General features: G+C 66.4%; 43 protein-coding genes. 21 read left to right on the plus strand and 22 right to left on the minus strand.

The features are described 5' to 3' along the window. Nucleotides 1-59 precede the first annotated feature (59 nt). The 5 genes from DTW89_RS07040 to DTW89_RS07060 form a co-directional block, all read right to left on the minus strand. Nucleotides 60-680 carry a DUF3299 domain-containing protein gene (locus DTW89_RS07040; protein WP_236637061.1) on the minus strand — a complete coding sequence of 207 codons (621 nt, stop codon included), beginning with the start codon at nucleotides 678-680 and terminating at the stop codon, nucleotides 60-62. A 174-nt stretch (nucleotides 681-854) separates the two neighbouring features. Next, nucleotides 855-1,106, minus strand: a complete 252-nt coding sequence (locus DTW89_RS07045; protein ID WP_114655418.1) for a hypothetical protein — start codon at nucleotides 1,104-1,106, stop codon at nucleotides 855-857. Nucleotides 1,107-1,155: 49 nt separating this feature from the next. Beyond that, a complete protein-coding gene (locus tag DTW89_RS07050) occupies nucleotides 1,156-2,394 on the minus strand; it encodes an FtsX-like permease family protein (protein ID WP_114655419.1) in 1,239 nt (412 codons plus the stop codon). Continuing rightward, a complete protein-coding gene (locus DTW89_RS07055) occupies nucleotides 2,391-3,074 on the minus strand; it encodes an ABC transporter ATP-binding protein (protein ID WP_114655420.1) in 684 nt (227 codons plus the stop codon). The genes DTW89_RS07050 and DTW89_RS07055 overlap by 4 nt, the downstream gene beginning before the upstream one ends. After that, nucleotides 3,071-3,496: a Fur family transcriptional regulator gene (locus DTW89_RS07060; RefSeq protein ID WP_114655450.1), complete on the minus strand. Its 426-nt coding sequence runs from the start codon at nucleotides 3,494-3,496 to the stop codon at nucleotides 3,071-3,073. The genes DTW89_RS07055 and DTW89_RS07060 overlap by 4 nt, the downstream gene beginning before the upstream one ends. 336 nt (nucleotides 3,497-3,832) lie before the next feature. Here DTW89_RS07060 and DTW89_RS07065 point away from each other — a divergent pair, with 336 nt between their 5' ends. Then, the gene (locus DTW89_RS07065) at nucleotides 3,833-5,023 is read left to right on the plus strand and encodes a DUF1513 domain-containing protein (RefSeq protein WP_114655421.1); all 1,191 of its coding nucleotides are present in this window, start codon (nucleotides 3,833-3,835) and stop codon (nucleotides 5,021-5,023) included. A gap of 92 nt (nucleotides 5,024-5,115) precedes the next feature. Here DTW89_RS07065 and msrA read toward each other — a convergent pair whose 3' ends face one another. Next, nucleotides 5,116-5,652, minus strand: coding sequence for a peptide-methionine (S)-S-oxide reductase MsrA (gene msrA, locus DTW89_RS07070; RefSeq protein ID WP_114655451.1), 537 nt, complete (start codon nucleotides 5,650-5,652; stop codon nucleotides 5,116-5,118). Between the two features lie 95 nt (nucleotides 5,653-5,747). Between msrA and DTW89_RS07075 the strand changes: the two genes are divergently transcribed. The 6 genes from DTW89_RS07075 to DTW89_RS07100 all read left to right on the plus strand — a co-directional run bounded on the left by DTW89_RS07075 (nucleotide 5,748) and on the right by DTW89_RS07100 (nucleotide 13,464). Beyond that, a complete protein-coding gene (locus DTW89_RS07075) occupies nucleotides 5,748-6,428 on the plus strand; it encodes a TetR/AcrR family transcriptional regulator (RefSeq protein WP_114655422.1) in 681 nt (226 codons plus the stop codon). A 4-nt stretch (nucleotides 6,429-6,432) separates the two neighbouring features. Then, entirely contained in the window at nucleotides 6,433-7,614 is a 1,182-nt protein-coding gene (locus DTW89_RS07080; protein WP_114655423.1) for an efflux RND transporter periplasmic adaptor subunit, read from the plus strand. A gap of 6 nt (nucleotides 7,615-7,620) precedes the next feature. Next, nucleotides 7,621-10,908 carry an efflux RND transporter permease subunit gene (locus tag DTW89_RS07085; protein WP_114655424.1) on the plus strand — a complete coding sequence of 1,096 codons (3,288 nt, stop codon included), beginning with the start codon at nucleotides 7,621-7,623 and terminating at the stop codon, nucleotides 10,906-10,908. A gap of 24 nt (nucleotides 10,909-10,932) precedes the next feature. Continuing rightward, a complete protein-coding gene (locus tag DTW89_RS07090; RefSeq protein WP_114655425.1) occupies nucleotides 10,933-11,646 on the plus strand; it encodes a protein-L-isoaspartate O-methyltransferase family protein in 714 nt (237 codons plus the stop codon). Nucleotides 11,647-11,667: 21 nt separating this feature from the next. Continuing rightward, a complete protein-coding gene (locus tag DTW89_RS07095; RefSeq protein ID WP_114655426.1) occupies nucleotides 11,668-12,009 on the plus strand; it encodes a rhodanese-like domain-containing protein in 342 nt (113 codons plus the stop codon). A 126-nt stretch (nucleotides 12,010-12,135) separates the two neighbouring features. Further along, nucleotides 12,136-13,464 (plus strand): TolC family outer membrane protein, encoded by a 1,329-nt coding sequence (locus tag DTW89_RS07100; protein WP_114655427.1) that lies wholly within the window; start codon nucleotides 12,136-12,138, stop codon nucleotides 13,462-13,464. Nucleotides 13,465-13,534: 70 nt separating this feature from the next. On the opposite strand, the gene DTW89_RS07105 is transcribed toward DTW89_RS07100, so the two are convergent. The 3 genes from DTW89_RS07105 to DTW89_RS07115 form a co-directional block, all read right to left on the minus strand. Further along, complete coding sequence (locus DTW89_RS07105; RefSeq protein WP_114655428.1) at nucleotides 13,535-16,225, minus strand: bifunctional acetate--CoA ligase family protein/GNAT family N-acetyltransferase; 2,691 nt, start codon at nucleotides 16,223-16,225, stop codon at nucleotides 13,535-13,537. A gap of 172 nt (nucleotides 16,226-16,397) precedes the next feature. Beyond that, the gene (locus DTW89_RS07110) at nucleotides 16,398-17,756 is read right to left on the minus strand and encodes a 3-deoxy-D-manno-octulosonic acid transferase (RefSeq protein WP_114655452.1); all 1,359 of its coding nucleotides are present in this window, start codon (nucleotides 17,754-17,756) and stop codon (nucleotides 16,398-16,400) included. A 182-nt stretch (nucleotides 17,757-17,938) separates the two neighbouring features. Further along, nucleotides 17,939-19,327, minus strand: coding sequence for a phosphomannomutase/phosphoglucomutase (locus tag DTW89_RS07115; RefSeq protein WP_024815076.1), 1,389 nt, complete (start codon nucleotides 19,325-19,327; stop codon nucleotides 17,939-17,941). Nucleotides 19,328-19,471: 144 nt separating this feature from the next. Here DTW89_RS07115 and DTW89_RS07120 point away from each other — a divergent pair, with 144 nt between their 5' ends. Genes DTW89_RS07120 through DTW89_RS07135 form a run of 4 tightly spaced genes read left to right on the plus strand, consistent with a single transcriptional unit; the run spans nucleotide 19,472 to nucleotide 25,896 of the window. Next, nucleotides 19,472-21,070, plus strand: coding sequence for a DNA-3-methyladenine glycosylase 2 family protein (locus tag DTW89_RS07120; RefSeq protein WP_114655429.1), 1,599 nt, complete (start codon nucleotides 19,472-19,474; stop codon nucleotides 21,068-21,070). A gap of 60 nt (nucleotides 21,071-21,130) precedes the next feature. Continuing rightward, entirely contained in the window at nucleotides 21,131-21,661 is a 531-nt protein-coding gene (locus tag DTW89_RS07125) for a methylated-DNA--[protein]-cysteine S-methyltransferase (RefSeq protein ID WP_114655430.1), read from the plus strand. After that, a complete protein-coding gene (locus DTW89_RS07130; protein WP_114655431.1) occupies nucleotides 21,658-22,584 on the plus strand; it encodes a DMT family transporter in 927 nt (308 codons plus the stop codon). The genes DTW89_RS07125 and DTW89_RS07130 overlap by 4 nt, the downstream gene beginning before the upstream one ends. Before the next feature lie 9 nt (nucleotides 22,585-22,593). Next, on the plus strand, nucleotides 22,594-25,896 hold the full coding sequence (locus tag DTW89_RS07135; RefSeq protein ID WP_114655432.1) for a sensor domain-containing protein: 3,303 nt from the start codon (nucleotides 22,594-22,596) through the stop codon (nucleotides 25,894-25,896). Between the two features lie 113 nt (nucleotides 25,897-26,009). Here the strand turns inward: DTW89_RS07135 and DTW89_RS07140 are convergent, their stop codons facing one another. Further along, nucleotides 26,010-27,914 carry a propionate--CoA ligase gene (locus DTW89_RS07140; RefSeq protein WP_114655433.1) on the minus strand — a complete coding sequence of 635 codons (1,905 nt, stop codon included), beginning with the start codon at nucleotides 27,912-27,914 and terminating at the stop codon, nucleotides 26,010-26,012. 296 nt (nucleotides 27,915-28,210) lie between these two features. Here DTW89_RS07140 and DTW89_RS07145 point away from each other — a divergent pair, with 296 nt between their 5' ends. From DTW89_RS07145 to DTW89_RS07155, 3 genes are read left to right on the plus strand one after another with little or no spacing between them, the layout of a single operon-like run. After that, nucleotides 28,211-29,179 carry a chromate resistance protein ChrB domain-containing protein gene (locus DTW89_RS07145; RefSeq protein ID WP_114655434.1) on the plus strand — a complete coding sequence of 323 codons (969 nt, stop codon included), beginning with the start codon at nucleotides 28,211-28,213 and terminating at the stop codon, nucleotides 29,177-29,179. After that, a complete protein-coding gene (gene chrA / locus DTW89_RS07150; RefSeq protein WP_114655435.1) occupies nucleotides 29,176-30,552 on the plus strand; it encodes a chromate efflux transporter in 1,377 nt (458 codons plus the stop codon). Before DTW89_RS07145 ends, chrA begins: the two co-directional genes overlap by 4 nt. 33 nt (nucleotides 30,553-30,585) lie before the next feature. Next, on the plus strand, nucleotides 30,586-31,512 hold the full coding sequence (locus DTW89_RS07155; protein WP_114655436.1) for a Fe-Mn family superoxide dismutase: 927 nt from the start codon (nucleotides 30,586-30,588) through the stop codon (nucleotides 31,510-31,512). Between the two features lie 141 nt (nucleotides 31,513-31,653). On the opposite strand, the gene DTW89_RS07160 is transcribed toward DTW89_RS07155, so the two are convergent. The 3 genes from DTW89_RS07160 to DTW89_RS07170 all read right to left on the minus strand — a co-directional run bounded on the left by DTW89_RS07160 (nucleotide 31,654) and on the right by DTW89_RS07170 (nucleotide 34,860). After that, a complete protein-coding gene (locus tag DTW89_RS07160) occupies nucleotides 31,654-32,256 on the minus strand; it encodes an isochorismatase family protein (RefSeq protein ID WP_114655437.1) in 603 nt (200 codons plus the stop codon). An 88-nt stretch (nucleotides 32,257-32,344) separates the two neighbouring features. Next, the gene (locus DTW89_RS07165) at nucleotides 32,345-33,259 is read right to left on the minus strand and encodes a ribose-phosphate diphosphokinase (RefSeq protein WP_114655438.1); all 915 of its coding nucleotides are present in this window, start codon (nucleotides 33,257-33,259) and stop codon (nucleotides 32,345-32,347) included. A gap of 2 nt (nucleotides 33,260-33,261) precedes the next feature. After that, on the minus strand, nucleotides 33,262-34,860 hold the full coding sequence (locus DTW89_RS07170) for a thymidine phosphorylase family protein (protein ID WP_236637062.1): 1,599 nt from the start codon (nucleotides 34,858-34,860) through the stop codon (nucleotides 33,262-33,264). 113 nt (nucleotides 34,861-34,973) lie between these two features. Between DTW89_RS07170 and DTW89_RS07175 the strand changes: the two genes are divergently transcribed. Beyond that, nucleotides 34,974-35,546, plus strand: coding sequence for a C40 family peptidase (locus DTW89_RS07175; RefSeq protein WP_114655439.1), 573 nt, complete (start codon nucleotides 34,974-34,976; stop codon nucleotides 35,544-35,546). 51 nt (nucleotides 35,547-35,597) lie between these two features. On the opposite strand, the gene DTW89_RS07180 is transcribed toward DTW89_RS07175, so the two are convergent. Continuing rightward, nucleotides 35,598-35,993: a hypothetical protein gene (locus tag DTW89_RS07180; protein WP_236637063.1), complete on the minus strand. Its 396-nt coding sequence runs from the start codon at nucleotides 35,991-35,993 to the stop codon at nucleotides 35,598-35,600. Nucleotides 35,994-36,306: 313 nt separating this feature from the next. Here DTW89_RS07180 and DTW89_RS07185 point away from each other — a divergent pair, with 313 nt between their 5' ends. From DTW89_RS07185 to DTW89_RS07205, 5 genes are all read left to right on the plus strand, one after another. Beyond that, nucleotides 36,307-36,558, plus strand: coding sequence for a GlsB/YeaQ/YmgE family stress response membrane protein (locus DTW89_RS07185; protein WP_024815064.1), 252 nt, complete (start codon nucleotides 36,307-36,309; stop codon nucleotides 36,556-36,558). A 66-nt stretch (nucleotides 36,559-36,624) separates the two neighbouring features. After that, nucleotides 36,625-37,119, plus strand: a complete 495-nt coding sequence (locus DTW89_RS07190) for a hypothetical protein (RefSeq protein WP_024815063.1) — start codon at nucleotides 36,625-36,627, stop codon at nucleotides 37,117-37,119. Nucleotides 37,120-37,339: 220 nt separating this feature from the next. After that, nucleotides 37,340-40,183, plus strand: coding sequence for a DEAD/DEAH box helicase (locus tag DTW89_RS07195; protein WP_114655454.1), 2,844 nt, complete (start codon nucleotides 37,340-37,342; stop codon nucleotides 40,181-40,183). A 224-nt stretch (nucleotides 40,184-40,407) separates the two neighbouring features. Further along, entirely contained in the window at nucleotides 40,408-41,541 is a 1,134-nt protein-coding gene (locus tag DTW89_RS07200) for an HPP family protein (RefSeq protein ID WP_161555627.1), read from the plus strand. 102 nt (nucleotides 41,542-41,643) lie between these two features. Continuing rightward, complete coding sequence (locus DTW89_RS07205) at nucleotides 41,644-42,135, plus strand: EVE domain-containing protein (RefSeq protein WP_114655442.1); 492 nt, start codon at nucleotides 41,644-41,646, stop codon at nucleotides 42,133-42,135. On the opposite strand, the gene DTW89_RS07210 is transcribed toward DTW89_RS07205, so the two are convergent. The 5 genes from DTW89_RS07210 to DTW89_RS19370 all read right to left on the minus strand — a co-directional run bounded on the left by DTW89_RS07210 (nucleotide 42,113) and on the right by DTW89_RS19370 (nucleotide 47,381). After that, nucleotides 42,113-43,120, minus strand: coding sequence for a class I SAM-dependent methyltransferase (locus tag DTW89_RS07210; protein WP_114655443.1), 1,008 nt, complete (start codon nucleotides 43,118-43,120; stop codon nucleotides 42,113-42,115). The two genes, DTW89_RS07205 and DTW89_RS07210, sit on opposite strands and share 23 nt — an antisense overlap. A gap of 400 nt (nucleotides 43,121-43,520) precedes the next feature. Next, nucleotides 43,521-45,143 (minus strand): GMC family oxidoreductase, encoded by a 1,623-nt coding sequence (locus DTW89_RS07215; RefSeq protein ID WP_114655444.1) that lies wholly within the window; start codon nucleotides 45,141-45,143, stop codon nucleotides 43,521-43,523. A 217-nt stretch (nucleotides 45,144-45,360) separates the two neighbouring features. After that, nucleotides 45,361-45,867 (minus strand): hypothetical protein, encoded by a 507-nt coding sequence (locus DTW89_RS07220; RefSeq protein ID WP_114655445.1) that lies wholly within the window; start codon nucleotides 45,865-45,867, stop codon nucleotides 45,361-45,363. Between the two features lie 120 nt (nucleotides 45,868-45,987). Next, nucleotides 45,988-47,040: a carboxysome shell carbonic anhydrase domain-containg protein gene (locus DTW89_RS07225; protein ID WP_114655446.1), complete on the minus strand. Its 1,053-nt coding sequence runs from the start codon at nucleotides 47,038-47,040 to the stop codon at nucleotides 45,988-45,990. Further along, nucleotides 47,016-47,381: a hypothetical protein gene (locus DTW89_RS19370; protein WP_114655447.1), complete on the minus strand. Its 366-nt coding sequence runs from the start codon at nucleotides 47,379-47,381 to the stop codon at nucleotides 47,016-47,018. The genes DTW89_RS07225 and DTW89_RS19370 overlap by 25 nt, the downstream gene beginning before the upstream one ends. Between DTW89_RS19370 and DTW89_RS07235 the strand changes: the two genes are divergently transcribed. Beyond that, complete coding sequence (locus DTW89_RS07235; RefSeq protein WP_114655448.1) at nucleotides 47,380-47,598, plus strand: hypothetical protein; 219 nt, start codon at nucleotides 47,380-47,382, stop codon at nucleotides 47,596-47,598. The genes DTW89_RS19370 and DTW89_RS07235 overlap by 2 nt on opposite strands. 74 nt (nucleotides 47,599-47,672) lie before the next feature. Here DTW89_RS07235 and DTW89_RS07240 read toward each other — a convergent pair whose 3' ends face one another. From DTW89_RS07240 to DTW89_RS07245, 3 genes are all read right to left on the minus strand, one after another. After that, complete coding sequence (locus DTW89_RS07240; RefSeq protein ID WP_051463484.1) at nucleotides 47,673-48,518, minus strand: hypothetical protein; 846 nt, start codon at nucleotides 48,516-48,518, stop codon at nucleotides 47,673-47,675. 39 nt (nucleotides 48,519-48,557) lie between these two features. Further along, nucleotides 48,558-48,836, minus strand: coding sequence for a glutaredoxin family protein (locus DTW89_RS19505; protein ID WP_201740961.1), 279 nt, complete (start codon nucleotides 48,834-48,836; stop codon nucleotides 48,558-48,560). 60 nt (nucleotides 48,837-48,896) lie between these two features. Next, nucleotides 48,897-49,097: DUF3079 domain-containing protein (locus DTW89_RS07245; protein WP_236637064.1), on the minus strand; the 201-nt coding region annotated here is incomplete at its 5' end.

The following is a 49,097-nucleotide window of genomic DNA, read 5'->3' on the forward strand; positions in this document are numbered from 1 at the left end:
GTCACAGGGCTGGTCACGGGGCCGGGGCGAATGGGCAGCAGAAAAGAAAAAGGCGGCGGTTATTTCACCGGCACCGCATCCACCATGCGGTAGTACAGGCCGTAGGGGTCGTTGGAGAGCACGGTGAATTTGCCCTCCACCACCACCGGTTCCAGCGAATACCGTACGGGGGTTTTGGCCTTGACCTCGACCATGCTCTCCGGCCCGCCCGGCGTGCAGAACGAGCAGGTCAGCGGCACCGAGGTGAGGATGAAGTGGGTCTGCGTGGGCTTGGCGTCCAGCGGCACCATGAAGCCCTGGATGCGCTGCGTGGTCTTGTCCAGGCCCTTTTGCGCGTCGTTGAACATGGGCACGATGCGGTCTTTGGTGGTTTTCTTGGTCAGATCGGTCAGCACCGACCATGGCACCACGTCGTTGCGTTGAGGCAGCGGCGCAATCGGGCTGCTGGGGCTGTGGTAACCGGCGCCCGCGCCCGCTGGCCCAGCTGCAGCCGCCCCCGCCGCACCACCGGTACCGGGCAACGGAGCGCCGGGCGCTGGTGCCTCGGCCGCAGGCTTGGCGCCCTGCGCACCCACCTGCGCGGGGGCAGCAAAGCACGCGGCCAGCGCCACCACCAGTGCGCAAGCGCGCCGTGGGGCAGAGCCGTATCGCCGGGAACAAACCATTGCGGGATGGGGCATGAAAATAACCTTCAGTGAACTGCCTTGCAGCAACAGGGCCGGATTATTTTGCGCAGTTTCAACGCGCATAAGTGCGTGGGCGCCTCAAGCCCGTGCCACCGAGGCCAGGCCACCGGTGGCGTCCCCCTTGGGGGAAGGCGCTGCAAGCAACGCAGGTGGGCTCAGGTGCGGACTTCAGTGGCTGTGGCGCATGCCGCAGTTTGTGCCAATGCCCAGGCCTTTGCAGGCGGTCTGGAGTGCTTTTTGGCAAACGTCGTGGCCCTTGCCCGACTCAAGGCATTTGGCAGCGGCCTCGTGCGCGGCGGCCATGGCGCGGTGGCGCTCGATGTCGGCCTTGGTTTCCTTGTCGCTGTGGGTCTGGGCATGTGCCAGGGCGCCGGCCAGCAGCAGGGGGGCCAGGGCCAATGCGGTGAGGAGCTTTTTCATGGAGAGCCTTTCAGGTAGGTGGGGTTGAAAAAAGGAGTCACCGGGCGGGTCAGGGCTGACTCAGCAAGTCGGCCACGTCGGTGCGGTAGGCCTGCACGGCGGGCAGCAGCGCCGCCAGCGCGGCCACGCCTGCGGCCAGCAGCGGCACACCGGCTTCGGCGGGCAGCCAGATCCAGCCTGTAACCGGCAGCAGGCCCTGCGCCTGCAGCGCCCAGCCCAGGCCATGGGCCAGTGCGTGGCCCAGCAGCAGGCCCAGGGCAGACGCCAGCGCGGCCAGCCACAGCGCCTCGCACAGCACCAGCCCGGCCACGCGGCCCGGGGGCGCGCCCAGCATGCGCAGCATGGCCAGGTCGGCGCGGCGCTCGCGCACGGCGTTCCACAGCGCAATGAACACGCTCAGTGCGGCCACCGCCAGCAGCACGCCGCCAAAGGCGCGCAGCACGTCGGCGCCCACGCCGAGCAGGCGCAGCAGGCGCGTGACCTCGATGGCGGGCGCCGCTGCCTGCAGGGCGGTGTCGGCATTGATCTGGCGCGGCAGCGTGATGGCGGCCATAGGCGTGCGGTAGCGGACCAGGGCCACGGTCACTTCACGCTCTTCTTTCAATATCTCCAGGTCCTCGGCATCGGTGGCCGTGGCGGTCTCGTGCACCATCCACACCGATTCGGTGCTGGTCAGGATCAGCCGGTCGAGCACGCAGCCACAGGGCGCGAGCACGCCGCTGACACGGTAGGGGTGGCTGCCGTGCGCGTGCCCTCCCCCACCCAGGCCGTGGCTGCCGATGAAGGTGGCGCCCACCAGCGGCGCGTCCGCATGGCTGGCTTTGACAATGCCGCGCGCCACACTGGCGCCCAGCACCGCGTCCATGGGCTGCTGCCACAGCGCGCCTTCGGCCAGCGTGGCCTCGTAGTGCGCCACGTAGTCGGGCGTGGTGCCCACAATGCGAAAGCCCTGGTAGCTGTCACCCAGGCTCAGCGGAATCACCTGCGCCACCAGCGGGTTCTTCTGCAGGGCCTGCACCTCTTGCAGCGGGATGTTGCCCGCGGGCACATCGATGTGGAACACGCCCGCCAAGATGAGCTGCAGCGGGCTGCCCTTGGCGCCCACCACCAGGTCGATGCCTGCGAGGTCGCGCTCAAACGCCTTGTCGAGCTGGGTGGCCACCAGCAGCACGAGCGTGATGGCGGCCAGGCCGAGCGTCAGCACCAGCAGGTTGAGCACCGCCGCCAGCGGGCGGGACCACAGGTAGCGCCATGACAGGCGCGCCAGTTTGAAGACTCCTGAATTCATAGCTGCTTGCGCTTATCCAGTAAGCGCTTGGCGCCCATTTCATTCAAATCCAGCTGCTGCACACCGGCCAGGGCCTGCACCACACGCTGGTCGTGCGTGGCAATCACCAGGCTGGCATCGCAAGCGGCGGCGCTTTGCTGCAGCAGCGCCAGCGCGTCGGCAGCGGCCTCGTCGTCCAGGCTGGCCGTGGGCTCATCGGCCAACAGCACTTGCGGCGCCAGCAGCACGGCCCGCGCCAGCGCCACGCGCTGCGCCTGCCCGCCCGAGAGCTGGTGCGGCTTGCGCGCGGCCAGCTCGGCGACACCCACCTGCGCCAGCGCGCGTGTGATGGCCGCATCGTCGCGCGGCAGCCCGGCCGCAAAGTAGACCAGCGCCAGGTTGTCGGCCACCGTGAGCGCACTCGAGAGGTGCAACTTTTGCGGCAAAAACCCGATGCTGCGGGCGCGCCAGGCGTCCATTTCGGCCCCGCGCTGCGTGCCCAGCTGCGTGCCCGCTACAAACAGGTCGCCCCCGCTGGCCCCGCGCAGCCCGGCTATCAATGACAGCCAGGTCGATTTGCCCGAGCCCGAGCGCCCGCGCAGCAGCAGCGTGCCGCCCTGGCGCAGGTCCACATCGGGAAAGCGCAGCGGCGCGGTGCCGCCGGTGGCATAGCGATAAGAAAGGCCCCGGGTGCGGATCATGCGGCGGCACCCCCGGCCGGGTGGGCGCAGTCTGCGCAGCGCCCATGCACCGCAATGTCTACCGCCAGGCTCTCATGCCCGGCCGTGGCCAGCGCCTGCAGCACCTGCTTGAGGGCCGTCTGCACCTTGGCCGAACCCTGGGACAGGCGGAACTGGCGGTGGCAGTCGTCACATTCGAAGCGGGGGGCTGCGCCCTCTTCACCCTGCGGTGCCAGCGCATACCGTGTGACGCGGGCGGCATCCACCTGCTTGTGCAGCAGGCCTGCGGCGGCAAAGCGGTCGAGCATGCGGTAGACGGTGACCTTGTTGATGGGGGCACCTGCGGTGGCCAAGGCTGTCTCTACTTCGGCTTCGGACAGCGCTGCGTTTGGGCGGGCCTCGTACAGCTGAGCCAGCGCCCGCGTGGCGCGGGTGGCGCGCATGCCGGGCGGCAGCGTCCAGGGCGTGCTGAGGCGGGAGGTAGAAAAGGTGGAGGAGCTCGGCATGGGTTACGGATAGGCGGCAAGCGCGTGTAACGCAATCGGGTTGCATTATGCCCTGATGCAATCCGTCAGCAGATTCATCCCGTCGGCCTTGCGGGTGGATGCCTGCCGCCCTCGTTGCCGGCACGGTTTTCCGTCACCTCAGGCGGCGCTGGCGGCTGCCTTGTGGCAAAGCTCTCGTTTGAGCCACCGCAAAACACTTCGCTGCTCTCCAGTGCGGGACGCGCACACGCTGCCTATAGTCTGCAGCTTCGCTTGAAATGAATGAATCTATAGATGCTCTCCTCCCTGAATCGTCGACATAGCCTGCGTGTGATGGGCGCCATCAGCGCTTGGACAGCGCTTGCCTCGGCACAGACCACCGCCCTGGCCACTTCATCCCATGCAGACCGCAAAGCCGACCCGCTTGCCCCGCAAACAGTGGCCATGGCCTGGCGTGCCGGCGCTGCACCCGCTGAAGACAGCGACCCCAAAGCCCATCGCATCGGGCTGCTGCAGGTTGACTGGGGCCAGCGGCGCAGCACCTGGAGCCGCGTGCAGCCTGCGCCCAACCGGGCACACGGGCTCACGCCCGACGGGCGGGGTGGTCTCTATGCAGTGGCCGCGCGCCCTGGCGACTGGCTGGTGCACCTGCCAGCCGATGCGGCACAGGCGCCGCGCTGGCTGCACCCCGGCCGCGACGAGGCATCGACCCGCACTCTCAATGGGCACCTGCTGCTCAGCTCGGATGGCCGCTGGCTTTACAGCAGCGAGACCGGGCGCGATGACGGCAGCGCCTGGGTGGTTCGCCGCGATGCGCAGACGCTGCGCGCTGTTGCCGCGTGGCAGCTGCCGGGCGTGGATGCGCACCAGATGCTGTTTGACGCCGATGAACGCCATGTGCTCGTCGCCCTGGGCGGCATACCCCGCGACGAACGCGGCCGCCGTGTGCCCCACAAGCGCCTGGCGCCTGCCCTGCTGCGCCTGGACACGGACTCTGGCACCGTGCAGCAGCGCTGGGCGCTTGAAGACCCCCGCCTGAGCGTGCGCCACATGGCATGGTCAGTGGACGGAGACCAGCGCCTGCTGGGCATTGCGCTGCAGGCGCAGCACGACGAACGCCAGGAGCGCCGCAACGCGCCCATGATCGCCGTGTGGGACGGCAGCACGCTCACGCTGCCCCCCTGCCCCGCCATCGACCATCAAGGTTATGCAGGCGATATTTGCGCCGGCCCCGGCGGCAGCTTTTTGCTCAGTGCCCAGCGCAGTGGCAACGCCCTGTTGTGGCACCCCGATGCGCCCGACGGGTTGATCCCGCTGGGGGAGCTTAAGGAAGTCTGCGCCCTGGGCAGCTGGCGCGACGCGCGTGGCATGGGCATGTTGATGGGCGCAGGCCGCGGCCTGGCCCGGTGGCAGGCAGGTGAAGCACAAATGCTGCCCTGGCCCGAGATGCTGGCCCCCGACAACCACCTCGCGCTGCTGCTCTGACTGGGCTGGTGCGCGGCCTGCCCGCAGGCAACTGTTGCCGAGGCGGCCCCGCGCATCGCCGTGAATGGGCGGTGGCCCGCTGGTGGCGCGCCTTACGCTTTCAAATACCGCGCAAATGTCTTGCGAAACTTTTCCACCTTCGGCCCCACCACAAACGCGCAATACCCGGCATTGGGGTTGTTCGCAAAATAGTCTTGGTGGTACGCCTCGGCCGCGCTGTAGTTGGTCAGTGGCTTAACCTCGGTGGTGATTGGCGCGCCAAACAGCTTGTCTTGCGACATCTGGCGGATCATGTCGTTGGCGATGTCGCCGTGCTCGGGGGACTCGTAATAGATGCCGCTGCGGTATTGCGTGCCCACGTCGTTGCCCTGGCGATTAAGGGTGGTGGGGTCGTGGGTGTGGAAGAAGATTTCCAACACCTCCTGCAGGCTGATCTCGTCGGCATCAAAGGTCAGGCGCACCACCTCGGCGTGGCCGGTGTCGCCCTGGCAGATCTGCTCGTAGCTGGGATGGATGGTGTGGCCGTTGGTGTAACCGCTTTCCACATTGGTGATGCCGCGCACGCGATCAAAAACCGCCTCGGTGCACCAAAAGCATCCGCCTCCCAGGGTGATGGTTTGCTGTGTCATGGATGTTTCCTTGCCAAGGTGGTTGTGCAACACCGCATTATGAATTGACGCTGTAGCAGGCGCTTGCTACATTACTAACCAGTCAGTCAGTAAAAATGCACGTCCCCACCTCTCTACATCCCACCACTGCGGTCAAACGCGAACGTCGCAAGGAAGCGCGCCCCGGCGAACTCATCGAAGCCGCGCTGGAGCTGTTTGTCGAAAAGGGTTTTGCGGCCACGCGGGTGGATGAAGTGGCGGCGCGTGCGGGGGTGTCCAAAGGCACCCTGTTTTTGTATTTTCCCAGCAAGGAAGAGCTGTTCAAGGCCGCCGTGCGCGAAAACATTGCTGGCCGGTTTGCCGAATGGACGCTGGAGCTGGACGCTTTTGAGGGCAGCACGGACGACTTGCTGCGCTATTGCTACAAGGTGTGGTGGGAGCGCATTGGCAACACCAAAACCTCGGGCATCACCAAGCTCATGCTGAGCGAAGCGCACCATTTCCCCGAAATCACCGAGTTTTATCAGTGCGAAGTGGTGCGCCCTGGCCAGATGCTGATTCGCCGGATACTCCAGCGGGGCGTGGACCGCAACGAGTTTCGCCCGCTCGACATGGACTACGCGGTGTATCTGGTACTGGCCCCGATGATCTTTCTTACGCTGTGGAAACACTCCATGGGCGCCTGCGTGCCAGATGCCCTGGACCTGGACCCCGAAAAATACCTGGCCATGCAGGCCGACAACCTTCTGCACGGCCTGTATGCGGCCGCGCCCTCCCCGTCCCCTACACCGCTGTGACACCATGAAACGCTGGATTCTCTGGGTGGCTGTCGCCATCGCTGTGGTGCTGGTGGGCGGTGGCGTCTGGCGTGCCCTGGCCGCGCGGCAGGCGCAGCAAAAGGCCCTGGCCGAATCCAGCGCGCAACGCAAAGAAGCCACCCTGGACCTGGCGCCCGGTGAAATGGTCACGGTGCAGCGCCAGCGCATTGCGCTGGGGGTGCCCGTGTCTGGCTCGCTGCGCGCCGTCGAATCGGCCATGGTCAAGGCCCGCGCGGCAGGCGAATTGCAGGGCCTGACCCTGCGCGAGGGCGACAGCGTGCGCGCCGGGCAGGAAATCGCCCGCATCGACAGCACCGAGGCGCGCGCACGCCTGCGCCAGGCCCAGCAGCAAGCCGATGCCGCCAAGGCCCAGGTGGACATCAGCCAGCGCCAGTTCACCAACAACCGCGCGCTGGTGGACCAGGGCTTCATCTCTGCCACGGCGCTTGCCACCTCGCAGGCCAGCCTGGACGCCGCGCAGTCCACCTACCGGGCGGCGCTGGCCGCTGCCGATGTGATGCGCAAATCGCTCGACGACACGGTTGTGCGCAGCCCGCTGACGGGCCAGGTGTCGCAGCGGCTGGCGCAGCCCGGCGAGCGCGTGGGCGTGGATACCCGCATCGTCGAGGTGGTGGACCTGTCAAAACTGGAGCTTGAGGCCCTGCTGAACCCTGCCGATTCGTTGGCCGTGCGTGTGGGCCAGAAGGCCCGCCTGCAGATCGAGGGTGTGGCCGCCCCCATCGAGGCCACGGTGGCCCGCATCAACCCCAGTGCACAGGCCGCCAGCCGCACGGTACCGGTGTACCTTGTCATCGAACAAGGCGCAGCGGCATCGGTGCTGCGCCAGGGTCTGTTTGTGCAGGGCACGCTCGACACGGGCCACGCCGATGTGCTGGCCTTGCCACTGGATGCCGTGCGCACCGACAGGCCGGCGCCCTATGTGCAGGCGGTGCAAAACGGCCGCGTGGTGTATGTGCCGGTAAAACCGGGCGCCCGTGCCGTGGTGGCGGGTGACACGCTGGTGGCGATTGAGGGCGTTGCCGAAGGCACGGCGGTGGTGGCCGGGCGCATGGGGTCGCTGCGCGAAGGCACTCCGGTGCGAATGCAGGACGCGCCAGCCGCGCCTGCTGCCGCCGCATCCCCTGCATCGCGCCCCGCCCCGTAACCCGCCATGTGGTTCACCCAGGTCAGCCTGAAAAACCCGGTGTTCGCCACCATGGTGATGCTCGCCATCGTGGTGCTGGGCCTGTTTTCTTACCAGCGGCTCAAGGTAGACCAGTTTCCGGACATCGACTTTCCGGTGGTGGTGGTCACGGTGGACTACCCCGGCGCTTCGCCCGAAATCGTGGAGAGCGAAGTCACCAAAAAGATCGAGGAAGGCGTCAACTCCATTGCGGGCATCAACGCCCTCACCTCGCGCAGCTACGAGGGCACAGCCGTCGTCATCATCGAATTTCAGCTGCACATTGATGGGCGCAAGGCCGCCGAAGACGTGCGCGAGAAGGTGGCCATTGTTCGCCCCACGCTGCGCACCGAGGTGAAAGAGCCGCGCGTGCTGCGCTTTGACCCGGCCAGCCGCGCCGTGTGGTCGCTGGCGGTGCTGCCGGATGACAAGGCCGGGGCAACAGAGCGCAGCGTGAGCGCCGCCGTACCGCCCCAAGGCGCGAAGGCCCCCTCGGGGAGCAGCGAACCACGCGCAGCGGGAAGCGTGGGGGCTCCCTCTGCAGTGGAGCTGACCACCTGGGCCGAACAGATTCTCAAAAAACGGCTCGAAAACGTGCGTGGCGTGGGCGCTGTCAACCTGGTGGGCGCCACCAAGCGCGAGATCAACATCTACCTGAACCCGCAGGCATTGGAAGCCTTTGGCGTGACCCCCGACCAGGTGGCCGCTGCGGTGCGCAACGAGAACCAGGACTTGCCCGTGGGCGCCATCCGCTCGTTGGCGCAGGAGCGCGTGGTGCAGATCGATGCGCGCATGCAGCGGCCCGAAGACTTTGGCCGCATCATCGTGACGCGCAAGAACGGCGCGCCCGTGCGGGTGGAGCAGCTGGCCCGCGTGCAGGATGGCGCGCAAGAGGTGGAGAGCCTGGCGCTTTACAACGGCCAACGCACGCTGCTGCTGTCGGTGCAAAAGTCGCAGGGCGAAAACACCATTGAGGTGGTGGATGGCCTGAACGCCGCCGTGCTTGAGCTGCGCGACCAGTTGCCGCCCGGCGTGCGCCTGGAGACCATTGGCGACAGTGCCCGCCCGATTCGCGTGGCCGTCAACAACGTGCGCCAGACCCTCATCGAAGGTGCTTTGCTCACGGTGCTGATTGTTTTTCTGTTCTTGAACTCGTGGCGCTCCACCGTCATCACGGGTCTTACGCTGCCCATTGCGCTGATCGGCACGTTTTTGTTCATGAACATGTTCGGCTTCACCATCAACATGATCACGCTGATGGCCCTGAGCCTGTGCGTGGGTCTTTTGATCGACGACGCCATCGTGGTGCGCGAGAACATCGTGCGCCATGTGCAGATGGGCAAAGGTGCCTACCAGGCAGCCATGGACGGCACGCAGGAGATCGGCCTGGCCGTGCTGGCCACCACGCTGTCGATCGTGGCGGTGTTCATGCCCATCGGTTTCATGGGCGGCATCATTGGCAAGTTCTTCCATGAGTTCGGCATCACCATCGTGGCGGCGGTGCTGATCTCGATGTTTGTGAGCTTCACGCTCGACCCCATGCTGTCGAGCATCTGGCACGACCCCAGCATCCATGCCCACGGGCAGCGCACCGAACCCGTCACTTTTTATGACAAGACCATCGGCCGTGTCACCGGCTGGTTTGACCGCGCCACCGATGCCCTGGCCGAAGGCTACCAGGGCATCCTGCGCTGGTCGCTGGTACACAAGCTGTCCACGCTGGGCATTGCGCTGGCCATCTTCGTGCTGAGCGTTTTCATGGTGCCGCTGCTGGGCACCGAGTTCGTGCCCAAGGCCGATTTTTCGGAAACCACTATCAACTTCTATACGCCCGTGGGCTCGTCGCTGGAGGCCACCGAGGCCAAGGCGCGGCAGGTGGAAGGCATCCTGCGCGAGTTTCCCGAGGTGCGCTACACGCTGTCCACCATCAACACCGGCAGCGCGCAGGGCAAGATGTACGCCAGCATTTATGTGCGCCTGGTCGACCGCAAGGACCGCAGCCGCAGCGTGGATGCCATGTCGGGCGTGCTGCGCGAGCGCCTCAAGCAGGTGCCGGGCATTACCGTGACCCATGTGGGCCTGCTGGACCCGGTGGGTGGCCAAAAGCAGGTGGAGTTCTCGCTGCAGGGGCCTGATCTGCAGGAATTGGAGCGCCTGACCCGCATCGTCAACGAGAAGATCCGTGATATTCCGGGCCTGGTGGACCTAGATACGAGCGCCAAGCCAGACAAGCCGGTGATTGCGCTCGATGTGCAGCGTGATGCAGCGTCCGACCTGGGGGTTTCCGTGGCCCAGCTGGCCGCATCGCTGCGCACGCTGGTGGCCGGCACCACGGTGGGCAATTGGCGTGCACCCGATGACCAGACCTACGACGTGAATGTGCGCCTGGCGCCGGAAGCCCGCACCACCCCACAAGACCTGGAGCGCCTGCCCTTTGCCCTGACGGCGGCCGACGGCAGCACCCGCATCGTGCGACTGAACCAGGTGGCCCGGGTGACGGAGTCCACTGGCGCCAACCAGATCAACCGCCGTGACCTCACGCGCGAGGTGGCAGTCACCGCCAACGTGGCCGACCGTTCTGCGGGCGAGGTATCCAACGACATCAAGAAGGCGCTCGACAGCGTGGTGTTTCCACCGGGCTACCGCTACCAGTTTGGTGGCTCCACCAAAAACATGGCCGAGTCGTTTGGCTATGCCATCTCGGCGCTGGTGCTGGCTATCGTGTTCATCTACATGATCCTGGCCAGCCAGTTCAAGAGCTTCTTGCAGCCGCTGGCGCTGATGACCTCGCTGCCGCTCACGCTGATCGGCGTGGTGCTGGCGCTGCTGATGTTCCGCTCCACGCTGTCGATGTTCTCGATCATTGGCGTGGTGATGTTGATGGGCCTGGTCACCAAGAATGCCATTTTGCTGGTGGACTTTGCCATTCGCGCCCGCGAGGAATTCATTGACGACACCGGCCGCACCGTGCCCGGCCTGCCCCGTGCCGAGGCCCTGTTGCTGGCCGCCCGCGTGCGGCTGCGCCCCATCCTCATGACCACGCTGGCCATGATCTTCGGCATGGTGCCGCTGGCGTTTGCGCTGTCCGAGGGTTCGGAGCAGCGCGCGCCCATGGGCCAGGCCGTGATCGGCGGCGTCATCACCTCGTCGCTTTTGACGCTGGTGGTGGTTCCGGTGGTGTATTGCTACATGGATGATCTGGCCCGCTGGGCACTTGCCCGCATGGGCCGCGGCCAGCCCGCGCCCGTGCCCCCTAAAATCAAGGGTTTGTCCTGACCCGCCTTCCCCTGGAGAGATTCCATGAACATGCCTTTGAACACGTCCGCCAACATCAGCGACCCTATTGAACAGGCCCGCTACAACATGATCGAGCAGCAGATCCGCCCGTGGAATGTGCTGGACGCAGACGTGCTGGAGCTGCTGGCTGTGGTGCACCGCGAAGACTTCGTGCCCCCGGCCTGCCGCAGCATGGCGTTCATGGACATCGAAATCCCCCTTCTGGGCACGGATGCCGAAGATGCCGTGCGCCTGGGTCACAGCATGCTGCAGCCCCGGATTGAGGCCCGCATCCTGCAAGACGTGAAGATTTTGCCCACCGACCGTGTGCTCGAAATCGGTGCGGGCTCGGGCTATATGGCCGCCCTGCTGGCGCACCGTGCGCAAAGCGTGGTCTCGCTCGAAATCTTGCCCGCCCTGGCTGAAATGGCACAAGACAACCTGCAGCGCGCCGGTGTCACCAACGCCCATGTGCGCGTGTCCGACGGTTCCCGCGATGCCGTGCCCGAAGGCCCGTTCGACGTGATCGTGCTCAGTGGCTCCGTGGCTGAAGTTCCTAAACACCTGTTGTCGATGCTGCGCGATGGCGGCCGCCTGGCTGCCATCGTGGGCCAGGAACCCGTCATGCGCTTCACGCTGGTGCGCCGCACCAGCGAGCGTTTTGAAATCACCTCGCCCTGGGACACCATTGCCCCGCGCCTGGTCGGCTTTGCCGAACCCTCGGGCTTTTCGTTCTGATCTGGCGTCCTGGAGTTCTGCGTGATCGACCATGTCCGCCCTGCGCTGCTGACCGACTGGTTTGCGCAGGCCGCTGTCGAAGGCCAGCCCCTGGTGCTGGACGTGCGCGAGCCCTGGGAGCTGCAGACCGCCAGCGTGCGAACAGACGGCTTTGAACTGGTTGCGATTCCCATGGGCGAGCTGCCCGGCCGACTGAGCGAACTGGACCCGTCGCGCCCCTTGGCGTGTCTGTGCCACCATGGCGTGCGCAGCCTGCATGTGGCGGTTTTCCTGGATCAGCAGGGTTTTGAAACACTGGCCAACATCACAGGTGGCATTGATGCCTGGTCCCGCGAACGCGACACCAGCGTGCCTCGGTATTGAGCGGCGGTGAGTGTTTTGATCATGTGAGCCCACCTTGCCCAAAACCGCCAGCTCGTTGTTGCCCGTGCTCACCACAGCCCTTGGTTCACAACCCCTTGCCCGCGCAGAACTACCTGAAGGACCTCCATGAACCCGCTTCGGCTTCTTCCCCTGTCCCTGGCACTCAGTGCCGTTTTTTGCGCGCCGGTGCACGCCCAGAGCCTTTTGCAGCTGGTGGATGCCGCGCGTGGCTACGACACGGTGTGGCAGGCAGCCAAGCTTCAGCTGGATGCGGCCTCCAGCCGCGCTGAACAAGCCCGTGCCGGCCTGCTGCCCAGCGTGGGCCTGTCTGCAGGAGTGTCCCGCGCCAACACCGAAGTCACCCGCCCCCCGGTGGACTTCAGTGGCAGCGCGCAGAACGTGGGGTTGAGTGCATCGCAACCCCTGTACCGCCCGGCCAACCGCATCAATTTTCAGCAGGGCCAGCGCGGTATCGACGTGGCCCGTGCTCAGCTCGAAGCCGCCACCCAGGACCTGCTGGTGCGCGTGAGCCAGGCTTACTTTGACGTGCTGGCTGCCCAAGACACGCTCACCTTTGTGCAGGCGCAAAAAGCGGCGGTCTCCGAGCAGCTGGCCTCTGCCAAACGCAATTTCGAGGTGGGCACCTCCACCGTCACCGATTCCCGCGAGGCCCAGGCCCGCTACGACCTGGTGATTGCCCAGGAAATCGCTGCCGAGAACGACCTGCGCGTGAAAAAGCTGGCGCTCGACCAGCTGGTGGGCATCACCGGCACCCAGCCCGTGGCACTGGCCCAGCCGGTGCAGTTGCCCAGCGTGCAGCCCGACGATGTGGCAGCCTGGGTGCAAACGGCACAAGACCAGCAGCCCGGCGTGCGCCAGGCCCAGATCGCCCTGGACATTGCGCGCCTTGAAACGCGCAAGGCGGGCACCGGGCATTTGCCCACGGTGGACCTGCAGGCGGGCTACAACATTGCGCGCAACCCGAACGGCACCGTCACCACACCGGGCATGAACAGCCGCACCAACAATGCCAGCGTGGGCGTGGCACTCAACCTGCCTTTGTTTGCGGGCTTTGCGGTGCAAAACCGCATCAAGGAAACGCTGGCCCTCGAAGAAAAGGCCCAGGCCGACCTTGAAACCACGCGCCGCAACGTGGCGCAGGCCACGCGGGCGGCATTTTTTGGCGTGCAGTCTGGCCAGGGTCAAGTGCGGGCACTGGAGGCCGCGGAAGCATCCAGCCAGAGCGCGCTGGATGCCAACAAGCTGGGTTACCAGGTGGGCGTGCGCATCAATATTGATGTGCTCAATGCACAAAGCCAGCTCTTCCAGACCAAGCGTGACCTGGCCCAGGCGCGCTACAACGTGCTGCTGGGCACCCTCAAGCTGCGCCAGGCGGCAGGCTCGCTGAGCGAAGACGACGTGGCCGCCATCAACCGCCTTTTGCTCCAGCCCTGACCGCCGCGCCAGCCCGGCACCAATGGCCGGGACGCGACGCGCCAGGGTCGCAGGACAGGCGCGTGATGGACTACAGCGTGTGCGTCACCAGCTTGAAATCGGCATCTTCCGGGAAGGGCTTGACCACAAACCCCAGGCTGCGCATCAGCTTGAGCATGCCGGGGTTGTTGGCCAGCACAAGGCCGTCGATCTCGGCCAGGCCTTTGTCGCGCGCCACATCCATGATGCTCAGCATCAGGCGCGAGCCCAGGCCCTTGCCATTGAAGTCGTCGGCCACCACCAGCGCGAACTCGCAGCTCGACTGATCGGGGTTGGTGACATAGCGCGACACCCCCACGATGCGTTCGGTCTCGGTGATGTCGCCATCAGCACCCACCGTGCGCTCGCGGAACACGGCCACCAGGGCCATTTCGCGGTCGTAGTCGATCAGCGTAAAGCGCGCCAGCATCGAGGCGGGCAGCTCCACCATGGACGAAATGAAACGGAAATACCGGCTTTCCGGCGACAGGTTCTGCACCAACTGCTGCAGCATCTGCGCATCGTCGGGATGAATGGGGCGCACCAGGTATTCGCCGCCCCCGCGCATAGGCCACAGCTGCTCATAGCGCGCGGGATAGGGCAGGATGGCCAGGTGGCTGAAGTTGTCTGCCCGCCCTCCCGAGGTGTTGGCCGCCTGGTCGATGGCAATGCGCGCATCCACCGCCACGGCGCCCTGCTCGTCCACGATGAGCGGGTTGATGTCCATCTCGCGCAGCTGGGGCAAGGCACACACCATTTCCGACACGCGCAGCAGCACCTGCTCCAGCGCGTCACGATCGACCGCGCTGGCGCCGCGCCACTCGCCCAGTGTCTCGGCCACGCGGGAACGTTCGATCAGCCGGCGCGCCAGAAACTGGTTGAGCGGCGGCAGTTCCATGGCGCGGTCGTCGATCAGCTCGATCATGGTGCCGCCCGCACCAAAGGTGATGACCGGGCCAAACGGATCGTCGGTGACGAGGCCGATGCAGATCTCGCGCCCGCGCCGGGCGCTCGCCATGTTCTGCACGGTCACACCATTGATGCGTGCCTGCGGCTGCAGACGCGCCACGCGCTGAACCATATCGGTATACGCGTCGCGGGCGGCAGTGCCGCTGTGGATGTTGAGGGCAACGCCGCCCACATCCGACTTGTGGCTGATATCGGGCGAATCGATCTTCAGCGCCACCGGGAAGCCCATCTGCGTGGCGATCATCATGGCCTCGTGCGCATTGCGCGCAAGGATGGTCTTGGTCACCGGGATGTGGAACGCGGCCAGCAGCGTCTTGGACTCCATCTCGGTGAGCACCTTGCGCCGCTCGGCCAGCACGCTTTCAATGACCAGGCGCGCGCCTTCAATGTCGGGCTTGGCCAGCGTGGACAGCGGCGGCGGTGTTTGCTGCAGCAGCTGCTGGTTCTGGTAGAACGAGGCGATGTTGCCAAAGGCCCCCACGGCGGCCTCCGGCGTGCGAAAGCTCGGGATGGACGCATCGCGAAGGATGGCGCGCGCTGGCACCACCGAGGCATCGCCCATCCAGCAGGCCAGCAGCGGCTTGCTCATGTGCTTCTTGACCTCGGCGAGCGCGGTGGCCACCCCGCACGAGTCCGAACCCACCTTGGGCGAATAGATGGCCAGAACCCCATCCACCTGACGGTCTTTGCTGGCCGCCTCGATGGCCAGACGAAAGTGCTCCGCGCCAGCGTCTTCCGACAGGTCGATCAAGTCTGACAGCGACGCCAAGGGCGGCAACTGCGGCGCGAGTGCGCGCACCGATTCGGGCGACAGCTTGCCCAGGTTGAGCAAAATTTCATTGACCCAGTCGGCCGCCAGCACACCAGGCCCACCGCCATTGGTGACGATGGCCAGGCGCTTGCCCACCGGCCGGTAACGCGACGCCAGGCACTTGGCCGCCGAAAACAGCTCGACAAACGAACGCACGCGCACCGCGCCCGCGCGGCGCAGGGCTGCATCAAACACATCGTCGCTGCCCACAATGGTGCCGCTGTGCGTCTGGGCGGCCTCGTTGCCCGCGGGCTTGCGCCCGGCCTTGAGCACCACCACCGGCTTGGCATTGGCCGCCGAACGCAGCGCGCTCATGAAACGGCGTGCGTTGGAAATGCCTTCCATGTAGACGACGATGCTTTGCGTGCGCGCATCGTGGGCCAGAAAATCGAGCACCTGGGCAATGTCCACGTCCGTGTTGGGCCCGAGCGACACCACGGCCGAAAACCCCACGGCGTTGTTGCTGGCCCAGTCCAGGATCGACGAGGTGAGCGCCCCCGACTGGCACACCAGCGCCAGAGGGCCATCGCTGGCCAGGGGGCCGGCCGCGCTCGCATTGAGCTGCAGGTGCGGGCGCTGGAACCCGAGTGAATTGGGGCCCAGCAGATACAGGCCCTCACGCCGGGCTATTTTCTTGAGATTGGCGGCCTGGTCTGCATCCATGCCGCTGGACAGCACCAGTGCGGCGCGGCAGCCAATGCGCCCCGCCACTTCCAGCGCGGCGGGCACTTCGGCAGGGGGCAGCGCGATGATGGCCAGGTCTGACTTTCGTTGGGCCAGATCGGCCAGCGTACCGCTGGTGTGGGTGTCCACAAACTGCAGGTTGCCGGCAAAACGCTGCGCCCTCAGGGCCGGATGCAGTGCCCGCGCATACGAGGTCAGCGTTTCGGGTTCGTCTGCCTTGCCCGCCAGAACGGCAATGGAAGCAGGCGCAAATAGCGGCGTGAGGTAGTGTTTGTCCATGGGTGTTGCTGCAGCGTCGGTGAGGCAATCGAAAATCGGGCGGCGGTTGGATGTGACTGTGGCACAGCTCGCGCCCAATCCACACAAAGCCGAGTGCCCGAGGTGACATTGTCAGGGTACAAGATGGCCCAAAACACCGGGCGCAGGGCATTCGGCCCCCACGCAACCCTGTTCAGGGCGTGGCAGGAATGCCCAGCAGGGCCCGAATGGCGGTGGCCGTCAGGCGCGCAGCGCCCCGGTGCTGCAGGGTGAAGTCCTGGGTCAGGCCGCGGGCGGCGGCCAGCCGGGGGGCGTTTGTGGCCAGATCGCAGGCCTGCTGCACGCCCTGGCCGATGTCAGCCACGCGGTGGGCCACGCCCTGTTCGCAGGCCAGCGTGGCCGCCTCGGCAAAATTGAAGGTGTGTGGCCCCAGCACGACGGGGCAGCCACAGGCAATGGCCTCGATGAGGTTCTGCCCGCCCAGCGGGGCAAAGCTGCCGCCCAGCATGGCCACATCGGCGAGGCCGTAATACAGCACCATCTCGCCCAGCGAGTCGCCCAGCCACACATCGGCCGGCTCGGGCGCATCAGCCCACTGGCTGCGGCTGGACACGGTCAGGCCGGCGCTGCGCAGCAGCTGCTGCACCTCGGCAAAGCGCTGGGGATGGCGCGGCACCACCAGCCACTGCACCGGACTGGCGCCCTGGTTTGCTTCACTATTGATAGCTGCAGGCGCTTGCTGCGAAAGGGCTGGGTGCCAATTTCGCTTAAAAACATCCAGCCACATGGCTTCTTCGCCTTCGCGGCTGCTGGCGAGCATCACCACGGGCCGGGCACTGCGCGCGCGCCATGCTCGCCCCCGCGCCCGTTGCGCGGCATCCGGAATCACGTCGAACTTGAGGTTGCCGAATACACCCTGCACCGGCGCGCCCATGCGCTGCAGGCGTTCGGCGTCGGCATCGGTCTGTGCCCAGACGGCCGTCAGCCCGCCATAGGCCGGCCGGGCCAATGCGCCCAGGCGCTGTGATTTGCGCAGCGATGTGGCGTTGAACCGCGCATTGGCCAGCACCAGGGGTATGCCGCGCTGCTGGCAACCCGCCACGAGGTTGGGCCAGACCTCGGTTTCCATCAGGATGCCGATGGCCGGCCGGAACTGGCGCAAAAAGCGGCGCACCGCCCCCCGCGTGTCCCAGGGCTGCCACACCTGCACATCGCCCGGCAAAAGCAGCTTTTCGCCCTCGGCGCGGCCGGTGGCGGTGCCGTGGGTGAGCAGCAGCCGCATGCCAGGCAGCTGCTGGCGCAACTCGGCCAGCAAAATGGCGGCGGCCCGGGTTTCGCCCAGCGATACGGCGTGGATCCAGACAAAGCTGTGCAGCGGGTCGGTGCTGCTCTGGGGCATCAGGCTGTCGATGGGCCGTGCATAGCGGCCAAACCGCTCGCCCACCGCGCGGCCATAGCCGGGCTCAGCCACGGCGCGGCGCCGCAGCTTGCGCAGCAGCAACGGTTGGGCAGCCCAGGTCAGGACGGAATAGAGGGCGCGGGCGAGGGACATCTCAGGGATACCGGATTCCACATGCCACCCGTGACCGATGAAACTGACGCGGCCCATGCGCGGGCAGCCGCGCAAGGGCCGCCATCACAACGCGTAGGCGCTGGCTGCGTCCCCCTGCCCGCAGCGCACAGCGCTGCAAGAGCGGGGGGAAGGCGCGAAGCGACTCAGGCGGTTGTTTCACTTCAGTGCGCCGCGCTGCCCACCTGGGCGTCGGGTTTGACGCGGTGCAACAGGGCCAGCATGGCCGCTTCGATGCGGGCCAGCGCCTCGGGCGTGTGGCCTTCAAAACGCAGCACCAGCACGGGCGTGGTGTTGCTGGCGCGGATCAGGCCAAAACCATCGGGCCAGTCCACCCGCAAGCCATCAATGGTGTTGATCTGCGCCGGTGCTGCAAAGGTGCCTGCCGCCAGGGCCTGCAGCTCGGTCGTGAGGCGGTGCGGCTCGCCCTCGGCGCAGGCCACATTGAGCTCAGGGGTGCTGAAGCTGGTGGGCAACGCATTGAGCACGGCGCTCGGGTCGGCGCTGCGGCTCAGAATCTCGAGCAGGCGGCAGCCCGCATAGGTGCCGTCGTCAAAACCGAACCAGCGCTCCTTGAAGAAGATGTGACCGCTCATCTCGCCGCCCAGGGGCGAGTTGAGCTCTTTCATGCGCGCCTTGATCAGAGAGTGCCCCGTTTTGTACATCACCGGCACGCCGCCCGCTGCGGCAATGGCGGGCGCCAGGCGCTGGGTGCATTTCACGTCGAACAAAATATGCCCGCCCGGCACGCGGCTGAGCACGTCTTGTGCAAACAGCATCATCTGGCGGTCGGGGAAGATGTTGGTGCCGTCCTTGGTGACGATGCCCAGGCGGTCGCCGTCGCCATCAAAGGCCAGGCCCAGCTCGGCATCGCTGGCCTGCAAGGCAGCAATCAGGTCGAGCAGGTTTTCGGGCTTGCTCGGATCAGGGTGGTGGTTGGGAAAGTTGCCATCCACCTCGGAAAACAGCTCAATCACCTCGCAGCCCAGCGCGCGAAAGATGGCCGGGGCCGACGCGCCGGCAATACCGTTGCCGCAATCAACCACGATCTTCATCGGGCGGGCCAGCTTCACGTCGCCGGTGATGCGCTGCGCATAGGCAGGCAGCACATCCACCGTGCGCACGCTGCCGCCGGGCAGCAGTTGCCAGGTCTCGGCCTCCATGGTGCGGCGCAGCGCCTGGATTTCATCGCCATAGATGGCGCGGCCGTTCAGCACCATCTTGAAACCGTTGTAGTCGCGCGGGTTGTGGCTGCCGGTGACCTGGATGCCGCTGGTGCACAGCGTGCTGGCCGCGAAATACAGCAGGGGCGTGGTGACCAGGCCCACGTCGATCACTTCGATGCCCGCTTCGATCAGGCCTTGCACCAGCGCGCTGCTGATAGCGGGGCCGGAGAGCCGGCCATCGCGCCCCACGGCCACCGTGGTCTGGCCTTCGGCGCGGGCGGCGGTGCCAAAGGCCCGGCCCAGGCCCAGGGCCACTTCTTCGTTCAGGGTGGAAGGCACGATGCCGCGGATGTCGTAGGCCTTGAAGATGGCGGGTGTAGGTTGCACGGAAAGGTCTTTCGCTGCGAGGGGGGTCGAATGTCCGCTGCATTGTAGGGGCGCCCCGCGCAGTACCCCACCCAAGCCCGGGGAGCGCAGGCACAGGTCCGAAAACGGCCAGCCCGGCCGCACCGGCGGCCTATCATCGAGCCCATGACAACGCCCGCCCCGCGCCCCGCCTCGCCAGCCGACACGGCAGTCGACCCGTCGGCTGACGATGGCTGCTACCGTGCCCTGCAGGCCCGGGATGCGCGCTTTGACGGGCGGTTTTTCACTGGCGTCACCTCCACCGGCATTTACTGCCGCCCGGTGTGTGCCGTGCGCACACCCCGGCGCGAAAACTGCCGGTTCTTCACGCTGGCCGCGCAGGCCGAGGGCGCAGGCTTTCGGCCCTGTCTGCGCTGCCGACCCGAGCTGGCGCCGCAGGCACTGGCGTGGTCGGTGCAGGACGCCAGCGGCATTCTGGTGCGGCAGGCCGTGCAGCTGCTGGATGCCCCCGAGGCCTGGGATGCAAGCCAGGCCCCCAGCGAAGGCCGCAATGCCACCGTGGCCCTGCTGGCCGCTCGCCTTGGCGTGAGCGACCGGCACCTGCGCCGCATTTTCGAGGCGGCATTGGGGGTGTCGCCACTGCAATACCTGCAGACGCGGCGGCTGCTGACCGCCAAGCAGTTGCTGACCGACACGCCCATGCCCGTCACGCAGGTGGCCTTGGCCAGTGGTTTTGCGAGCGTGCGCCGTTTCAATGCTGCGTTTGCGCAGCACTATGGGCTCAACCCGACCGCGCTGCGCCGGGGCGGCACCCGGGCCGCGGGCGTGCAGGCGGCCACGCTGCGGCTGGCTTATCGGCCACCGCTGGATGTGCCGGCCTTGCTGGCCTTTTTTGCCCGCCGCCAGTTTCACGGGGTGGAGTGGGCGGGCGACGCGGCCACCCCGGCGCTGCGCCGCACGGTGCGCCTGCAAACTCGGGGTGCTGGCGGGCCGCAAGAGCATTGCGGCTGGCTGAATGCCCACTTTGACCCCGACCGCCACCAGGTGCTGGTGCAGACCAGCGACAGCCTGTACCCCGTGCTGCCACTGGTGATGCGCCGCGTGCGCGCCATGCTCGACCTGGACGCCGACCCTGCGGCCATCAATGCCGTGCTGCACGCCAGTTTTCCCGAGGGCGATGGCCTGCGCGTGCCCGGCGCTTTTGATGGTTTTGAGCTGGCCGTGCGTGCCGTGCTGGGGCAGCAGATCACCGTGGCGGCCGCACGCACGCTGGGGCAGCGGCTGGTAGAGCGTTTTGGCGAGCCCATCGCCACGCCCTGGCCTGAACTTACACGGCTTTTCCCCTCCCCGGCCGTGCTGGCGCAGACGCCCGGCGAAGCCCTGGGGCAGCTGGGCATCGTGCGCCAGCGCCAGGCGGCCATCGTGGCGCTGGCGCGGGCGGTGGACGGCGGCCAGTTGCAGTTGCAAGGTGGCGCAGACGTGGTCGCCACCACGGCGGCGCTGTGCGCGCTGCCCGGCATTGGCGACTGGACGGCGCAGTACATCGCCATGCGCGTGCTGCGCTGGCCCGATGCGTTTCCGGCGGGCGACGTGGCGCTGCAAAAATCCCTGGACGTGCAGGCGCACAAAAACCCGGCACGCGCGGCCACCCTGGCCTCGCTGGCCTGGCAACCCTGGCGCAGTTATGCCGTGGTGCGCGCATGGGCGGCGGGCAGCATCGCGAGCAACCCCAGTGCGACAGCGCTGGAATTAATATCAAAATAATAGCTGTTTGCGCTTATCCCATAAGCGCTACAAGTCAATTTCATTCAATATTGGTTGACCATGCAATACCACCCCTCCACCGTGCAGACGAGCACCTCTACCCGCCTGGGCACTGTGCGGCTGGCAGCATCTCCCCAGGGCCTGGTCGGCCTGTGGTTTGACGGCCAGCGCCACCAGCCCGCGCAACTCTACGGGCCCCACGCCTGGCCGCAAGACCTGCACCATCCGGTGCTGGTGGCCGCCATCGAGCAACTGCACCAGTACCTGCGTGGCGAGCGCACCGGGTTCGAGCTGCCGCTGGATCTGGCGGGCGGCACGCCGTTTCAGCAGGACGTGTGGCGCGCGCTGCTGTCCATCGGGTGTGGCCACACCACCAGCTACGGCGCGCTCAGCCAGCAACTGGGCCGCCCGGCCGCGGTGCGCGCCGTGGGGGCCGCCGTGGGACGCAACCCGGTCAGCGTGGTGGTGCCATGCCATCGGGTGCTGGGCAAGGATGGTTCGCTGACGGGCTACGCCGGCGGTCTGGAGCGCAAAAGCGCGCTGCTGCAACTGGAAGGGGCAGCGCTGCGCCCGGCGCAGGTGCCCGCATGAACGCCCCGGCGACCAAGCCCGTGTCGGCATGGCTGGGCGAGTTTGTGCTGCTGGCGGCCCTGTGGGGCGCATCGTTTCTGTTCATGCGGCTGGGGGCCTCAGAGTTCGGGCCGCTGCCTACGGCGGGGCTGCGGGTTGCGCTGGCCACACTGTTCCTGTGGCCCATCCTGCTGCAACAGGGGCAGTGGCCGGCGCTGCGCAAGCACTGGAAACCGGCGCTGCTGTCGGGCGTGGTGAACTCGGCCATCCCGTTCGCCCTGTATTCGTGGGCGGTTTTGCACATCACCACGGGTCTGGCTTCCATCCTCAATGCCACGGTGCCGCTGTTCGGCGCCCTGGTAGCCTGGGTGTGGCTGGGCGACCGCATCAACCGCCTGCGCTGGCTGGGCTTGGGGCTAGGTTTCGTCGGCGTGGCGCTGTTGGCCTGGCGTGCACCGGGGGGCGCGGGCATTCAATCGGATGACGCGCCCTGGGCCATTGCCGCCTGCCTGGGGGCCACCACCTGCTATGCCGTCGCCGCCAGCTTTGCCCGGCGCTACCTGGCCGGGGTGCCGCCGCTGGCCGCAGCCACGGGCAGCCAGCTCGGGGCGGCGCTGGGGCTGTTCTTCCCCATGCTGTGGTTCTGGCCCGCGGCCATGCCGGGGCCGCGCACCTGGGGGGCCATCATTGCCATCGCGATCCTCTGCACGGGCATTGCCTACATCCTCTACTTTCGCCTCATTGCCCACGCCGGCCCCAGCCGCGCGCTGGCGGTGACGTTTCTGGCGCCGGTGTTTGCCTTGCTGTATGGCGCGGTGTTTCTGCACGAGGCCATCACGCCCTGGATGATTGGCTGCGGGCTGATCATTGTGTGCGGCACCATGTTGTCAACGGGACTTATCAGTACGACGCGCAAGCCCTCACAGGCTGCCAAACAGGCCTAAACTCCCTGCATGGATGTCGTGCCGGCCCTCAGAAAATGCCTCGCAGCCTCACAGCTGGCCAACCACCATTTGCGCCAGCGCGACCAGCAGATGCGCCTGGCGCTCGATTCGCTGGGCGGCGGGCGCTGGGAATGGGACATTGCACGCCAGAAATTCGCCTGTTACGGCCGCTTCTATGAGGCCTTTGGCGTGGAGGCCGGTGCCGGCGACGACACCTGGGAGCGCTGGCACACTCGCAAACACCCGGCCGATGCCGCCCGCCTTGCCGACAAGCTCGAGCGCGCCATGCGCGGGCAGCTCGACACCTACGAAGCCGAGTTCCGCATTCTGGACACGGCGGGCCGATGGCGCTGGGTGATCTCACGCGGACTGGTGGGCCGGCGCGATGCCGCAGGCCGCCCGCTGACCCTGATGGGCATGGACGTGGATGTCACGGCCCAGCACGAGGCGCAGGACGCGCTGCACGCCGCGGAAGCCAAATACACCACCATCTACCAGACACTGCCCGACGCTGCGGGCATTTCGCGGATTTCGGACGGGTGCTACATCGACGTAAACCCCGCCTTTTGTGCACTGCTGGGTGCTGAACGCGAGGACGTGCTGGGGCGCACCTCCAGAGAGCTCAATATCTGGGCCTCGGACCAGGAGCGCACACGCATGATGGAAACCTACCGGCGCGAAGGCAAGGTGGACCGCCTGCCCATGGTGGCGCATCGTGACGGTGTGCGTGTGCCCGGACTGATGTCGGCGCGCCCCGTTGTGGTGGAGGGCGAAGACTGTTTCCTGTTCGTCTTTCACGACATGACCGAGGCGCAGCGTGCCAGCGACGAGTTGCGGGCGCTCAACAACCTGCTGCAGCAGGCGGGCCGCATGGCACGCCTGGGGGCATGGGAAAGCACGCGCGAAGCAGGCATGGTGTATTGGTCGGATATCTGCGCAGACATCCACAGCCTGCCCTCAGGCTCCCCGCCCCCCAACGACTACGTCGAGTGTTTCGTGGCACCCGCCTGGAAGGAGGCCGTGCGCACCAAATTGCGCGCATGCCTTCATCACCAGTGCGAATGGGACCTGGAACACGAAGTGGTACGCGCCGACGGACGCGTGATCTGGGTGCGCGCACGCGGCGAACCGGTGCTGCAGGACGGCCAAGTCACGGGGATGCGCGGCGTGCTGCAGGACATTGACGAAGCCAAGCGCGCGGAGCAGCGGTTGCGCCAGTCGGAAGACCGGTTCTCGCGCATCTTCCACCTGATGCCCTACCCCATGGGCATGACGCGACAAAGCGACGGTGCCTATGTGGAAGTCAACCCCGCCTGGGTGCAGGTGCTCGGCTTCACGCGCGAGGAAGCGGTGGGCAGCTCGGCCACCAAACTGGGCATTTTTCAGGCGCAGGACCGTGCCCGGTTGATTGACGTGGCCCGCCAGACCGGCCAGCTCGACGCCTACGAAGTCAAGATCATCACGCGCAGCGGCGAGCAGCGCACAGCGCTGCAGTCGATGCGCGCCACGGAATTCGATGGCGAAGCGTGCTGGCTCTTCGCCCTGCAGGACATCACCGATCGCAAGCGCAGCGAAGAGCAGGTGCGCGAACGCGAGGCGCTGCTGTCGCTCACCATCTCCGCCGCCGCGCTGGGACTGTGGGATTGGGATCTGCAGACCGGCATGGTCCGTGGCGATGCGCGCTGGGGTGAACTGCGTGGCGCAGCCACCAGCGATGCCACCACGTCTGCGGCGCACTGGACGACGGGCGTGGCAGCCGACGCGCTGGCCGGCATTTCGGCCGAAGTGGCCCGGCACATGGAGCATCCGGCCACCCCGTTCGATGTCACCTGGAAAGTGATGCTGCCCCAGGGGGGCGCCCGCTGGATCCGCAATCTGGGCAAGATCATCGGGCCGGGCGGCACAGGGCAGCCCACGCGGATGCTGGGCGTCGCCATTGACGTCACACCGCAGCGGGAGCAGCAGGAGCTGTTGCAAAAGCTGGCCCACTACGATGCGCTGACGGGCCTGCCCAATCGGGTGCTACTGGCACAACGGCTGCAAGATGGCATGAGCCAGGCCCGCGCCCGAGGCACCCAGCTGGGCGTGGCCTACCTGGACCTCGACGGCTTCAAGCCGATCAACGACCGCCTGGGCCACGGCGCAGGCGACCGGCTGCTGGTGGTGGTGGCGGGACGGCTTTCGCGCGCGCTGCGCCCGCAAGACTGCGTGGCCCGCCTGGGCGGCGACGAATTCGTAATCCTCATGCCGGGCCTGAACTCGCAAACGGATGGCGAACGACTGCTGGGGCGCGTGATGGAAAGCATTTCTTCGCCCTACACCCTGGACACCGAGCGCGTGGCGGTAACGGCCAGCATTGGCTACACGGTGTTCCCCTGTGACGACGCGGACGCCGACACCCTGCTGCGCCACGCCGACCAGGCCATGTATGCCGCCAAACAGGCGGGTCGCAACCGGTTTCACCAGTTCGACGCAGCGCAGGAGCGCGCCCAGCGCGAACACCATGAGCAGGGCCTGCTCCTGAGCGAAGCGCTCACGCAGGCGCAGTTCGTGCTGTTTCTGCAGCCCAAGGTGGTCATGCAGACCGGACAGGTGGTGGGCGCGGAGGCCCTGGCACGCTGGCAGCACCCCGAACGCGGCCTGCTGCCCCCAGGCGCCTTTTTGCCGCTGCTGGACGGAACCGCCCTCGAAATCGTTTTTGGCCAGTGGGTGGTCGAAGCGGCGCTGGCCCAGCTTGAACGCCTTCAGGAGGCGGGCCTGCACATGCCCGTGAGCATCAACATCTCGGCCCGGCACCTGCAGCACCCCGGCTTCGGGGCGTGGATCGTGCAATGCCTGGCCCGCTACCCCGGGGTAGCGCCCAGCCGGGTCGAGCTCGAAATTACCGAAAGCGCGGCGCTGTACGACCTGGCCGCCGTGGCCGACACCCTGGCCGGGCTGCGCGCTCTGGGCCTGTCGGTTGCGCTGGACGATTTTGGCACCGGCTACTCATCACTGACCTACCTGCGCCGCCTGCCCATGGACACACTCAAGATCGACCAGAGCTTCGTGCAGGGCATGCTGGACGACACGGGCGACCGGGCCATTGTGCAGGGGGTGATCGGGCTGGCCCGGTCGTTTGCCTACCAGGTGATTGCCGAGGGCGTGGAAACCATTGAACAGGGGCTGCTGCTGCTGCAGCTCGGTTGCGCCAATGGCCAGGGTTACTGCATAGCGCGCCCGATGCCCATCGATGCTTTCATCGACTGGGCCCGCCGCTGGCAGCCGCCCCCACAGTGGCAACAGCGGTACACAGAGGAATATTCGATATAAAAACAGCTGCAACGCTTACCCAGCAAGCGCTTACAGCTATTGTTTTTGACAAAACCCAGGCCATGGCCAGCCCGGGGGTGGCCCGGCAACCTTGCTATCAGGCCATCAGGCCATCAGTTGCCCACCAGGTCCTTGACCTGCTGCAGCGCGGCCGGGTCGTCCATCGTGGTGAGATCGCCCGGGTCGCGGCGCTCGGCCACGGCCTGCAGGGCGCGTCGCAGCAGCTTGCCGCTGCGCGTCTTGGGCAGCACCGTCACAAAGTACACGCGCGAGGGGCGGGCCACGGCGCCGAGCTGGCTGTCCACCTGCTTCATCACCTCGCCTTCGAGCTTGAGGCGCGCGGCGTCGTCAGTAAGGCCCGAAGCATCGCGTGGCACGGCAAATGCCATGGCCACCTGGCCCTTGAGGCTGTCGGCCACGCCCACCACGGCCACCTCGGCAATGTTGGGGTGCGAAGAGATGGATTCCTCGATCTCGCGCGTGCCCAGGCGGTGCCCGGCCACGTTGATCACGTCGTCGGTGCGGCCCAGGATGAAGTGGTAGCCGTCGGCGTCGCGGATGCCCCAGTCGAAGGTGCTGTAGATCATGCGGCCCGGAATGCTTTTCCAGTAGGTGTTCACAAACCGCTCGTCGTCGCGCCACACCGTCTGCATGCAGCCGGGGGGCAGCGGGCCTTCGATGGCGACCACGCCCTTCTGGTTGGGCTGGGTCAGCTCTTCGCCATTGCTTTCGTCGATCAGTTTGACGTGGTAGCCATACATGGCCTTGCCGGGGCTGCCAAAGCGCGTGGTCTGCTGCTCCACGCCGTTGGCCAGCGTCAGGATGGGCCAGCCGGTTTCGGTCTGCCAATAGTTGTCGATGATGGGCACCGAGAGCGCATCGCTGATCCACTGTGCCGTGGGTTCGTCGAGCGGCTCGCCCGCCAGCCACAGGGCCTTGAGGGTGGAAACGTCGTATTTCTTCAGCCACGAAGCGTCGTGTTTCTTGAGCACGCGCACCGCCGTAGGGGCCGAGAACATGTGCGTGACCTTGTATTTTTCGACAATGCTCCACCACACGCCCGCGTCGGGCCGGGTGGGCAGGCCCTCGTACATGATGGTGGTCATGCCGGCGATCAGCGGGCCATAAATGATGTAGCTGTGCCCCACCACCCAGCCAATGTCGCTGGTGGCAAAGTAGGTCTGTCCGGCTTTGGCATCAAAGATGTGCTTCATGCTGGCCGCCAACGCCACGGTGTAGCCACCGGTGTCGCGCTGCACGCCCTTGGGCTTGCCGGTGGTGCCGCTGGTGTAAAGCGTGTAGCTGGGGTGCGTGGATTCCACCCACTCGCAGGGCACGGTGGCGTTCAGGTGCTGCTCGCGCAAGCTGGCCCAGAGGTGGTCGCGCCCGGCCACCAGGTCCATGGGCACCAGGCCCCGATCCACCAGCAGCACGGCGGCAGGTTTGTGGCGCGACAGGCGAATGGCCTCGTCGAGCAGCGGCTTGTAGGGCACGGCCTTGGCGCCGCGCGAACCTGCGTCGGCACTGACAATGGCCACCGGCTCGGCGTCTTCGATGCGCGAGGCCAGCGAGCCTGAGGCAAAGCCGCCAAACACCACCGAGTGCAGCGCGCCAATGCGCACGCAGGCCAGCATGGCAAAGGCCGCCTCGGCGATCATGGGCATGTAGATCAGGACGCGGTCGCCCTTTTTGACGCCCAGCGCAATCAGGCTGGCGGCCATGCGCTGCACCTCGGCATGCAGTTCGGCAAAGCTGTAGCTGCGCTCGGTGTTGGTTTCGGTGGAGATGGCCACCAGCGCCGCCTGGCTGGCGCGCGTGGCCAGATGCCGGTCTACCGCGTTGTGGCACAGGTTGGTGGTGCCGCCCACAAACCATTTGGCAAACGGCGGGTTGCTGTAGTCGCACACCTGCTGGGGCGGCGTCTTCCAGTCGATCAGCTTCGCCTGCTCACTCCAGAAGGCGTCGCGGTGGTCGATGGACTGGCGGTAGAAGTCGGCGTAGGTGCTGTGTGCGGTCATTGTGGGTGTCTCCTCGGCATCTCTCTCGCCCTGCCAGGACAGCAGGTTTTGAATTCATAATTATTCATAACGGGCTTGCGGCAAACTGACGTGGCGAAGCGGAATGCGCTGTGACCAGCGCCTTGCTCCCGCTGCTGCGCGGCCTATCCCTGCGCCCTTGCGCCGCTTGCAGTTTGATCAGCCCATCCCTCCTCCGCCTTGTAGACCCCGAAGCACCTGGCATGCAAGGCTCTTTGCCTAGAACAATATCCAAAATAGACATAAATATTTCATAGAACAAAGCATATACTTCAGTCATGTGGTCAACCCTCATCATGACACTGCCCACGCAGCCCAACGCGGTGCGGCTGCGTGTGTGGCGCAATCTCAAGGCACTGGGCTGCGCCGCCCTGCGCGACGGCGCCTACCTGCTGCCCGAAGAACACGCGGGCCTGCTGGCCCCGATTGCCGCCGAGGTGCGGGAGCACGGCGGCACGGCCATGGTGATGACCCTGACGGCCAACGACGCCACTCAGCGCCAGGAGATCGAGGCGCTGTTCGACCGCACCGAGGCCTTCACCCAGTGGCGCGACACTGCCACCACCTTGCAGGCCGAGCTACCGCAGCTCACCGAAACCGAAGCCCGCCGCCGCCTGCGCAGCATTGCCGATGCGCTGCAGGCGCTGCACCGCATCGACTACTACCCCGCCGCCGCCGCCGCTCAGGCCGATGCCGACCTGGCCAGCCTGCGCCAGGCACTGGACGCCAGCTTCTCGCGCGGCGAACCCGCCGCCCTGCCCGCCCATGGCATCCCGCGCCTAGACGCCACCCAGTTCCAAAACCAGCGCTGGGCCACCCGCGCCCGGCCCTGGGTGGACCGCCTGGCCTGCGCCTGGCTGATCCGCCGATTCATTGACACGGGTGCACAGTGGATGTGGCTAACCGATCCAGCCTCAGCACCTGCCGATGTGCTGGGCTTTGACTTTGACGGTGCCCGATTCACCCACGTAGGTGTCCTCGTGACCTTCGAGGTGCTGATCGCCAGCTTCGGGCTCGAAGCCGACCCGAGGCTGCAGCGCCTGGCGCGCGCCGTGCATTACCTGGACGCGGGCGGCATGCCGGTGCCCGAGGCCGCCGGGCTGGAGGCCGTGCTGGCCGGCCTGCGCGAGGTGCATGCCGACGACGACGCCCTCACCCAGGCTGCCGCACAGATGTTTGACGCCCTGTATGCGTTGCCGCCGTCGTCCCCCAGCTCTCCATCCACTGTGCCCAGCGCCGCCCCATGACCACCCAAACCTCTCCTGCCGATGCGCCTGCGGCGCTAGAGCGCCCCGCTCCCGCAACCTTTGGTGCGGCCTTCCTGTTCTGGCTCAAGCTTGGTTTCATCAGCTTTGGCGGCCCGGCGGGCCAGATCGCGATCATGCACACCGAGCTGGTGGAGCGCCGCCGCTGGATCAGCGAAAACCGCTTTCTGCACGCCCTTAACTACTGCATGCTGCTGCCCGGCCCCGAGGCGCAGCAACTGGCCACCTACATCGGCTGGCTCATGCACCGCACCTGGGGCGGCATCTTGGCGGGCGCGCTGTTTGTATTGCCCTCGCTGTTCATCCTGATCGGGCTGTCGTGGGTGTATCTGCGGTTTGGCGATGTGCCCGTGGTAGCCGGCATTTTCTACGGCATCAAGCCCGCCGTGACGGCGCTGGTGTTGCATGCCGCACACCGCATCGGCACGCGGGCGCTCAAGAACGGCTGGATGTGGGGCATTGCCGCTGCATCGTTTGTGGCCATCTTTGCGCTCAACACGCCCTTCCCGGCCATCGTGCTTGCGGCAGGCCTCATCGGCTACTTTGGCGCACAGCGCTGGCCTGCGGTGTTCGCCCTGGGCGGTGGCCATGCCAACGGTAACCAGGGCTACGGCCCGGCGCTGATTGATGACGACACCCCCACGCCCGCCCACGCCCGCTTTTCGCGCAGCCACCTGGCCAAGGTGCTGGCGGCGGGGCTGGCGCTGTGGCTGGTGGCCATGGGCCTGCTGGTGGCCACGCAGGGCTGGCAAGGCACGCTCACGCAGATGGGCTGGTTCTTCACCAAGGCTGCGCTGCTCACCTTTGGCGGCGCCTACGCCGTGCTGCCTTATGTTTACCAGGGCGCGGTGGAGCATTACCAGTGGCTCAGCGGCCCGCAGATGATTGACGGTCTGGCGCTGGGCGAGACCACCCCCGGCCCGCTGATCATGGTGGTGGCGTTCGTTGGCTTTGTGGGCGGCTGGCTGCAGCAGGTGTGGGGCCCCGATGCGCTGTTTGCGGGCGCAGTGGCGGCGGCGGCGGTCGTGACCTTTGTGACCTTCCTGCCCTCGTTCATCTTCATCCTGGCGGGTGGCCCGCTGGTGGAGGCCACCCACGGCAAGCTCGGCTTCACCGCCCCGCTGTCGGCCATCACCGCCGCCGTGGTGGGCGTGATCCTGAACCTGGCGCTGTTTTTTGCCTACCACCTGCTCTGGCCACAGGGCTTTGGCGGCGCCTTCGATGCCGTTTCGGCCGCGATCGCCGTGGGCGCACTGGTGGCGCTGTTCCGCTTCAAGCTCGGGGTGATGCCGCTGCTGGGCCTGTGTGCGGCGGTGGGGCTGGCGGTGACTTTCCTCAAACCCTGGCTTGCCTGAGCCAGCTGTCATCCACCTCCCCGGAGTCTCTCCATGCAAGCACGCGTCCAAGAACTGCCTTTTGACCCGGCCACGCTGCCGGGCCTGTCCGAAAAACTGCTGCGCAGCCACCACCAGAACAACTATGGCGGTGCGGTGGCACGGCTCAACGCCATCCGTGGGCAGCTTGCTGAACTGGCCTTTGCCTCAACACCGGGCTTTGCGCTCAACGGCCTCAAGCGCGAGGAACTGATTGCGGGCAATTCGATGCTGTTGCACGAGCTGTACTTTGGCAGCCTGGGCGGCGGTGGCGCCGCACCCGCACCCGCCATGCAGCTGGCGCTGGCGGCCAACTTTGGCAGCGTGGATCGGTGGCGCGAGGAGTTCGTCGCCATGGGCAAGGCGCTGGGCGGCGGCTCCGGCTGGGTGCTGCTGGTGTTCCAGCCGCGCGACGGCACGCTCGTCAACCAGTGGGCCAGCGATCACACCCAGGTGGCTGCAGGAGGTGTGCCCATTCTCGCGCTGGACATGTATGAGCACGCCTACCACCTCGACCACGGCGCTGCAGCGGGTGCCTATGTGGATGCGTTCATGGCAAACATCCATTGGGCCGCCGTCTATGAGCGCTACCAGCATGCGGTCCACGCCGCGAGCGAAGGGCTGCAAGCATCGATCCAGGACGCGCAAGCGGCGGCGCAACTGATTGATGTGCGCCGTGCCGGTGTGTACGAGGCGGCCACCACCGCCATCCCCAACGCCCGTTGGCGCGACCCTGCTGCCGTCGACACATGGGCCCAGGAGCTGTCTGCCAGCGAAGATGTGGTCGTGTATTGCGTCTATGGCCACGAAGTCGGCCGCTCGACCGCGTTGCGCTTGCGTGCAGCGGGCTTCAATGCGCGCTTTCTGCAAGGGGGCATGGACGGCTGGGCCGCATCCGGCAACGCCGTGTGTGCAAAGTCAGAGGCGCTGCGGGCGAGGTGAATCGAAGGCGACGGCGAGCCGTGCCGCAGGTGGGGTTTCAGCAACGCGTTGCCCCCACTACCTTTGGTTTGATTTGCTACCATTTCAATAGCTATCAGCGCATGATGATCAGGCGCCAGAGGCCAAAAAGACCAAAATTTTCTACTTGATCAGGCCCAGCACGTCCTTGAACGCCGGGTGCTCGCAGCTGCCCAGCCATTCAAACGCCACCATCTCGGTGGTCACCAGCTCGGCGCCCGCGCCGGCCAGGCGGTCGAAGGCGGCGTCGCGGTTGCGTTCGGTGCGGGAGCCGCAGGCGTCGGTCACCACCCACACTTCAAACTCGTCGTCGATCAGGTCCAGCGCGGTCTGCAGCAGGCACACATGGGCCTCGCACCCGGCAATGACGATGGTGCCGCGCTCTGCCGCCAGCGGGGCGGGCTTTTGCAGGTGCTTGGGCAGGCTGCGCGCGTTGCCGCCCTGGGGCCTGGCGGGAGGGCGCAGCCATTCGCCCAGGCCTTCTTCGGCGGCGCTGAAGTGCATCTTGGCCAGGGTCTTCTGGCACAGGGCGCGCAGCGCGGCGTCGTTGGCGCCCAGGCGCGAGGGGTTTTGCTCGGTGCCCCACACGGGTACGTCCAGCATGCGGGCAATCTCGGCCAGGCGGCGGGCATTGGCCAGCACGGCGGGGCCTTCAAAGATGGCGGGCATCAGGCGCTCCTGGTAATCAACCAGGACGAGTTGGGATTCGGTGGCGTCTAGCAGCATGGGGGGGCCGTTTCTGTGTTCGTTGAATCGCTGTGCGGGCGCAGCGGGGAAGGCAATGGCGCATTGTCGCAGCCCGTGCCCGGGCTTTTCAGGCGCGAAGGACGGACTGCAGTGCAGTGGCCAGTGGCCCGGCCATGGGCACGGCGTTGCTCGGGTGTGGGATGCAGTCCGTGCTCCACACCTCCCCCACCCCGGCTTCATGCAGCGCCTGCAGCGCATCGCCCGCAAACAGCGCGTGGGTCACGGCCACATCCACCGAGGCAGCGCCGGCCTGCAGTAATAGCTGCGCCGCCAGCGCCAGCGTGCGGCCGGTGCTGGCCATGTCGTCCAGCAGCACCACAGCACGCCCCTGGGCATGGAGCGGCGGCAGCTCGATAGTTACATCGCGATCACCATGGCGCACCTTGGTGCAAACGGCATGGTCAAAACCATGGCGGGCGGCTGCCTGGGCAATCCACTGGGCCGATTCGCCATCGGGCCCCACCAGCAAGGCGTTGGGATGCCGCTGCGCGATCAGGTCGGCCAGCGGCTCGGCGCCGCTGAGCACGATGGCCTGGGGCACGGCCATCGCCTCCTGCAGCGTTGCCACGCGGTGCAGGTGCGGGTCTACAGTGATGACGGCGTCCACCAGCCCGGCCAGAAACGCACCAACCACCTGCTGGCTGACCACCTCGCCCGGCGCAAAGGCAATGTCTTGCCGCATGTAGGCCATGTAGGGCGCCACCAGCGTGATGTGCCGGGCGCCCAGCGTGCGGGCGGCGCGGGCAGTCAGCAGCAATTCGACCAGCTTTTCGTTGGGGTCATGCAGGCTGCGCAGCAGCACCACATGGGCAGGCAGGCGCCCTGCCCCATCCACCGGCAGTCGCAATTTGAGCTCGCCATCGGGGAAACGGTGGCGATCGATCATTTTCACGGGCAGCTGCGCGGCCTGGCCCAGGCGCTGGGCGGCAGCGGTTTCATCGTCAAAATGCAGCAGGCAGGCCTGCGATGGTGCAACCGACATGGTCAGAACTCCACAAACACCTGGGGCAACGCGTCGGCATCACCCAGGCGGTAGCCAATATCCCGGGCACTGGCCTGCCGGGCGAATTCGAGGTCGGCAGGGTAGCCCGCGTGCACGCGGTACAGCACATCGCCCTGCGCCACCGTTGCGCCCAGCTTGTGCATCAGGTCCACGCCCGCGCCCTGCACCTTGGGCGCGCCCGCCAGCCGCGCCACACGGGCGATCTGGAAATTGTCGATGCCCACCACGGTGCCGCTGGCGGGCGCGCAGACCTCAAAGGTCAGCGGGCCCAGTTGCGGGTGCAGGTGGTCGAACCCCTTGCTGCCTTGCGCGGCGATGATGTCTTCCATGCGCCGAAGCGCCCGGCCAGAGTCGAGAATGTCGCGCGCAATGGCATAGCCATCGCCGCCGCGCACGTCGGGGTCGCATTCAATCAGGCGGCCCGCCAGTCGCAGGGATTTCTGGCGCAGGTCGTTGGGTGCATCGGGGTCGTTTTGCAGCACGCGCATCACGTCGCGCGCCTCCAGCACCGGGCCAATGCCGTTGCCCACGGGCTGGCGACCGTCGGTGATGACCACGTCCAGCGACAGGCCCATGCGCCGCGCCACATATTCAAACAGGCGGCGCAGGCGCTGGGCCTCGGGCATGGAGCGCACCTTGGCCGTGGGGCCGATGGGAATGTCGAGCACCAGATGGGTGGCACCGGCGGCCACCTTTTTGGACAAAATGGAGGCCACCATCTGCCCGGGCGAGTCGATCGACAGGGGGCGCTCCACCGAGATCAGAACGTCGTCGGCCGGGGAAAGATTGGCCGTGCCACCCCAGGCGAGGCAGCCGCGGTAGTCGCGCACGATGTCGGCCAGCTGCTCAAACGGCAATTCCACCTTGGCCAGCACCTCCATGGTGTCGGCCGTGCCAGCCGGGGAGGTGATGGCACGCGATGAGGTCTTGGGGCACAACATGCCGTGCGCTGCCACGATGGGCACGACCAGCATGGTGGTGCGGTTGCCGGGAATTCCGCCGATGCAGTGTTTGTCCACCACCAGCGGCTCGTGCCAGTCGAGCCGCCGGCCGCTGGCCACCATGGCGTCAGACAGGAAGAACACCTCTTCGCGGTCCAGTTCGTCGCGGTTGCAGGCCACGACAAAGGCCGTCAGCTCAATCTTGGAATAGTGGTGGCCGGCAATGTCGCGCACGATGGCCGCGTAATCGGCCCGTGTCAGGCGCTCGCCGGCAATTTTGCGAAACAGCGCGCCCATCGATTCGGGCGGCTCTGCCTGCGTGACCGATACGGTGTGGCCGTTTTCCACATCGAGTTGGGCAAAGGCGTCTTGCGACAGCCCCAGTTCGTTGCAGCCGACGATGGAGGCGTCATCCACCACATTCACGGTGGCCAGGACGTGGCGCCCGTTGGCGCGCACCTCAATCTTGGAAAGCGCCTGAAAACCCTCGGCCCGGTACACCGCGCAATCGCGGTGCAGGTAAGCCACGTTTTCGCGCCAGGTGTCGATGGCCACACGGCGCAAGGCCAGTCGTGAGGGGGTTTGGTTGGTAACGGGTGCAGGGGGAAGATCCTGGGGTTCGCTGGTCTCGATATGCATGGGCATCAGCCTACACCGGAATGACGGGCACCCAAGCGGGAAAACGATGATGCACATCAAGCGCTGCCATCCGGTTACAGACCCTCGCGCAAAGCGTGTTACCCTCCGCCCCCATGTCTCGCTGGATCATTGCCTTACTTCTCACCTGTGCCTCTGCTGCGCAGGCTGCGCCTGCAACGGCTTCCCCCGAAGAAATTGAGCGCATCGAACGATTTCTGACAGACAAAGGGTTGTTGTTGCAACTCGATGATGTGCGCCATTCGGTCGCAGACAAAGCCCATGTGGTCGCAGACCGCACCGCCGATCTGATTGGCAACGCCATGGGATTCATTGGCGTGCCTTACCGCCGTGGCGGCACCAGCGCCTCCACTGGTTTTGACTGCAGCGGCTTCGTGCGCGCTGTTTACGAAAAAACCGTGGGCATGGTCCTGCCGCGCAAGGCCGCTCAGCAAGCTGCCAGCACCCAGGTCATCGACAAAAAAGAACTGCAACCCGGCGATCTGGTTTTCTTCAACACCATGCGCCGCGCCTTCAGCCACGTGGGCATTTATGTGGGCGACGGCAAATTCATCCATTCACCCCGCACAGGCAGTGAAGTGCGCGTGGAAGACATGCGCCAGTCCTACTGGCAGCGCCGCTTTGACGGCGCGCGCCGTGTCACGGTCGAAGCAAAGGCCCAGCCCTAAGGCACGGACTGCAGTGCCTGCAGCGCTGCCGTTGTGCAGCGCCCACCCCGGTCAGGGTTTGACTACCGTCACCGTTTCAGTGCTTCGAATGGGTCCACCGGTGATGTTGACCGGGCCTAGATTCGGGTTGCTGCGCATGGCCCGCGCATCGGCCATGTCCTGCTGATAGCGCGACCGGGCATCACCCTCGCACGCCTTGCGATCCTTGCCTGCGGGCAGGGTCTTGCACTCCTGCAGGCTGATCTTGAGCCCGCCTCCCGCCTCGCTGATAGCAGACTGGTAACGCTGCTGCGCGGTGGTATCGGGTGCCGCACCACGCTTCAGTGATGCCTCATCGCCACCTTGCGCAAATGCTGGCATTGAAAAAACGCCCGCCACCACCCACGCTGCGGTGGCCAACAGGCCGGTGGTCGAATAGTTCTTCATGCGGTTTCCTTTTGATTCCATCAGAGTGCTTGACTCTAGGGGCCGCACTGCACCGCACGCCTAGGCCAGCCCCCAAGCCCAGCGAAGGCGAGCAGCGCGCCGGGCTGTCAGACAAACACCCACGCACCGCTGCCATGCCGCTGCCCTAAGGCTGCTACAAAACAACGACCCGCGAGCCTTTGCGGCCTCCATACCCCTTGCCGCACACCCGAAGCGCCTCGCCTGCCAATCCGGCGGATACAACCGCTTCGCACCCGCACAAACGGTCTTGTCTGACAACCCTCCGTGCAGATATGTCTTAAAGTGACACCCATCTTTTTCATCGGGTGCACACATGCTTTCTATTCTCGGAACCATTCTTGTCGGACTCGTTGTCGGCTTCATCGCACGGGCGGTCAAACCGGGCGACGACAAGCTGGGCTGGATCATGACCGCCTTGCTGGGCGTGGCGGGGTCTTTTCTTGCCAGTTACGTGGGTACCGCCATGGGCTGGTATGCGCAAGGTGACGCCGCAGGCTGGATCGCCTCGGTGCTGGGCGCCGTGGTGCTGCTGGTGATCTACAGTATGGTCAAAGGCAAGTCCTGACCCACGGCTGCGTTCGAAAGAACGGGCTCTGACCCCAGTTCAACCACCACAGGCAAGGCACGCTTCATGGCATCTGCCCAACAAATGGCTGCTGACAACCCCCAACTGGCTGCGGCCGTGCAGCGCAGCCGCCGCCTGCTGCACCGGCGCGCGCTGGTGGCGGCAGCGGCCAGCACCGTTCCGGTGCCGGGGTTGGACTGGGCGGTGGATGCCGCCCTGCTGTCGCGGCTGCTGCCGCAAATCAGTGCCCAATTTGGGCTCACCCCCGAGCAGCTCGATCAGCTGGACCCCGGCAAGCGCGAACAAGTGCAAAAAGCGGTCACCCTGGTGGGGTCGGTGCTGATTGGCAAGTTGATTACCAAAGAGCTCGTGCTGCGCATCACCCGCACGGTGGGCCTGCGCCTGACCACCAAGCAGCTGGCCAAATATGTACCTCTGGCAGGCCAGGCGGTGGCCGCCACTGTGGGCTATGCCACCTTGCGCTACCTGGGAGAGCAGCACCTGCGCGATTGCGTTCTGGTGGTGCAACAGAGTCAATTGCAGCTGCCCGTGCCCCGCTGATTGCTCCTGAAAAAGGAGCTGCTGGCGCTTTATGCGGAATGGCCAGAGGCACTTTTAGCCATTAACTTATCGCCCAGAGGCCAGTGGCACGCGCTGCGTCGCACCAGGTCGCCCGCCAGCGCCCTGCCCCAAGGCAAAATCGCAGCCCATGGCCACCGCAGGCAAAAGTGCCCCTTCCCTCTCAAACCAAGACCCCGCGGTGCACGAAAACGCCGTGGCAATGTGGCTGACCACCCTGCGCAGCCATGCGGACGCCGCCGCGCTGCAGCAGCTCCCGCCCTTGACCGATGCCGACGCCGCCCGCGTGATGGCACGGCTGCGCGACGAAACGCCAGGTGCCACGCATCCCGCACACCCCACACAGCCAGCCGCCACGCCCGGCATTGCCACGAGCAGCTTCCGCCCCCGCATCACCCTGATGACCCTGGGGAGGGGCGACGGCCTGCTGGGCCTGCGCCCGCAAGGCCCGCTGGGCCCGCGTGGCGACAGCGTGACGCTGGCGCAGATCGACTGGACGTACACCACCCATGCGGGAGAGAGCGCGGCGCCCAACACCATCGCCTGGCACACACCTGCGCCTACCTCGGTGCTCAACTCCCGCCCACCCGCCATACAAGAGCTGTTTGACACCGGCGGCCCGGTGCTGCGCATGCAGCGCAACCTGGCTGCCGAGGCCGACGCCATGGACCGCGTGTGGGACCTGGGCCTGATCCCTGTGGACGCCAACAAGCTGCAATGGCGCCACCGCGCAGCCGCCGCCACACTGGGCCCCGTGTGGACGCTGGCGCAAGAGGCGCACTTTGGCGACTTCTGGGCCGAGCAGATTCCAAAGCTGCGCGCCGAAGGCTGGAGCGTGGTGGTGCAGCCCGGCTTTGCGCACGAAAGCGTGCCGGTGCAGCGCTGGAAGCTACTGATTGCCCCCGACACCGGCGAGCTGCTGGGCAAAGAAGTGGACGGGCCGCTGGCCGCACGCGAACGCCCCGTGCAAAAACTGCAACTGCCCGAGCGCGAAGGCGCCTGGCTATTGAGCCTGGGCATCGAGATCGACGGCGAAACACTGGACCTGGCGCCCATGCTGGCCGATCTGCTGCGTCGTGATGCCCGCTGGCTCCATGCGCAGCAGATGGCGGCCATTGACGACATCGCCATCATTTCACTGCGCGCACCGGGCGGCAAACGCATCGACGCGCCCGCTGGGCCGCTCAAGGCCATCGTGGGCGCGATGGTGGACCTGCTGACCGACCCCACGCGCAACCAGCGCAAGGACGGCGACCCGCTGCACCTGGGCGCATGGGAAGCCCGCCGCATCGAAGCCCTGCGTGCGGGGCTGGTGCAGGCCCACCGCGTGGGCACGGTGAATGGCTGGAACAACGCCTGGCAACTGCAGGGCGACGCCGGCCTGGCGCAACTGGCCCAGCGCCTGCGCACCATCGGCACCCCGCAGCCGGTGCATGCGCCGCAGGGCCTGCAGGTGCAACTGCGCCCCTACCAGCTCGAAGGACTGGCCTGGCTGCAATACCTGCGCGCCCAAGGCCTGGGCGGCATTCTGGCCGACGACATGGGCCTGGGCAAAACCGCACAAGCCCTGGCCCATGTGCTGACCGAGAAAAATACCGGGCGCCTGACCCGCCCCGCCCTGGTGGTGCTGCCCACCTCGCTGCTCTTCAACTGGCAGGCCGAGGCCGCGCGCATGGCCCCCGGCCTGCGTCTGCTGGCGCTGCATGGCCCCCGGCGCGCGCACAGCTACGCCGACATCACCCGACACGACCTGGTGCTCACCACCTACCCACTGCTCTGGCGCGATGTGGACGCGCTGGCTGCCCAGCCGTTTCACCTGCTCATCCTGGACGAAGCCCAGATGGTGAAAAACGCGGGCAGTCGCAGCGCCCGCGCCCTGCGCAAGCTGCAGGCCCCGCACCTGTTGTGCCTGACGGGCACGCCGCTCGAAAACCACCTGGGCGAGCTGTGGGCGCAGTTCGATTTTTTGATGCCCGGCTTTCTGGGCGACGTGCGCAGCTTCAACGCCCGCTGGCGCAAGCCCATCGAGGAGAACGGCGAAACCCTGCGCGCCCAGCTGCTCGCCCAGCGCGTGCGCCCCTTCATCCTGCGCCGCCGCAAGCAGGACGTGGCCACCGAATTGCCGCCGCGCACCGAAACCATCCTGCGTGTGCAGCTCCAAGGCAAGCAGCGCGACCTGTACGAGGCCGTGCGCGCCACCGCCGACAAACAGGTGCGCCGCGCGCTGGAGCGCCAGAGCTTCGAGGGTGCGCAGATCACCATCCTGGATGCGTTATTGAAACTGCGTCAGGTCTGCTGCGACCCGCGCCTGGTGAAAGGCATCCAACAAGGCCCCCACGCTCCGCCGCATCTTCGTGAAGGGGAGGCCTTTTTGCCTGGGGGCGGCCCAGCGGCAAAAAGAACCGCACAGACGATGGAACGCGCCAAGCTCGAACTATTGGCCGACCTGCTGCCCGCCCTGGTCGATGAAGGCCGACGCGTGCTGGTGTTCTCTCAGTTCACCGAAATGCTGACGCTCGCTGCCGAGCTGCTGGACGCTTTGGCCTTGCCCTACCTCACCCTCACGGGCCAGACGCCGCCCCGCCAGCGCGGCGCGGTGGTGCGGCAGTTCCAGGCGCAGGACGACACCAGCGCGCCCATCCTGCTCGTCAGCCTCAAGGCGGGGGGCGTGGGCCTGAACCTCACCGCCGCCGACACCGTGATCCACCTCGACCCCTGGTGGAACCCCGCCGTGGAAGAACAGGCCACCGCCCGCGCCCATCGCATCGGGCAGGACCAGCCGGTGTTTGTCTACAAGCTGGTGGTGGAAGGCAGCATTGAAGAGCGCATGCTGGAGCTGCAGACCCGCAAGGCCGCGCTGGCGCAGGGGGTGCTGGGGCACGACGCCGAGGGCGCAGTGAAATTTAGCGAGGCCGACCTGCACGCGCTGCTGGCGCCGTTGAGCGAGCCGGCCAACAACCCGCTGGGCTTGCCGGGCGAAGACGCGCTGCGCTGGGGCGGCACCGGCCCGCGGCAGCGAGGGCCATCGCAGCCGCCGGAGTTTTGACACTTTTGGCCTCTAGATCTTATGGAACGGGCGCCTGACGCTATTAAAAGCGCAGCAATTTTCATGCATGTGAAATGGGTAACCCTACTGCGGTGATGGATCCGTTCGATCGGTACCATCTGCGGCTGCACAAATTTGGTGCACCTTCGACTTTTCGACAGCCCACGCCGGCCCCCCCTCTTCAAGTGCCCAAAAGAATAAGCGCCTGGTTTCACACCAGGGTGTTGAGCAATACCCTGTCCCTTTCAAGCAGCGAGCGGTGGAAAGCCAGCCTGGGTGCATTGCTGTGTCTGGCGTCCTGCGGGCTGCTGTTGCGCAGTTTGCCGCTGGATGCGCATTGGCTTCTGGCTCCGGTGGGGGCCAGCGTCGTAATTTTGTTTGTCCAGTTTCACAGCCCCGTGGCCCAGCCCTGGCCGCTGCTGGGCAGTTACCTGCTGGCCACCGTGGCGGGGCTGGCCTGCTCGCACTGGGTGGCGCAACCTGCACTGGCCGCAGCGCTGGCGGTGGCGCTGTCGATCTGGCTCATGGCCTGGCTCAACTGCGTGCACCCGCCCGGTGGGGCGCTGGCGCTGTTGCTGGTGCTCAACGGCCCCTACTCCTCCACCGAAATGGTCGCCGTGAGCGAGCTGATCGCCATCAACGCGGGTGTCCTGTTGCTGGCGGCCTTGTTCATCAACCGGATGGTTCTGCGCCGACGCCACCCCCACAGCAGCACGCAGCCCGGCCCCAGCCACAACACACAAGACCGCCCTCCCATCGAGCGCCTGGGATTGACCCACACCGACCTGGAAAGCGCTGTCAAGACGCTCAACACCTTTGTGGACGTGCAGGAGGATGAGCTGGTCGAGATCTACAACCTGGCCGTGGACCACGCGTTCGGCCGCCATGTAGGGCTGAGCTGCGCAGACATCATGTCGCGCGACGTGGTCACGGCCCATTTCGACACCGACCTGGCTGTGGCCTGGAAGCTGCTGCGCCAGCACAAGATCAAGTCCTTGCCCGTCATTGACCGGTTCGACCGCCTCATCGGCATCGTGACGGTGGCTGATTTTCTGCGCCAGATTGACAACCAGGCCACACCCAAGGACCTGGCCACGCTGGTGCAGGCCCTGCTCAGGCGCACCCCCGGGCACTATGCCGACAAGCCCGAGGTCGTGGGTCAGATCATGAGCTCCGAGGTGTTCACCGCCACTCCCCAGACGCCGCTGTCCGAGCTGATCCGCCAGATATCTCAGCGCGCTTTGCCGCATGTGCCGGTGGTTGACGAGCAGCGCAAGGTGGTGGGCATGGTGACGCAGTCTGACCTGCTGGTGGCGCTGTACAAGAGCATTGCCTTGAGCCAAGCAGCGAAGGCGTGACACGCCCCCCTTTTGCGCAACGAGAATGCAGGGGCAGGGCTTGAAAATTGTGGGCCATGCGGGCGCCCCCACTTGTACGGCCTGCACCATTTCTGTACCCCCATGAACCCGACTGACAGTCACACCCGCAGCCCCCGCTACTGGCTCATGAAGTCCGAGCCGCAGGAATGCTCTATCGACGACACCCTGGCTGCATCCGACGCCACCGTGCCCTGGACTGGTGTGCGCAACTACCAGGCGCGCAACTTCATGCGCGACGGCATGCAGGTAGGCGATGGCGTGCTGTTCTACCACTCCAGCTGCCCCGAGCCAGGCATTGCGGGCATTGCCCGCGTGGCCAGCACCACCCGGGCCGACCCCACGCAGTTTGACCCGGCATCGCCCTACTTCGACCCCAAATCGCCCGTGGATGCGCCCCGCTGGCTGCTGCTGGATGTGCAGGCCCTGCGCAAAACGCGCCTCATCAGCCTGGCCGAGTTGCGCAGCACCCCGACGCTTGCACAGATGCGCGTGCTGCAAAAGGGCAGCCGGCTGTCCATCACGCCGGTGGAGCCCGATGAGTGGGCTGAAATTACGGAGCGGCTGGCGCGCTAGGGGCCGGGTCTGCTGCGTTGGGCAGCGGCAGCTCGGGCATGGCGTACACCAGCACCTTTAGCGCCCTGTCCTCGTCCACATCGGAAAACACGGCCGGGTTGGCCACGCGTTCGACAAACTGCAGCTCGGGGGCCAGTTCCTGCATCTGGCTTTGCAAAAAGTCCACGCCCAGCTCGGGTGCGTTCAGGCACAGCAGCGCGTGGCCGCCGGGTGCTAGCAGATCAGGCAGGCGGCGCATGAGGCGGGCGTAGTCTTTGGTGGCCACAAAGCTGCCTTTTTGGTAGCTGGGCGGGTCCACGATGACCAGGCCATAGGGCCCGCTGCGGGTGATCTTGCCCCAGCTGCTAAAGATGTCGTGCGCCAGAAAACTGGCGCCGGTGGTGATGCCGTTGAGCTGGTGGTTCTGCTGCCCAATCGCCATGGCGCCGTGGCTCATGTCCACGTTGACCACCTGCCTGGCGCCCGCCTGCAGCGCCACCACCGAGAACGCGCAGGTGTAGGCAAACAGGTTCAGCACCTTGAGGCCATAGCGGTCGGCGCTGTGCGCGGCCGCGTAGTCGCGCACCCAGCGGCGGCCCTCGGCCATGTCCAGAAACAGGCCGTGGTTCTGGCCGCGCAGCACATGCACCTTGAACCGGGCGCCCTGCTCAGTCACCACATGGGGGTCGGGCACGCTGCCCGCCATCAAGCGCGTTTCGGTGCGGCCCTGGGTGCGCAGCGCCTCGTTGCGGCACTGAAACACCCAGTTCAGCGGCTGGCCCGGCGCCAGGGCCTCCCAGCGCTGGGCCAGCGCGGCACCAATGGTGGCCAGCTGCGCCTCGGTCTCGTCGCCCGCGGGCAGAAAGCTGGTCAGCACCCAAACGGGCGGGTAGGCATCGAGCGTCCACTGCTCGCAGCCGGGGAAGCGCCCACCCCTGCCGTGAAAGATGCGGCAGGCGTCGGTGGGCAAGGGCATGGCGGCAATGGCGTCGAGCAAGGGCTGCATAAAATATTAGATGTTTCAGGCCTCTATAGCTTACTGGATAAGCGCAGATAGCTATTAATAACGTAGCGTTTCGAACCACTATCAATCAGGTTGCCGTGGCCCGGTGCGGAGTCTGCCAGACGCCTCCACTGCGTTGTGATCACAGGCAGCGCGCGTTCAAAAGCTGCCGAACACCGTGCCCAGCACAATGAGCAGCACCAGCACCAGCACCAGCGCGGGCAGCATCGCGGCGGCGCAGACGGACGCCATCGTGTTCGCCCTGCCCTTTGCCGGCGTCATGCTGCTGGCGATTGCCTAGTGGCGCGGCGTGCGCAATGACTGGAACGAAGAGCAACGCCGCGAGCGCGCACTGCGCAAGCGCATGCGCGAGATGGTGGACGCACCCGGGCGGTAATCGCTCTCAGGCCAGCGCCTGCGCCTCGGCCTGGCCGGTCAGACGCTGCACCAGCCCCTGCGCAAGCCGGTTGACGACACCGTAGACCGACAACTGCGGGTTCGCCCCGACGCTGGTGGGAAAGAGCGAGCCGTCGTGGACCGAGAGGTTTTCCAGCTGCCAGTGCACGCCATCGGGCCGCACCACGCCCATCCGCTCATCGGCCGCCAGGCCGCAGCCGCCCATTACGTGGGCGCTGACCACCCTGGTCAGCAGCGGCTTCATGGGCAGTTGCCCGATGGCCTCCCTGGCCTGCGCCCAGGAGGTGTAGAGCTGGCCCCTCTCATGCACGGGCAGCACCTGCTTTGCACCGGCGGCAAACTGGATTTCGGTCATGGCCAGCATGGCGCGGCGTGCACCGTCCATCACATAGTCGGTGAGCGGGTAGTCGAGCACGGCCGAGCCATCGCCGCGCAGCTTGACGTGCCCGCCCCGGGCCTGGTCGTGGAAGCCGTCGCGCAGCAGCGCCAGCAGCACATGTGTGTGCGGAAACTGGTTCAGCAGGTCAGCCTGGGGCTGCCCCGAGCCGGGCATCGATGTGGCCAGAATCAGTGGATGCAGCGGCGGCGCCTCGATCTTGAAGCCCATGGGGCCGTCGATGGGCTGGGTGCGCAGGTAGTGGTCGGAGTACAGCGACTGCGGTGCACCCGCCCAGCCCTCCACACGCTGCTCCATCACGGCGGCCGTCATCACTACCGGGTGCAGGAAGGTGCGCTGCCCCAGGCGGCCATGCGGGTCGGGGACGCCCGAGCGCATCAGCACGGCGGGCGAGTTGATGGCCCCGCCCGAGAGCACAAAATGCCGCGCCGTGATGGTGGTGCGCACGGCGTCTGCCGTCACCGCGCCGTTGAGTTGCACGCCCACGCAGCGCAGTGCCTGCACCTTGCCCGAGGCCAGATCGAGCTTCTCGGCACGCGTCTGCACCAACAGCGTGGCGCCTTTGTCGAGCGCAGCCGGAATGGTGGTCACCAGCATGGACTGCTTGGCATTGGTGGGGCAGCCCATGCCGCAAGAGCCCAGGTTCCAGCAGCCCTGCACGTTGCGCCGGATCGACTCGACCGGAATGCCCAGCTTGACCGCGCCAGAACGCAGCAGTTCGTTGTTTTCGTTGGGCGGCACCTGCCATGACGACACGTTGAGCCTGCGCTCGGCCTGCTCGAAATACGGCTCCAGCGCCTGCTCGTTGTAGTCCTTCAGCCCAAAGTATTGCTCCCAGTACGCCAGGGTTGCGGGTGGCGTGCGGAAGGAGCTGGTCCAGTTCACCGTGGTGGAGCCCCCCACGCAGCGCCCCTGCAGGATGGAGATGGCCTTGTCCTCGGTCTTGCGGCCGGCGCTTTCCTGGTAGAGCTGGGGGTAGGCTTCGGACTCGCGCTGGCGAAAATCGCTGCTGCTGCGCAGCGGGCCTTCTTCGACGATGACCACGGACAGACCGGCGCGGGTCAGCAGCTCGGCCGTGATGCCCGCACCCGCGCCCGAGCCGATGATGGCCACGTCGCAAGCGATGGTTTGCGGCGCGGTGCCGTGGGGGCCGCCCAGCACTTTCCAGCCGCGCTGCAGGCCACTGCGAATGGGATCGGGGAGTTTGCTCATGGTGTTTGGTTCACAAGGTGTGACGAACGGATGGGTTCACACCGGTTCGGGGTGTCAGAGGCTGAGAGTTTTTTGCTCGTGCCCGAAAGGTGCGTCAAAACACCGCTGATCAAGGCGCAAAGCACAGCCATAGCACGGGCTATGGCGAGCATTTGCAACACGGAGCAGGGGTGTTTTGGCGTGCAAGGCGGGCACAGGCAAAAGACTTCTCAGCCGCTCAGATATCCACAGGGCCTGGGTAACCCAGGGTCGGCCAGGTGGATTCGTCAGAAAAATAGGCACCGCCCACAATCTCGTGCAGCGCCTGGTAGGCCTGCTGGCGCACCGCCAGGCGCGAAAAGCGCATGTCCTCGAGTGCAGCCAGCACCTGTGCCGGGTCGGCATCAAGCCAGTCGCTGGACAGGCCGGCCAGCCCCCGGCGCCCGGCGCTGGTGCACAGCAGTCCCACCAGTTGCGACAGTTCGGCCTGCACATGCGGTGGCAGGTTTTGCGCCAGGGCGTCCACACGGTCTGCCATGCCCTGCAGCGCCTGCTGCTGGGCGCCCGCGTCTTGCGGAAGCGTGCCCTGCAGAATGGCACGGCCCGCACTGATGAACAGCCCGCGCCCCGCGTCGGACAGGCGCCCCTGCACCAGACCCGGCTGCAGCAGCAAGGCCGCCCCGCCCGCCAGCGCCAGCACGGCGCCCGACACCAGGCCCAGCTTCAATAAAGTTCGTCTTTGCATTTTTTGACTATCGCACGCACCAGCCCCCTGCCTCTAGACGCAGCCGCCTAGAGGGTGTTGGGGTTTTCATTGATACCGCAAATGCGGTATGGGCAAGCCCGCCTCCACAGGTGCGCAGGCTCAAACCGGCTCCAGCCTGCGCGAGCGCCAGTCCAGCACAGCGGTGCGCACATGCATCTTGCCCGCCAGGGCGGGCGATTGGCGGGCAATCACCCCGGCGGCAAAGTCCGCCAGAAAGGCCGACTTGAGCCCTGCCCGGGCGCTGTCCACCCCCAGTTCCTCGTAGGGCACCGAAGCCAGCAACAAAAAACCATCGTCCGGTATGCGCCCTTTGGCCATGTTGGCTTCGATGATGGCCGCCGCCTGTCCCACGGGTTCGGCCAGCTCGGGGCTGTAGGGGCCGACGATCAAGGCGATGTTGGGCATGTGCAGAAAGTCAAAGCCCCGGCCCAGGCAAATCATCCATTCGCGGTGCTCGATGTCGGCCGCCCGGTGCATCTGCCGCACCTCGTCGATGCGCCGCAGATTGCCCGCCAACAGCGGCAGCAGGTCGTCGCGCATCTGGCGGGGCATGTCGGGAAACAGGGCCGCCAGGTGCTGTGCCAAGGCGTCTTCGGCCATGCCTGCGCACTGCGCCAGGTCCAGCAGCCCGCCCTGCTCGCCATGCACCAGCAGGGCGTCTTCGTCGGTTTCAAAGCCGCACAGCACGGGGTACACGGTGTCGCGCCCCAGCCCGAACACGGTTTCCACCTGCTGCTTGATGCGCCGGGTGTGCTCGATGGCCGCTGCGGTGTCGCCATGGAACCCGGCGCAGCCCCGGTGCACGCTGCCGCGCGAGAAGTGGTAAGTGATGAGCAGCAGCACCCGCCGCCCTTCACGCACGCAGCGCTGCACATACCCGGCCAGCACCTCGCCCAGGTGCGGCCATCCCAGGTCGAACATGCCCCCCAGGTTGCGAAACGGCTGGATGATGCCCAGTGGCGTGTGCGTGGCCACCGGAATGTTGATGCGCCCGTCCATGCACTTGAGCACGCCAATGGCCGTGGGGTGCAGCGCCAGGTAGCGCTCGCGGGCCAGCCAGTTCTCGGGGCTGCAAAATTGTGCCGAGTGGTCACGCGCGCGCTCGAACAGCCAGTCGATGCGCTGGGCTATGGGTTTGCTGTGGATGTCCATGGGCGTTCAGGGGTTGCAGGGTGCCGCCGTGACGCGGTTGCACCCTGGTTCTTGGACTGGTACAGGGCATGGTCGGTGCGGTGCAGCAAGGGGGCTTCAGACTGGCCCCGGTTGCGCGCCGCCTGTGCAGCCCAGAGCATCTGCCCCACAACTGCCTGGGAGTCGCCCCAGTCCGGCGCTGGGGCAAAAGCATTCAGGCGCTGCATCACCTGGCCTTGCCAGTGTGGACCCAGCGGCTCCTCACCGGGCCATGTGCCCGCAGCATCCTGCGGCAGCGCCACCCACTGCTGCGCCGCCCAGGTGGGCAGACTGCATTTCCATTGACCAGTGGCAGGGACCATGAGAGAGGCATCCGTTCACACGCCAGCGCGTGCTGCGCAGGCAGAGCGTTGCGCCGCTACAGGCTACAACCCCCTCGCCCGCCACGGCCCCTGTGAAAACCCTGCTTTACCCTGCGCAATACCCAAAACCCTGCTCATCGCTTACGAGTCGATGACCGGCGGCACCGGCCAGATGGCCGAGGCGCTGCTGGGCGGCGGAGCGCAAAAAGCCGCGTGAATCGTGGGGTAAGAACTACACGAAACGGGGGGCAGGTCAATGGGAGTCTGGCGCATGGCGCTGCGCGGCAAGCCTCACCCCAGCCACTGCGGCCGCAACAGCATGACCAGGCCGAGCGCAAGCATCACCAGACCAGAGAGCAGCTTGAGCCAGCGCCCACCTTGCTCTGTGAGCTTGCTGCTGGCGAGTGCGCTGACCGCAAGCGTGACCATCAGTGCGTCGTCGGTGATGTAGCCAATGATGTACAGGCCCAGGTAGCCGTGGTATGCAAGGTGTCCCAGGTCCTGCTGCGTCAGGATTGCCGTGTAGATGGCTGGCAGACCCGCAGTGCACAGCAATTCAATCAGATTGACGGCGATGGCAAGCAGCGCGACACCGGCCATGGCCGCCGGCAGCGATGGCGCGTTCATCACCCGGCGCATTCGCTCAAAGAGGCCGGGTTTGGCCTTTTCGGGAATCGACAGCGAGACACCGCGTCCCCATGCAAAGTAGTCCTTGGTATTGATGGAACCAATGGCGATGGCCAGCAGGGCCAGCCCCACGCGCAGCGGCACTGACAGGCCGACCGCAAGGAAAAGGTTGAGCCACGCCGCCATCATCGCGTAGTAAACCGCGCCACTGACCAGCACAAAGGTGCCGGCAATCAGCGCCATGCGTCGGCGGTCGTGCAGCCGCACCAGCAGCGAGAGCAGGAAGAGCAGCACCCAGGTGGCGCAGGGATTGAAGCCGTCGAGCAGACCGATGGCCAGCGTGAACAGCGGCAAGCCGAGCTGTGCGACGCTGAGCGTGCCAACAAGCGGCGCGTCGATCGCCTGGCGCGGTGCAGGCAATGCCTGCGGTGCAGATGCGGCGGGCGGCGCCGCATCGAGCAGCGCAAGCAGCTCAGGGCCGCTGTCTGCGGCGTCCCCGAAGCCGATCATCACCCGCTCGCCGACGACAAAGGTCGGAACGCCCGGCGGTCAGATACCGGCCTGGCGCGAGACCTGCTCCAGTGCTTGGCGTGCTTGCGGGTCGCGGTCGATGGCGCGGTAGTCAATGCGCAGCGCGGGTCTCTCGCGGGCCAGCCCGGCAAGATAGGCCTTGGCATCCGCACAGTGCGGGCAGCCATCGCGCACAAAAACGGTCAGCACCGGGCCGTTCCCGTCCGGCTCTGCTGCAGCAAACCGGGCAGGCCACAGGGTGGCGACAAAAAGAATCAGGACCCCGAACAGGCCCGTCAGCAATGAACGTCGAAGCACGATAAGACAAACGCAGAAAAAAGGGACCGCACGCAAATACGCCCAGCCACGATACCGCATTCAACGCACAGAGGGTTTTCCCATTTCTGCCGTGGCATCGGGCGGCGTACCCCGGTCGTCCAGCAGGCCCCACTGGTCCCAATCGTCCCCAAACAGCTCCGCCGGGTGCTGCGTGCGGTCCGACCCATTGCCGCAGCGCATGTCCTTGGCAGGGCAGTACAGATCACAACCCCAGCACACCCGCTCGGGGTGGGCGGGGGC

The sequence above is a fragment of the Acidovorax sp. BoFeN1 genome, assembly GCF_003345135.1.
GTDB lineage: Bacteria > Pseudomonadota > Gammaproteobacteria > Burkholderiales > Burkholderiaceae_C > Acidovorax > Acidovorax defluvii.

Excerpts from the sequence above, each read along its gene's own strand:
- DTW89_RS07055 (WP_114655420.1), bottom strand. The coding sequence starts at position 3,074 with ATGATCCGCACCCGGGGCCTTTCTTATCGCTATGCCACCGGCGGCACC.
- DTW89_RS07130 (WP_114655431.1), top strand. The coding sequence starts at position 21,658 with ATGAACGCCCCGGCGACCAAGCCCGTGTCGGCATGGCTGGGCGAGTTT.
- DTW89_RS07155 (WP_114655436.1), top strand. The coding sequence starts at position 30,586 with ATGCAAGCACGCGTCCAAGAACTGCCTTTTGACCCGGCCACGCTGCCG.
- DTW89_RS19370 (WP_114655447.1), bottom strand. The coding sequence starts at position 47,381 with ATGGTCCCTGCCACTGGTCAATGGAAATGCAGTCTGCCCACCTGGGCG.
- DTW89_RS07165 (WP_114655438.1), bottom strand. The coding sequence starts at position 33,259 with ATGTCGGTTGCACCATCGCAGGCCTGCCTGCTGCATTTTGACGATGAA.
- DTW89_RS07050 (WP_114655419.1), bottom strand. The coding sequence starts at position 2,394 with ATGAATTCAGGAGTCTTCAAACTGGCGCGCCTGTCATGGCGCTACCTG.
- DTW89_RS07215 (WP_114655444.1), bottom strand. The coding sequence starts at position 45,143 with ATGAGCAAACTCCCCGATCCCATTCGCAGTGGCCTGCAGCGCGGCTGG.
- chrA (WP_114655435.1), top strand. The coding sequence starts at position 29,176 with ATGACCACCCAAACCTCTCCTGCCGATGCGCCTGCGGCGCTAGAGCGC.
- DTW89_RS07060 (WP_114655450.1), bottom strand. The coding sequence starts at position 3,496 with ATGCGCGCCACCCGCGCCACGCGGGCGCTGGCTCAGCTGTACGAGGCC.
- DTW89_RS07145 (WP_114655434.1), top strand. The coding sequence starts at position 28,211 with ATGTGGTCAACCCTCATCATGACACTGCCCACGCAGCCCAACGCGGTG.
- DTW89_RS07135 (WP_114655432.1), top strand. The coding sequence starts at position 22,594 with ATGGATGTCGTGCCGGCCCTCAGAAAATGCCTCGCAGCCTCACAGCTG.
- DTW89_RS07235 (WP_114655448.1), top strand. The coding sequence starts at position 47,380 with ATGAGAGAGGCATCCGTTCACACGCCAGCGCGTGCTGCGCAGGCAGAG.
- msrA (WP_114655451.1), bottom strand. The coding sequence starts at position 5,652 with ATGACACAGCAAACCATCACCCTGGGAGGCGGATGCTTTTGGTGCACC.
- DTW89_RS07140 (WP_114655433.1), bottom strand. The coding sequence starts at position 27,914 with ATGACCGCACACAGCACCTACGCCGACTTCTACCGCCAGTCCATCGAC.
- DTW89_RS07225 (WP_114655446.1), bottom strand. The coding sequence starts at position 47,040 with ATGGACATCCACAGCAAACCCATAGCCCAGCGCATCGACTGGCTGTTC.
- DTW89_RS07065 (WP_114655421.1), top strand. The coding sequence starts at position 3,833 with ATGCTCTCCTCCCTGAATCGTCGACATAGCCTGCGTGTGATGGGCGCC.
- DTW89_RS07090 (WP_114655425.1), top strand. The coding sequence starts at position 10,933 with ATGAACATGCCTTTGAACACGTCCGCCAACATCAGCGACCCTATTGAA.
- DTW89_RS07205 (WP_114655442.1), top strand. The coding sequence starts at position 41,644 with ATGAACCCGACTGACAGTCACACCCGCAGCCCCCGCTACTGGCTCATG.
- DTW89_RS07190 (WP_024815063.1), top strand. The coding sequence starts at position 36,625 with ATGGCATCTGCCCAACAAATGGCTGCTGACAACCCCCAACTGGCTGCG.
- DTW89_RS07110 (WP_114655452.1), bottom strand. The coding sequence starts at position 17,756 with ATGTCCCTCGCCCGCGCCCTCTATTCCGTCCTGACCTGGGCTGCCCAA.
- DTW89_RS07080 (WP_114655423.1), top strand. The coding sequence starts at position 6,433 with ATGAAACGCTGGATTCTCTGGGTGGCTGTCGCCATCGCTGTGGTGCTG.
- DTW89_RS07210 (WP_114655443.1), bottom strand. The coding sequence starts at position 43,120 with ATGCAGCCCTTGCTCGACGCCATTGCCGCCATGCCCTTGCCCACCGAC.
- DTW89_RS07125 (WP_114655430.1), top strand. The coding sequence starts at position 21,131 with ATGCAATACCACCCCTCCACCGTGCAGACGAGCACCTCTACCCGCCTG.
- DTW89_RS07185 (WP_024815064.1), top strand. The coding sequence starts at position 36,307 with ATGCTTTCTATTCTCGGAACCATTCTTGTCGGACTCGTTGTCGGCTTC.
- DTW89_RS07220 (WP_114655445.1), bottom strand. The coding sequence starts at position 45,867 with ATGCAAAGACGAACTTTATTGAAGCTGGGCCTGGTGTCGGGCGCCGTG.
- DTW89_RS07100 (WP_114655427.1), top strand. The coding sequence starts at position 12,136 with ATGAACCCGCTTCGGCTTCTTCCCCTGTCCCTGGCACTCAGTGCCGTT.
- DTW89_RS07040 (WP_236637061.1), bottom strand. The coding sequence starts at position 680 with ATGCCCCATCCCGCAATGGTTTGTTCCCGGCGATACGGCTCTGCCCCA.
- DTW89_RS07240 (WP_051463484.1), bottom strand. The coding sequence starts at position 48,518 with ATGATCGGCTTCGGGGACGCCGCAGACAGCGGCCCTGAGCTGCTTGCG.
- DTW89_RS07105 (WP_114655428.1), bottom strand. The coding sequence starts at position 16,225 with ATGGACAAACACTACCTCACGCCGCTATTTGCGCCTGCTTCCATTGCC.
- DTW89_RS07085 (WP_114655424.1), top strand. The coding sequence starts at position 7,621 with ATGTGGTTCACCCAGGTCAGCCTGAAAAACCCGGTGTTCGCCACCATG.
- DTW89_RS07180 (WP_236637063.1), bottom strand. The coding sequence starts at position 35,993 with ATGGAATCAAAAGGAAACCGCATGAAGAACTATTCGACCACCGGCCTG.
- DTW89_RS07045 (WP_114655418.1), bottom strand. The coding sequence starts at position 1,106 with ATGAAAAAGCTCCTCACCGCATTGGCCCTGGCCCCCCTGCTGCTGGCC.
- DTW89_RS07075 (WP_114655422.1), top strand. The coding sequence starts at position 5,748 with ATGCACGTCCCCACCTCTCTACATCCCACCACTGCGGTCAAACGCGAA.
- DTW89_RS07160 (WP_114655437.1), bottom strand. The coding sequence starts at position 32,256 with ATGCTGCTAGACGCCACCGAATCCCAACTCGTCCTGGTTGATTACCAG.
- DTW89_RS07175 (WP_114655439.1), top strand. The coding sequence starts at position 34,974 with ATGTCTCGCTGGATCATTGCCTTACTTCTCACCTGTGCCTCTGCTGCG.
- DTW89_RS07170 (WP_236637062.1), bottom strand. The coding sequence starts at position 34,860 with ATGCATATCGAGACCAGCGAACCCCAGGATCTTCCCCCTGCACCCGTT.
- DTW89_RS07195 (WP_114655454.1), top strand. The coding sequence starts at position 37,340 with ATGTGGCTGACCACCCTGCGCAGCCATGCGGACGCCGCCGCGCTGCAG.
- DTW89_RS07120 (WP_114655429.1), top strand. The coding sequence starts at position 19,472 with ATGACAACGCCCGCCCCGCGCCCCGCCTCGCCAGCCGACACGGCAGTC.